The sequence below is a fragment of the Cohnella sp. GCM10012308 genome, assembly GCF_042649185.1.
Taxonomy (GTDB): Bacteria; Bacillota; Bacilli; order Paenibacillales; family Paenibacillaceae; genus Cohnella.
In genome coordinates, this window is record NZ_JBHRYU010000001.1 from 575,655 (window position 1) to 633,325 (window position 57,671).

The 57,671-nt window shown below is 59.9% G+C and carries 53 protein-coding genes (1 of these 53 only partly in view); 7 read left to right on the forward strand and 46 right to left on the reverse strand.

Annotated features, from left to right (window positions below):
• Nucleotides 1-2,514 carry the 5' portion of an isoleucine--tRNA ligase gene (gene ileS / locus ACFOTD_RS02635; protein ID WP_378115432.1) on the reverse strand. The gene continues 588 nt to the left of window position 1, outside the view, so 2,514 of the gene's 3,102 nt are visible here — the first part of the coding sequence; its start codon is at nucleotides 2,512-2,514; its stop codon lies beyond the left edge, outside the window.
• An 83-nt stretch (nucleotides 2,515-2,597) separates the two neighbouring features.
• On the opposite strand from ileS, the gene ACFOTD_RS02640 reads away from it, so the two are divergent.
• Complete coding sequence (locus ACFOTD_RS02640; RefSeq protein ID WP_378115434.1) at nucleotides 2,598-2,729, forward strand: hypothetical protein; 132 nt, start codon at nucleotides 2,598-2,600, stop codon at nucleotides 2,727-2,729.
• A gap of 216 nt (nucleotides 2,730-2,945) precedes the next feature.
• Here the strand turns inward: ACFOTD_RS02640 and ACFOTD_RS02645 are convergent, their stop codons facing one another.
• The 30 genes from ACFOTD_RS02645 to bshC all read right to left on the reverse strand — a co-directional run bounded on the left by ACFOTD_RS02645 (nucleotide 2,946) and on the right by bshC (nucleotide 36,469).
• Complete coding sequence (locus ACFOTD_RS02645; protein ID WP_378115436.1) at nucleotides 2,946-3,458, reverse strand: DivIVA domain-containing protein; 513 nt, start codon at nucleotides 3,456-3,458, stop codon at nucleotides 2,946-2,948.
• 100 nt (nucleotides 3,459-3,558) lie between these two features.
• On the reverse strand, nucleotides 3,559-4,344 hold the full coding sequence (locus ACFOTD_RS02650; protein WP_378115438.1) for a YlmH family RNA-binding protein: 786 nt from the start codon (nucleotides 4,342-4,344) through the stop codon (nucleotides 3,559-3,561).
• 20 nt (nucleotides 4,345-4,364) lie between these two features.
• Nucleotides 4,365-4,649, reverse strand: a complete 285-nt coding sequence (locus tag ACFOTD_RS02655; protein WP_378115696.1) for a YggT family protein — start codon at nucleotides 4,647-4,649, stop codon at nucleotides 4,365-4,367.
• 17 nt (nucleotides 4,650-4,666) lie between these two features.
• The gene (locus ACFOTD_RS02660; protein ID WP_378115698.1) at nucleotides 4,667-5,125 is read right to left on the reverse strand and encodes a cell division protein SepF; all 459 of its coding nucleotides are present in this window, start codon (nucleotides 5,123-5,125) and stop codon (nucleotides 4,667-4,669) included.
• Nucleotides 5,126-5,138: 13 nt separating this feature from the next.
• Nucleotides 5,139-5,834 carry a YggS family pyridoxal phosphate-dependent enzyme gene (locus ACFOTD_RS02665; RefSeq protein WP_378115440.1) on the reverse strand — a complete coding sequence of 232 codons (696 nt, stop codon included), beginning with the start codon at nucleotides 5,832-5,834 and terminating at the stop codon, nucleotides 5,139-5,141.
• A gap of 14 nt (nucleotides 5,835-5,848) precedes the next feature.
• Nucleotides 5,849-6,688: a peptidoglycan editing factor PgeF gene (gene pgeF / locus ACFOTD_RS02670; RefSeq protein ID WP_378115442.1), complete on the reverse strand. Its 840-nt coding sequence runs from the start codon at nucleotides 6,686-6,688 to the stop codon at nucleotides 5,849-5,851.
• Nucleotides 6,689-6,743: 55 nt separating this feature from the next.
• Complete coding sequence (locus tag ACFOTD_RS02675) at nucleotides 6,744-7,019, reverse strand: YlmC/YmxH family sporulation protein (RefSeq protein ID WP_090115208.1); 276 nt, start codon at nucleotides 7,017-7,019, stop codon at nucleotides 6,744-6,746.
• A gap of 185 nt (nucleotides 7,020-7,204) precedes the next feature.
• Complete coding sequence (sigG, locus tag ACFOTD_RS02680) at nucleotides 7,205-7,987, reverse strand: RNA polymerase sporulation sigma factor SigG (protein WP_090115206.1); 783 nt, start codon at nucleotides 7,985-7,987, stop codon at nucleotides 7,205-7,207.
• Nucleotides 7,988-8,072: 85 nt separating this feature from the next.
• Nucleotides 8,073-8,795 carry an RNA polymerase sporulation sigma factor SigE gene (sigE, locus tag ACFOTD_RS02685; protein ID WP_282909388.1) on the reverse strand — a complete coding sequence of 241 codons (723 nt, stop codon included), beginning with the start codon at nucleotides 8,793-8,795 and terminating at the stop codon, nucleotides 8,073-8,075.
• Nucleotides 8,796-8,810: 15 nt separating this feature from the next.
• A complete protein-coding gene (locus ACFOTD_RS02690; RefSeq protein WP_378115445.1) occupies nucleotides 8,811-9,782 on the reverse strand; it encodes a sigma-E processing peptidase SpoIIGA in 972 nt (323 codons plus the stop codon).
• 470 nt (nucleotides 9,783-10,252) lie between these two features.
• The gene (locus ACFOTD_RS02695; protein ID WP_378115447.1) at nucleotides 10,253-11,116 is read right to left on the reverse strand and encodes a transposase; all 864 of its coding nucleotides are present in this window, start codon (nucleotides 11,114-11,116) and stop codon (nucleotides 10,253-10,255) included.
• Between the two features lie 389 nt (nucleotides 11,117-11,505).
• A complete protein-coding gene (locus tag ACFOTD_RS02700; RefSeq protein ID WP_378115449.1) occupies nucleotides 11,506-12,834 on the reverse strand; it encodes an HD-GYP domain-containing protein in 1,329 nt (442 codons plus the stop codon).
• Between the two features lie 165 nt (nucleotides 12,835-12,999).
• Complete coding sequence (gene ftsZ / locus ACFOTD_RS02705; protein ID WP_378115451.1) at nucleotides 13,000-14,133, reverse strand: cell division protein FtsZ; 1,134 nt, start codon at nucleotides 14,131-14,133, stop codon at nucleotides 13,000-13,002.
• A gap of 48 nt (nucleotides 14,134-14,181) precedes the next feature.
• Nucleotides 14,182-15,429, reverse strand: coding sequence for a cell division protein FtsA (gene ftsA, locus ACFOTD_RS02710; RefSeq protein ID WP_378115453.1), 1,248 nt, complete (start codon nucleotides 15,427-15,429; stop codon nucleotides 14,182-14,184).
• A gap of 308 nt (nucleotides 15,430-15,737) precedes the next feature.
• Nucleotides 15,738-16,496 (reverse strand): cell division protein FtsQ/DivIB, encoded by a 759-nt coding sequence (locus tag ACFOTD_RS02715; protein ID WP_378115455.1) that lies wholly within the window; start codon nucleotides 16,494-16,496, stop codon nucleotides 15,738-15,740.
• A 175-nt stretch (nucleotides 16,497-16,671) separates the two neighbouring features.
• A complete protein-coding gene (murA, locus tag ACFOTD_RS02720) occupies nucleotides 16,672-17,931 on the reverse strand; it encodes a UDP-N-acetylglucosamine 1-carboxyvinyltransferase (RefSeq protein ID WP_378115457.1) in 1,260 nt (419 codons plus the stop codon).
• Nucleotides 17,932-17,948: 17 nt separating this feature from the next.
• On the reverse strand, nucleotides 17,949-18,854 hold the full coding sequence (murB, locus tag ACFOTD_RS02725; protein WP_378115459.1) for a UDP-N-acetylmuramate dehydrogenase: 906 nt from the start codon (nucleotides 18,852-18,854) through the stop codon (nucleotides 17,949-17,951).
• Between the two features lie 185 nt (nucleotides 18,855-19,039).
• The gene (gene murG, locus ACFOTD_RS02730; protein ID WP_378115461.1) at nucleotides 19,040-20,149 is read right to left on the reverse strand and encodes an undecaprenyldiphospho-muramoylpentapeptide beta-N-acetylglucosaminyltransferase; all 1,110 of its coding nucleotides are present in this window, start codon (nucleotides 20,147-20,149) and stop codon (nucleotides 19,040-19,042) included.
• A gap of 4 nt (nucleotides 20,150-20,153) precedes the next feature.
• Entirely contained in the window at nucleotides 20,154-21,251 is a 1,098-nt protein-coding gene (gene spoVE / locus ACFOTD_RS02735) for a stage V sporulation protein E (RefSeq protein ID WP_378115463.1), read from the reverse strand.
• Nucleotides 21,252-21,297: 46 nt separating this feature from the next.
• Entirely contained in the window at nucleotides 21,298-22,740 is a 1,443-nt protein-coding gene (murD, locus tag ACFOTD_RS02740; protein ID WP_378115465.1) for a UDP-N-acetylmuramoyl-L-alanine--D-glutamate ligase, read from the reverse strand.
• Nucleotides 22,737-23,708, reverse strand: a complete 972-nt coding sequence (gene mraY, locus ACFOTD_RS02745; protein WP_378115467.1) for a phospho-N-acetylmuramoyl-pentapeptide-transferase — start codon at nucleotides 23,706-23,708, stop codon at nucleotides 22,737-22,739. Before mraY ends, murD begins: the two co-directional genes overlap by 4 nt.
• Nucleotides 23,708-25,186, reverse strand: coding sequence for a UDP-N-acetylmuramoyl-tripeptide--D-alanyl-D-alanine ligase (locus ACFOTD_RS02750; RefSeq protein ID WP_378115469.1), 1,479 nt, complete (start codon nucleotides 25,184-25,186; stop codon nucleotides 23,708-23,710). Before ACFOTD_RS02750 ends, mraY begins: the two co-directional genes overlap by 1 nt.
• A complete protein-coding gene (locus tag ACFOTD_RS02755) occupies nucleotides 25,183-26,670 on the reverse strand; it encodes a UDP-N-acetylmuramoyl-L-alanyl-D-glutamate--2,6-diaminopimelate ligase (RefSeq protein WP_378115471.1) in 1,488 nt (495 codons plus the stop codon). The genes ACFOTD_RS02750 and ACFOTD_RS02755 overlap by 4 nt, the downstream gene beginning before the upstream one ends.
• Nucleotides 26,671-26,950: 280 nt before the next feature.
• The gene (locus tag ACFOTD_RS02760; RefSeq protein WP_378115473.1) at nucleotides 26,951-28,900 is read right to left on the reverse strand and encodes a stage V sporulation protein D; all 1,950 of its coding nucleotides are present in this window, start codon (nucleotides 28,898-28,900) and stop codon (nucleotides 26,951-26,953) included.
• A gap of 126 nt (nucleotides 28,901-29,026) precedes the next feature.
• Nucleotides 29,027-31,333 (reverse strand): penicillin-binding transpeptidase domain-containing protein, encoded by a 2,307-nt coding sequence (locus ACFOTD_RS02765; protein WP_378115475.1) that lies wholly within the window; start codon nucleotides 31,331-31,333, stop codon nucleotides 29,027-29,029.
• 52 nt (nucleotides 31,334-31,385) lie between these two features.
• A complete protein-coding gene (ftsL2, locus tag ACFOTD_RS02770; RefSeq protein ID WP_378115477.1) occupies nucleotides 31,386-31,772 on the reverse strand; it encodes a cell division protein FtsL in 387 nt (128 codons plus the stop codon).
• A gap of 93 nt (nucleotides 31,773-31,865) precedes the next feature.
• Nucleotides 31,866-32,840, reverse strand: coding sequence for a 16S rRNA (cytosine(1402)-N(4))-methyltransferase RsmH (gene rsmH, locus ACFOTD_RS02775; protein WP_378115479.1), 975 nt, complete (start codon nucleotides 32,838-32,840; stop codon nucleotides 31,866-31,868).
• A gap of 109 nt (nucleotides 32,841-32,949) precedes the next feature.
• The gene (gene mraZ, locus ACFOTD_RS02780; protein WP_277567075.1) at nucleotides 32,950-33,387 is read right to left on the reverse strand and encodes a division/cell wall cluster transcriptional repressor MraZ; all 438 of its coding nucleotides are present in this window, start codon (nucleotides 33,385-33,387) and stop codon (nucleotides 32,950-32,952) included.
• 140 nt (nucleotides 33,388-33,527) lie between these two features.
• A complete protein-coding gene (locus ACFOTD_RS02785) occupies nucleotides 33,528-34,793 on the reverse strand; it encodes an adenosylhomocysteinase (protein WP_378115481.1) in 1,266 nt (421 codons plus the stop codon).
• Complete coding sequence (bshC, locus tag ACFOTD_RS02790; protein ID WP_378115483.1) at nucleotides 34,790-36,469, reverse strand: bacillithiol biosynthesis cysteine-adding enzyme BshC; 1,680 nt, start codon at nucleotides 36,467-36,469, stop codon at nucleotides 34,790-34,792. The genes ACFOTD_RS02785 and bshC overlap by 4 nt, the downstream gene beginning before the upstream one ends.
• 87 nt (nucleotides 36,470-36,556) lie before the next feature.
• Here bshC and ACFOTD_RS02795 point away from each other — a divergent pair, with 87 nt between their 5' ends.
• A complete protein-coding gene (locus tag ACFOTD_RS02795; protein ID WP_378115485.1) occupies nucleotides 36,557-37,327 on the forward strand; it encodes a tryptophan-rich sensory protein in 771 nt (256 codons plus the stop codon).
• 82 nt (nucleotides 37,328-37,409) lie between these two features.
• Here ACFOTD_RS02795 and ACFOTD_RS02800 read toward each other — a convergent pair whose 3' ends face one another.
• The 3 genes from ACFOTD_RS02800 to ACFOTD_RS02810 all read right to left on the reverse strand — a co-directional run bounded on the left by ACFOTD_RS02800 (nucleotide 37,410) and on the right by ACFOTD_RS02810 (nucleotide 39,672).
• Nucleotides 37,410-37,805: a DUF3397 domain-containing protein gene (locus ACFOTD_RS02800; protein WP_378115487.1), complete on the reverse strand. Its 396-nt coding sequence runs from the start codon at nucleotides 37,803-37,805 to the stop codon at nucleotides 37,410-37,412.
• 10 nt (nucleotides 37,806-37,815) lie between these two features.
• Nucleotides 37,816-38,781: a ketopantoate reductase family protein gene (locus ACFOTD_RS02805; RefSeq protein WP_378115489.1), complete on the reverse strand. Its 966-nt coding sequence runs from the start codon at nucleotides 38,779-38,781 to the stop codon at nucleotides 37,816-37,818.
• A gap of 240 nt (nucleotides 38,782-39,021) precedes the next feature.
• A complete protein-coding gene (locus tag ACFOTD_RS02810) occupies nucleotides 39,022-39,672 on the reverse strand; it encodes an RsfA family transcriptional regulator (RefSeq protein WP_378115491.1) in 651 nt (216 codons plus the stop codon).
• A gap of 307 nt (nucleotides 39,673-39,979) precedes the next feature.
• Here ACFOTD_RS02810 and ACFOTD_RS02815 point away from each other — a divergent pair, with 307 nt between their 5' ends.
• Both ACFOTD_RS02815 and ACFOTD_RS02820 read left to right on the forward strand, forming a co-directional pair.
• Nucleotides 39,980-40,216 carry a DUF2626 family protein gene (locus tag ACFOTD_RS02815; RefSeq protein ID WP_090115152.1) on the forward strand — a complete coding sequence of 79 codons (237 nt, stop codon included), beginning with the start codon at nucleotides 39,980-39,982 and terminating at the stop codon, nucleotides 40,214-40,216.
• Between the two features lie 196 nt (nucleotides 40,217-40,412).
• The gene (locus ACFOTD_RS02820) at nucleotides 40,413-41,504 is read left to right on the forward strand and encodes a coiled-coil domain-containing protein (protein WP_378115493.1); all 1,092 of its coding nucleotides are present in this window, start codon (nucleotides 40,413-40,415) and stop codon (nucleotides 41,502-41,504) included.
• On the opposite strand, the gene ACFOTD_RS02825 is transcribed toward ACFOTD_RS02820, so the two are convergent.
• Nucleotides 41,475-42,869 (reverse strand): extracellular solute-binding protein, encoded by a 1,395-nt coding sequence (locus tag ACFOTD_RS02825; RefSeq protein ID WP_378115495.1) that lies wholly within the window; start codon nucleotides 42,867-42,869, stop codon nucleotides 41,475-41,477. The two genes, ACFOTD_RS02820 and ACFOTD_RS02825, sit on opposite strands and share 30 nt — an antisense overlap.
• A 114-nt stretch (nucleotides 42,870-42,983) precedes the next feature.
• The gene (locus ACFOTD_RS02830; protein ID WP_378115497.1) at nucleotides 42,984-44,318 is read right to left on the reverse strand and encodes a PhoH family protein; all 1,335 of its coding nucleotides are present in this window, start codon (nucleotides 44,316-44,318) and stop codon (nucleotides 42,984-42,986) included.
• Between the two features lie 159 nt (nucleotides 44,319-44,477).
• Between ACFOTD_RS02830 and ACFOTD_RS02835 the strand changes: the two genes are divergently transcribed.
• The gene (locus tag ACFOTD_RS02835) at nucleotides 44,478-45,083 is read left to right on the forward strand and encodes a YhcN/YlaJ family sporulation lipoprotein (RefSeq protein WP_378115499.1); all 606 of its coding nucleotides are present in this window, start codon (nucleotides 44,478-44,480) and stop codon (nucleotides 45,081-45,083) included.
• 316 nt (nucleotides 45,084-45,399) lie between these two features.
• On the opposite strand, the gene ACFOTD_RS02840 is transcribed toward ACFOTD_RS02835, so the two are convergent.
• From ACFOTD_RS02840 to ACFOTD_RS02860, 5 genes are all read right to left on the reverse strand, one after another.
• Nucleotides 45,400-46,476 (reverse strand): LCP family protein, encoded by a 1,077-nt coding sequence (locus ACFOTD_RS02840; protein ID WP_378115501.1) that lies wholly within the window; start codon nucleotides 46,474-46,476, stop codon nucleotides 45,400-45,402.
• Nucleotides 46,477-46,560: 84 nt separating this feature from the next.
• On the reverse strand, nucleotides 46,561-46,866 hold the full coding sequence (locus ACFOTD_RS02845; RefSeq protein ID WP_378115503.1) for a YlaH-like family protein: 306 nt from the start codon (nucleotides 46,864-46,866) through the stop codon (nucleotides 46,561-46,563).
• Nucleotides 46,867-46,902: 36 nt separating this feature from the next.
• Nucleotides 46,903-48,741 carry a translational GTPase TypA gene (gene typA, locus ACFOTD_RS02850; protein WP_378115505.1) on the reverse strand — a complete coding sequence of 613 codons (1,839 nt, stop codon included), beginning with the start codon at nucleotides 48,739-48,741 and terminating at the stop codon, nucleotides 46,903-46,905.
• 200 nt (nucleotides 48,742-48,941) lie between these two features.
• Nucleotides 48,942-49,436 (reverse strand): hypothetical protein, encoded by a 495-nt coding sequence (locus ACFOTD_RS02855; protein WP_378115507.1) that lies wholly within the window; start codon nucleotides 49,434-49,436, stop codon nucleotides 48,942-48,944.
• 129 nt (nucleotides 49,437-49,565) lie between these two features.
• On the reverse strand, nucleotides 49,566-50,240 hold the full coding sequence (locus ACFOTD_RS02860) for a TerC family protein (RefSeq protein ID WP_378115509.1): 675 nt from the start codon (nucleotides 50,238-50,240) through the stop codon (nucleotides 49,566-49,568).
• 133 nt (nucleotides 50,241-50,373) lie between these two features.
• On the opposite strand from ACFOTD_RS02860, the gene ACFOTD_RS02865 reads away from it, so the two are divergent.
• A complete protein-coding gene (locus tag ACFOTD_RS02865; RefSeq protein ID WP_378115511.1) occupies nucleotides 50,374-51,093 on the forward strand; it encodes a TerC family protein in 720 nt (239 codons plus the stop codon).
• Nucleotides 51,094-51,157: 64 nt separating this feature from the next.
• Here ACFOTD_RS02865 and thiI read toward each other — a convergent pair whose 3' ends face one another.
• From thiI to ACFOTD_RS02890, 5 genes are all read right to left on the reverse strand, one after another.
• Nucleotides 51,158-52,384, reverse strand: coding sequence for a tRNA uracil 4-sulfurtransferase ThiI (thiI, locus tag ACFOTD_RS02870; protein WP_378115513.1), 1,227 nt, complete (start codon nucleotides 52,382-52,384; stop codon nucleotides 51,158-51,160).
• A gap of 3 nt (nucleotides 52,385-52,387) precedes the next feature.
• Complete coding sequence (locus tag ACFOTD_RS02875; protein ID WP_378115515.1) at nucleotides 52,388-53,545, reverse strand: cysteine desulfurase family protein; 1,158 nt, start codon at nucleotides 53,543-53,545, stop codon at nucleotides 52,388-52,390.
• Nucleotides 53,546-53,655: 110 nt separating this feature from the next.
• Nucleotides 53,656-54,591: a lytic transglycosylase domain-containing protein gene (locus tag ACFOTD_RS02880; RefSeq protein ID WP_378115516.1), complete on the reverse strand. Its 936-nt coding sequence runs from the start codon at nucleotides 54,589-54,591 to the stop codon at nucleotides 53,656-53,658.
• Nucleotides 54,588-54,797 (reverse strand): DUF1540 domain-containing protein, encoded by a 210-nt coding sequence (locus ACFOTD_RS02885; RefSeq protein ID WP_378115517.1) that lies wholly within the window; start codon nucleotides 54,795-54,797, stop codon nucleotides 54,588-54,590. Before ACFOTD_RS02885 ends, ACFOTD_RS02880 begins: the two co-directional genes overlap by 4 nt.
• Nucleotides 54,798-54,881: 84 nt before the next feature.
• Nucleotides 54,882-55,370, reverse strand: a complete 489-nt coding sequence (locus tag ACFOTD_RS02890) for a YpuI family protein (RefSeq protein WP_378115518.1) — start codon at nucleotides 55,368-55,370, stop codon at nucleotides 54,882-54,884.
• Nucleotides 55,371-55,583: 213 nt separating this feature from the next.
• On the opposite strand from ACFOTD_RS02890, the gene ACFOTD_RS02895 reads away from it, so the two are divergent.
• Nucleotides 55,584-57,593: a S8 family peptidase gene (locus ACFOTD_RS02895; RefSeq protein ID WP_378115520.1), complete on the forward strand. Its 2,010-nt coding sequence runs from the start codon at nucleotides 55,584-55,586 to the stop codon at nucleotides 57,591-57,593.
• Nucleotides 57,594-57,671: the final 78 nt, after the last annotated feature.

Sequence of the window (57,671 nt, forward strand, 5' to 3'; positions counted from 1 at the left end):
CTCGTACTCGGCGGCATTGAACGGCACGCTCAGCGCGACGAGCAGCTCGGACAGCGGCTGGCGCGTCTTGAGGCCCGTTTCGTTGCGCACGTTGCGGGCGAGCTCGACGATGCCGCGGGCCGTCTCCATGTCGCGCTCGAGCGCGGCGTCGATCGCACCTGCGTCGGCAACCGGGTAATCGGCCAGATGGACGCTGCCCTTGCCGCCGAGGTTGCCGTACAGATCTTCGGCAAGGAATGGCAGGTAAGGCGCGAAGAGCTTCGACAAAGTCAGCAGTACGGTGCCGAGCGTCTGGTAAGCCGCGACCTTGTCCTCGCCCAGGCCGCTTCCCCAGAAGCGGTCGCGGGAACGGCGCACGTACCAGTTGGACAGCTCGTCGACGAACGCTTCGATGCGTTTTGCCGGATTCAGGAAGTCGTTGGCGTCGAGCCCTTCGACGGTGGCGCCTACGAGCGAGTTGAGACGCGACAGAATCCAGCGGTCCAGCTTGTTCGCAGACGGCCTTGCCTCGTGCTCCTCCGGCTTGTAGCCGTCGATCGTCGCGTACAACGCGTAGAACGCATGCGTGTTCACGATCGTGTCGACGACCTTGGACTTCGCTTCCGCGACGATGCCCTTGGAGAAACGCTTGCTGTTCCAAGGCGCGCTGTCGGCGAGCAGCGCCCAGCGGAAGGCGTCGGTGCCGAACTCTTCGATGATGTCCCAGGGATCGATGACGTTGCCCTTGGATTTGCTCATCTTCTGGCCGCTCTCGTCCAGTACGTGGCCGGTCGAGATGACCGACTTGTAAGGCGCCCTGCCGTTGTACAAGGTGGATACCGCCAGCAAACTGAAAAACCAGCCGCGCGTCTGATCGATTCCCTCGCAGATAAAGTCCGCGGGGTATTGCTCCTCGAAGCGCTCCATGTTCTCGAACGGATAATGCTGCTGGGCGAACGGCATCGAGCCGCTGTCGAACCAGACGTCGATGACCTCCGGCGTCCGGTGCATCGTGCCGCCGCATGTACAGCGCAGCTCGATGGCGTCGACGTAAGGCTTGTGCAGCTCGATGTCCTCGGCCACCTCGCCCACGGCCGCGGCGCGCAGCTCCGCGATGCTTCCCGGCGATTTTTCCGCGCCGCAGTCGTCGCAGGTCCATACATTGAGCGGCGTACCCCAGTAGCGGTTGCGGCTGATATTCCAGTCCACCAGATCCTCGAGGAACTTGCCGAACCGGCCGTCGCGCAGGTGCTCGGGATACCAGGCGATGCTTTTGTTGTTCTCGATCAGCTGTTCCTTGACCGCCGTCGTCTTGATGAACCAGCTCTCGGTCGCGTAGTAAAGCAGCGGCGTCTTGCAGCGCCAGCAGAACGGGTAGCTATGCTCATGCTTTTCCTTGTGGTACAGCAGGCCGCGCTCCGATAGCGACTTCACGATGTCGATGTCGACCTCCGGATCCTTGACGAAGCGTCCGGCGAAGCCCTTCACCTCGTCCGTGTAGCGGCCCTGGCCGTTCACGAGCTGCAGCATCGGCACGCCGTGCTCGCGGGCGACCCGGTAGTCGTCCTCGCCGTGCGCAGGCGCGATGTGGACGATACCCGTACCGCTCGAGTCGGAGACGAATGCCGCGTCGATGATCCGGTAAGCGCCGTCCAGCGGTCCGCCCGCATAAGGGAAGAGCGGCTCGTAAGCCATGCCGACGAGGTCCTTGCCTTTTACGGTGCCGAGCGTCTCGTATTCGCCCTTCATGACTTTATCGGCCAGCGCGCCGGCCACGATGTACGTCTCGCCGTTTTGGCTGACGCGCGCGTATTCGATATCCGGATGCACGGCCAGCGCGACGTTGGACGGCAGCGTCCAAGGCGTCGTCGTCCAGGCCAGGACGAACTCGCCGCTGTCCTTCAGCTTGAATTTGGCCGTAGCGGTCAAGTCCTTGACGTCTTCGTAGCCTTGCGCGACCTCGTGCGAGCTGAGCGTCGTCTGGCAGTCCGGGCAATACGGGCTGACGCGATGGCCGCGGTACAGCAGTCCCTTGCCGTGGATCGCGGACAGCAGGTGCCACACGCTCTCGATGTACTTGTTGTCCAGCGTGATATACGGATTGTCGAGGTCGGTCCAGTAGCCGATCGCCTCAGTGAGTTCTCTCCACTGACGCTCGTATTCGAACACGCTTTCTTTGCACTTTTTGATAAACGGCTCGACGCCGTACTTCTCGATCTCCTGCTTGCCCGAGATGCCCAGCTGCTTCTCCACGCCGAGCTCGACGGGCAGGCCGTGCGTGTCCCATCCGGCTTTGCGGGTGACGCGATAGCCGGACATCGTCTTGTAGCGGCTTACGAAATCCTTGATGACGCGGCCGAGCACATGTCCGATGTGGGGCTTGCCGTTGGCGGTAGGCGGGCCCTCGTAGAAGACGAAGTTCGGCTTGCCGTTGCGGTTTTCGATGGACCTGCGGAACGTATCCTCGGCCTTCCATTGCTCCAGTACGCGCAGCTCGCGGCTGCGGGCTTTTTCTTTGACGTCCACGCGACGCATGACCATCATCCTTTTCTTGTGAGTTGTAATCGATTCTGAAAATAAAAAAAGCCCGCCCCCGTAAAAGGGACGAGACATCTCTCGTGGTACCACCCTTGTTCAGCCGCGGTCCTGTCCATATGGCGGACGCGGCGCTCAAGCCGGACATCCGGCATGCGCAAGGCATAGCGGTCGATCCGGTATCCCGTAACGGGGGAAGGTTCGGCCAATCTTAATAATTCGGCACGATCGCCGGACGTTCGGATCGGCGTCTCGGGGAGGATGGGCGATGCGGCGTCCAACGTTGGCTCGCAGCAGCCGCCAACTCTCTGGGATGGTTCATCCGCACGCCGTTCCCGTCATCGACGTTAACGCGTATAACCCATTTATACGGCGAAGAGGCCGATTTGTCAAATCGGCGTTCAGCCATCTCATTTTCGAACCGATATCGTCTATTCGACAATCTCGCGAACCCGGGACTCGCTGTCCCGCGAGCGGGACTCCGGCGGTTCAAGCTTCTCCCAGCCGTCCTGCGTGAGCAGGTCGAGCTGCGTCTCCACGAGCGTGCGGAAGCGCGCCCGGTAGATCGCCGCTTGCTTCTTCAGCTCCTCCACCTCAAGCGCATACTTGCGCGACTTTGAGAGCGATTCGTTGATGATGCGGTCTGCGTTCTTCTCCGCTTCCTTCACGATAAGCTGGGCTTCCTTCTTGGCATTGCTCTTGACCTCGTCGGCCGCTTCCTGCGCGACGATAATCGTCTTGCTCAGCGTCTCCTCGATATTCGCGAAGTGGCCGAGCCGCTCCTGAAGGCCGACGATCTGGTTCTGAAGCTCTTTGTTATCGCGGATCATCGCTTCGTAGTCCTTGATGATCTGGTCGAGGAACTCGTTCACTTCGTCTTCGTCGTAGCCGCGCAATCTGCGCCCGAATTCCTTGTTATGAATATCCAAAGGCGTCAATGGCATTGGCCGTTCCTCCCGTGAATCGTGTTCTTGATCCGCGACAGCTCGCTAGATCGCTATCTAAAGGCAGATTCGACGCGAGACGCGGAATTCCTGCTTGATTCTACACATATTTGCCGATACGCAAGCGAATCCGGCCGCTTTTCGAGACGCCTTCGGCCTCCAGCACGCGGAATCTTCCGAATCCTTTGAACGATATAATGTCGCCCTCGCGCAGCTGCGCGGACGGATCCTCCACCGTTTTGAAGTTCACCCGGCAGCGCCCCGCGCGGATCGGATCCATGATTTTCGCGCGGCTGACCCGCAGCACGTCGCTCGCGATGCCGTCGAGCCGCATCGAGGCTACGGAGATCGCGCTTTCCTCCAGCTTCACCGGCACGGCAAGAAGCCGGTCCAGCGGCAGTACCGACGCCGACGTCTCGAGCCGGTGCACCTGCTTCAGATGCGAGCGCAGGAAATCGCCGATCTCGCTGGCGATCAGCACATGGCAGCCGTCTTCGCGGACATGGATGTCGCCGATTTTCTCCCGCTTGATCCCAAGGCCGAGCAGCGCGCCGAGGTAATCGCCATGATCGAGCTCGGCTTGCCGGCGATCGTCGCTTGCGATATCGAGCACGACGATGCCGGCATCCTCGCCCTCGAGCGGCCGGTAATCCGGGGCGATGAGCGCCCTGACCCGTTCCGCGCCTTCATAACCGCCCTCGAGCCGGATCGCGGCGTCCGGGTGCCGGTTGGCCAGCGCATACAAAATATGCGCCTGGCGCGGATCGAGAAAATCGGTACGCCGGAGCTCATGCTGCTCGGCGGCCCGCTCGACCCACTCCCAGGCGCGGTCCACGAAGGACTTTTCGTCAGGAAGGAAATGTGCGTAAATATCGCTCTTGCTCATGCTGGTCCGGTCCTTTCCCTTTAGGACACGCCTAACAGTCCGGCAAGGAAGCGAATGACCTCTTCAAGGCCCCTCACCAAAAACTTCAGCGCGTACCAGGCGACGATCGGCGAGATGTCCAACACGCCGCCGATCGGCGGAATAATCTTGCGAAATGGCTTTAGATAAGGCTCAACGATCTTGCCGAGCAGCTCGCCGATGTAGCTCTGCCTCACGTTAGGCAGCCAGGACATCAGCACATAGATTAAAATGAGCCAGCTGTAAATGAGCTGCAAACTATACAGGTAATTAATGACCTGATCCAAAGCCGTCAATGCTGCTGTCACCTCATTTGATTATAATCGGCATCCTCCGCTAGAAGCTCCGAGATCGTCCCTGTGATCTCGACCGAATCCGGCGTGCACAAAAAGATGTTCGGTCCGAGCTTGGAAATGTGCCCGCCGAGCGCGTAAACCGTGCCGCTCAGGAAATCCACCATCCGGATCGCCTGATCCCTGCGCACCCGCTGCAGGTTCACGACGACGGATCGTCTGGATTTCAAATGATCGGCGATTTCCTGCGCTTCGTTGTCGTACGTACGCGGCTCCGTCAAAATGACCCGAACGTTTTTCTGGGAATGAATGCTCACGATATTATTCTTCCCCGTAGGTTTACGCGGCTCGAAGGCAGAGGTTTCAACTTCCGGCTCATCCTCGTATCCCATCGGCTCTTCCCGCTCCCGGTCCCGCTCCTGTTCGTCCTGAAGGCCGAGATAGTTCAAGAACTTGTTAACCACGCCCATCATGATCCCTCCGTTATCCGTCGTTCTCTTCGTGACCGACCAGGACGCTGCCCAGACGCACCCATGTGGCGCCTTCTTCGATCGCAACTTCAAAGTCGCCGGACATGCCCATCGACAATTCCGTCAGCGGCTCGTCCAGTAAGGACAGGCCGTTGATCTCGTCCATTAGCTTGCGAAGGCCGGCGAACACGGGCCTCGTCTCCTCGGCATCGTCTACGTTCGGCGCCATCGTCATGAGACCGATCAAGCGGATGCGGGACAACTTGCCGAGCGAAGCGACAAAGGCAGGAACCGCCTCGGGAGCAAGTCCGTGCTTGGAATCTTCGCCCGATACGTTCACCTGAAGGAAACAATGCACGCGAATGTCCAGCGCTTCGGCGCGCTTATGTATCTCCTCGGCGAGCGACAAGCGGTCCAGAGAATGAATGTAATCGAACTTGCCGACAACGTCCTTGACCTTTCTGCTTTGGAGCGAGCCGATATAGTGGAAAACGGCTTGTCCTTCGAGCAGCCGCCACTTCTCCTCCGCCGCGGGCCAGCGGTTTTCGCCGATATGACGCATTCCTGCTTCGACTGCGCGCTTGGCCGTATTCGCGGACACGTACTTCGTCACGGCGACGATATTCACGCGGCCGGGATCCCGGCCGCTTCTCGCGCACGTCTCGGCGATGCGACGTTCCACGTCTTTAAGCCGCTGCTCCAACGCCATCGCGGCATTCACCTCTATTTCTTCTTACCCAGCCAGCTCATCATTCGCCCGGTTTGTCCCCGTTCCTTGCGATGGGAGAAAAACAAATCCGTGCTGCAGCTGGTGCACCACCCAGACATTTCGATGCGGCTCGGCAATATTCCTGCTTTAATCATAAGATGCTTGTTGATTTCTTTCAAGTTTAGCCGAGATTTGCCTTCGGAAGACGGAACATGGAAACGTTCGTCGTCGGGCACGATGCCGCGCACGCGATTCATGACGATATCGTCCACTTCGTAGCAGCAGTCCCCGATCGAAGGACCTATCGCAGCATGCAAATCCGACGGCTCGGTGCCGAACGAGTCTCGCATAGCGCGAATCGTCTCGGCGGCGACGTCGGCAACCGTTCCCTTCCAGCCAGCATGAGCGAGACCGAGCGCGTCATGCACGGGATCGTAAAAATATAAAGGCACGCAATCTGCGAAATACATGACCAGCAAAATATCGGGCTCGTCCGTAATAAGCGCATCCGCGTCCTGAATTGCGCTCTCGCGCGACAGACTTCCGAGGCCCCGCTCCGCATCCGTGACCCGGACGACGCGGCTGCCGTGCACTTGCTCTGCGCAAGTCCACGCCTCGAACGGCCAGCCCAGCGCCTCCGCAATCGCGCGGCGATTAGCGATGACTGCGCGCTCTTCGTCGCCCACGTGGAGCGCCGTGTTCAAGCCGTCTCTCGGCGGCAAGCTGCTTCCGCCACGGCGCGCGGAAAAACCGGCGGTCAAGCCCTCAAGTTGCGCCCAGGGCGCAAGAGGCAACAATCCGGGTGCGTGACGCTCGGCTCCGGCAGATTCACTCGTATATGCAAATGGTTCCATACAGCTCACCTCCGCACCAAGTTTAACACAGGGACGGCGCCGAGGCGATTCTCCCTCAGCGTCCCCCGTTTTCCGCTTCGATGCTCTTGTACGGCCGTGCCTCCTCCAACCGGACAAGCACGACGTCGGTTCCAATCTTGACGATGCTCCGCCAAGGGATGACCACATCCTCGCCCCCGCCGAAGATGCCTAGCACCCGTCCGCCAACCGGCACTACGATTGCGTCGATGCGGCCTTGTCTTAGATCGAGCTCCAGATCGGCCACGTGGCCCAATTTTTTGCCGTCTACAATATTGATGACGTCCTTCGCCTGAAAATCGGATATTTTCATGCCGGCGCTCCCCGCTTTCCGCGGCCCGGGAAGCAATAGCTTTTGGACCCGGTCAACCGCCCATAATTCAATATATGAGCCATGCCCGGAAATGTTGCCCGTCGCGACTATGCTGCGATAACGGGCCTCAAACATCAAAAAGACCGGAGTCACCTCCGGTCCCGCAAGCTTTTTAAGTCTCTTGCTTAAGTCTTTACGTGCTTTTGCATTTGCTGGATCGCCGACTTTTCTAGCCGGGACACCTGCGCCTGCGAAATGCCGATTTCGTCGGCGACTTCCATTTGCGTCTTGCCTTCGAAGAATCGCATGGACAAGATCATTTTCTCCCGGTCGTTCAGCTTGCGCATCGCTTCCCTGAGCGCGATCTCCTCAATCCATTGAATGTCCTTGTTGCGTTCGTCGCTGATCTGATCCATCACGTAGATCGGGTCTCCCCCGTCGTGGTAGATCGGTTCGAAAAGGGACACGGGGTCCTGAATGGCGTCCAATGCGAAGACGATATCTTCTTTGGGAACGCCGAGCACTTGCGATATTTCCAAAATCGTCGGTTCGCGGGAATGACGGTTCGTCAGTTGATCCCGCACTTGCAACGCTTTGTAGGCAATATCGCGCAGGCTTCTGGACACGCGAATCGGATTGTTGTCCCTCAAGTATCTGCGTATCTCGCCGATGATCATGGGTACGGCGTAGGTAGAAAAACGGACGTTTTGGCCTAAGTCGAAGTTGTCGATCGCTTTCATCAGACCGATACAGCCGACCTGAAACAGATCGTCCACGTATTCGCCGCGGTTGTTGAACCGCTGAATCACGCTGAGCACGAGGCGCAGGTTGCCGTTGACGAGTTTTTCCCGGGCTTCGAGTTCACCGCGGGTTTGCAGAGCTAGGAACAGTTCCCTCATTTCGGCATTGGTGAGGACGGGCAGCTTTGAGGTGTCCACTCCACAAATCTCCACTTTGTTGCGGGTCAAGTTGTTTCCCTCCCGGGAGCAGCATTACTGTAAAGTATCTCCTGGGATGGGCTTTTTATTCCCACGTTCGTTCGGCCGGCTAAGGTCATACCATCTTGTTAAATTCCTTGCGGAGCCGTTTAATAATTCTTTTCTCCAGTCTGGAAATGTAAGATTGCGAGATGCCGAGCAAATCGGCGACGTCCTTTTGCGTCTTCTCTTCGCCGTCGGCCAAGCCGAACCGGAGCTCCATGATCGTGCGTTCGCGGTCGGCCAGCTTGTCGAGCGCTTTATGCAGCAGCTTCCTATCGACCTGCTCTTCAATATTGCGATAGATCGTATCGTTCTCGGTGCCGAGCACGTCGGACAGCAGCAGTTCATTGCCGTCCCAATCGATATTAAGCGGCTCGTCGAAGGACACCTCGGTCCGAGTCTTGCTGTTGCGGCGCAGATACATCAAAATTTCGTTCTCGATGCATCGCGAGGCGTAGGTGGCGAGCTTGATTTTTTTTTCCGGATCGAACGTGTTTACCGCCTTGATGAGTCCGATCGCCCCGATCGATACGAGATCCTCGATATGGATGCCGGTGTTCTCGAACTTGCGGGCGATATAGACGACCAATCGGAGATTGCGTTCGATCAGCATCGCCCGAATCGCCGAGTCGCCCGAAGGGAGACGTTCGAGCAGGTACTCCTCTTCCTCCCGGGTCAGCGGAGGGGGCAGCGCCTCGCTGCCGCCGATATAATACACTTCTTCGCTTTTCCAGCCCAGCCAGAACAACAGGCGATAGTACGTCAGCTGGTACATCAATTTTAATTTTACGGGCACTTGCACAACCTCCTGTTAAGCGGTCTGGGTTGATGATGCCGGCACTTCAACGCTCTCAATCGTCAGATCGGAATGGACGATCGCACGATACGCGCCCTCCGAGGACAGCGCCCCTCCGTCAAGCCCGACGAGGACGCGGCGATGAACGCAGGCCGCTTCTTGTCCGGCAGGATCCTTGATCGACACGCTGTCCGGCTTAACGGCCAGCATCAGCTTCGAGCTCCCCCCGGCAGCCCGGTAGGGAACGAGGCGGTACCGGTCCCTGAAAGCGGTCAAGCCGCCCTCGGCCTCCTCCAGTTCGCCAATGAGCCGATCCGCGGATTCGGACCTTAACCGGTCCGCCCACCCTTTCGGAAGCTCGTCGCGCCACAGGGACGCCTCCAGAATCATGACCGGAATGCGGGTGAGCGGATCGTAGAGACGATTGCCCGTATCTACGAGCCCTCTGCACGACCATTCCCGATCTCCGATCCGGATCGTCACGTCGACGACAAGCGCCTCCAGCCGCTTCCTGCTTTCCCTGCTTTCCGCCTCGCTTCTGTACAGCCAGATCGCCACGCCCAGCGTCACGGCCAGCATGAAGGCCTGTACGTCAAACGACAGCACCATGCCGCCGTCATCCGTGAAGGCAATTCCTCTCCATGGCGACCCGGACCACTTGACCAGCGAAGAAATGCCGATCACGGCGCCAAGCGTCGCAAAGTTCACCAGGTAGAACGAACCGATTGTCCTCGCGAACTTAAGAGGTCCTCCATAGCCGAACGTCAGATAAACCATTAAAGCCGAGATCATGAGTTTGGCGCCGAACGAATACAGATAAGGTACGGACGTCACAAACATGGCGGCCGCGTACGCAGCCCCGACGCTGGCAGACAGCGCGACCCGTCTTCGGCGCGGCCGAAGATGCCTCACCTTTGCCGTCGTCATCAGAATGGACGCGTCGATCGTCAGATTGGACAAAAACACCAAGTCCACATAAACCGTCATCGCGCCTCACCCTTCCTTGCACACCCATCGCTTACGTTTGTCCCTAGGACGGAATGGATTGCTCTCAGTATAAGCGGGCACTTGCGAGGTGTCTGTCTAAACGCGCCGCAGGTACGGCTGTTTTTTTGTCGAGCAAAATCAGGTTAGGAACATTGGGACTAGCCCTCAAGATACTGTAATATTATCCCAGCCTCGGCGGCATATAAAGGTTCTCCGGCGCGTTTACAGCCTTATCCCCTTCGCTCACTTTGGCGTAATATGTCATTAGATTTCTTGAGATTGTTTTTCTATTTTCTAAAAAAGAGAGAGTCAAAAAGAATAAAAGAGAAGGAGTTTAAAAATGCGAGGAGCGTATCGATCTCAAAACTATGGCGACTTTGGTAATGGGCGGAAAACTTGTTGTTCCATCTTATCCCTTTCGCTCAATAATGGCGGACTTGAACCTAATCGAGTAAAGTGAACGAGCCTGTTTAACGTGACCAAATGAGCTCGCGATATGTGATCCTTTTTCTTATTGCACATAGACGTAACATGTACGGAACAATTTTCTTAGCTTTCTTGGCAATGTTAAAAACGAAAGATTGATGATTCAAATAGGCCTGCAAATGCTTAGGTCCAATCCCCTGAAGCGTATGATCCAGCCAACGAAGGGCGCGCATTAAAACGGCTGATAAAGGCGCAAGCTTATTCATGCCAAAGTAAGAAAAGGCTCTGACTGCCTTCACGTCATCCGAAACATGAAAGTCGGAAAATTTCATATGCGCAATACGGCTAATTAGACGCGAATTCCCCGATTCTCGCTTGTCCAGGTGTTCCATTTTAACCTCCCGGATCTCCTCGTCACCTTCCATCGTTCCTCCGATTGCGATCGGCTGATCCGCGGGTTCCATGATCAGGCTGCTGGAAGCCCTCCTCCATCCATAAATTCCGCCGGTAACCGCAACGATGCCGGACAAATGTTGCTCATTCGCTTCTTGGGTCAATGCATCCCGCAACTTATGTCCGATGAGCCAAGCCGTCTTGTATGTAACTCCCAATATATCGGAAAGCTCGACAGAAGTGGCTTCTTCGACGAGCCAGATCATAGCCCTAAACCACATTCGAAGCGGCGTTCTCGTACCATGAAAAACAGTGCCAGCAGTAGCAGAAGTTTGATGCCGGCATGACGCGCAAACATACAATGGATACTTGCGCGATCTTATCACCGAGCAATGCGCATACGAACAACGCGGACAGCGAAAACCATCCGGCCAACGCGCGTTAAATAAAGCCTCTACGCATTGTGCTTCCGTCCAATTTTCCCAGGAGCCTTCTGGAAAAATGAAGCGATTCATAATCCCACTCCTCAAAACAAGAACATATGTTCTTATTTTAAGATAGAGATTTGAGTGTGTCAATCTTTTCCTAAAGATAAATTGAGTAAGAGGGATAAGTCCAGTAAGGCGTTTAACCGACGTCATTGAGCAAAAGGGATAAGGTTGGAAAGGGAACTGCGAGAAGTACTAGCCCAAAATGAGCGAAGGGGATGAGGTTCGTAAAGGTATAGAAATGAAGATATTGACCCGCCCGATTGAGCGAAAGGGATAAGGTCGGAAAAGAAGAAAAATAGAGCATATATTGTCCCTAACCCCACTTTTCACTGAAAAATAAAAAGCCTCCGCAATAGCGAAGGCAGTCTATAAGGATAGCACAATTAGAATGAAGATAAACGTTGCGCTGGACATTACACGACTTTAGGGAGCAATTCGTCGAGCGACAAAAATTGAATGTCCTGTTGCGACATCTCGCGGACGCGCTGCAACGTATCTGCAGGCAGCTTCATGAAGGCTTCTACGACGGCGGGACAAAATTGAGAGCCTGCAAATCTGCCAAGTTCGTCAAGAGCCGTTTCATGGGATTTGGAAGCACGATACGGGCGGTCCGATGTAATGGCGTCGTATGTGTCGCACACGGCGAAAATTCTTGCGCAAATTGGGATCTGTTCGCCGCGCAGGCCGTCCGGATAACCGAGACCGTCCCAACGCTCGTGGTGATAGCGAACGACGTCCAGTGCCGGGCCCAAAAATTCGATATGCGCGAGCATACGCACGCCCATATTGACATGCGTACGCATGATAGCCCACTCCATCTCGTCGAGCGGTCCTTCCTTGCGCAAAATGGCGTCCGGAATGCCAATCTTGCCGACATCGTGAAGCAAAGCGCCGCGATAAAGCATCTCCAGCTCTTCGCCTTCGATGCCCATCTGCTTGCCCAGCAGCCAGGCATACGCGGTGACGCGCAGGGAATGTCCTTGCGTCTCGTTGTCCCTACTGTCCAATGCGCTGCTCATCGCCTGCAAGGACTCATCATACGTGCGATGAACGCGGTCAAGCATTTCGCTTAACTCCTTGTTCTGACTTTCGATGACCCGTGACGAACGTAAAAATATTTGCCGAAGGCTGAAAAAGAGCAGCGCCATCCCGGCTGTCAATAAGAGGACAATCGTTAAGCTAATATTGAATATTTTAGCGCCCTGAGCCGACCAATCTTTGGTCACTTCCGCCACGCCAATCAATGTCCCCTCAGTCCTATAGATCGGGATCCAAAGCTTTAGCTCTGATGCCTTTTTATCGGTCAACATCGCCCCTTCCTCCATCACCCGGTCAAACCGCTCTCGTTCATGCCTTGTTAACGAAACACCGCTTTTATCCGGAATGTAGCTGAACAATATTTGGCCTCCCGGGCTCACGAAGCGAACGTCCCGTATGCCGTAAGGATCGAAGGCCGCATGGATATCGGCCGCTAACTCCTCTGCGTCGGTTCCAAAATCAGTTTCAGCCACGCTGTCGTCTGCTCGACCAGGTGACGTTTTGTTCGAACCTGGACTCTTGAACAGCATACCCGCGTCAGGCAAGCCGGATATGTACTCCTCCACCGCATTACGCGTCAAACCGCTCGTTTCCCGAATCAGTTCATGAGAGATAAACCAATAAGATACGGCAGATAGAAGCACTCCGAAGATGACCACAAATGCCGCCAGCATAGTTGTAAAGGAACGATAGGGATTGGTCATCATGTGCCTCCTGTGCGGATACTGCTAAGCTGTGCTGAGAGAGTTCGACAGACAAAAGGCGATTACCTGCCTCGCGAAGCCAAAAAAAGAAGACCGCATAATTAGCCGGTCCTCGACATGTTTAAATCCTATAGGTTCAAGCGCGCCGCAGATGCGGAACCGGTATTAGCGATCGCCGCGGGGGCGATTCCGCAAAAAGGCCGGGATGTCCAATTGTTCGCTGGAAGTAGAACCGCCGCCGAACGGACGCAGGTTGTGCCCGCTCGCGCGCGAGTCCTGGTGCTCTGGCTGCGACGGCGGATTCGATTGAGGCGAAGAAGACGAGATCGGGCGGCGAACCGGACCCTTGTGCTCGAAGCCCGTTGCGATAACCGTAACTTTGATATCGTCTTTCATGCTGTCGTCGATGCTTGCGCCGAAGATCATGTTCACTTCGGGATCCGATGCCGAGATGACGATCTCCGCCGCTTCGTTTACTTCGAATAGCGACAGATTCGAGCCGCCCGTAATGTTCATGATAATGCCCCGCGCGCCTTCGATCGAGGTCTCGAGCAGCGGGCTCATGATCGCCTTGCGCGCCGCGTCCATCGCGCGGTTTTCGCCGGAAGCGACGCCGATACCCATCAGGGCGGAGCCGCGCTCCGTCATGATCGTCTTGACGTCCGCAAAGTCGAGGTTGATCAGTCCGGGCACGGCAATCAGATCGGAAATGCCTTGAACTGCCTGACGAAGGACATTGTCCGCTTCGCGGAAAGCCTCCATCATCGGCGTCTTCTTGTCAACGATCTCGAGCAGGCGGTCGTTCGGGATGACGATGAGCGTATCGACCTTTTCCTTGAGCGCTTCGATGCCCAGTTCAGCTTGTCCGGAGCGCTTGCGGCCCTCGAACGTGAACGGCCTCGTCACGACGCCTACCGTAAGCGCGCCGCACTCCTTGGCCAGCTCGGCGATTACCGGCGCCGCGCCCGTGCCAGTGCCTCCGCCCATACCGGCAGTGACGAATACCATATCCGCGCCTTTGAGCGTGTTCATGATGCCGTCCCGGGATTCCTCCGCCGCCTTTTTGCCGACATCGGGATTCGCGCCCGCACCCAAACCACGGGTAAGCTTGTCCCCGATTTGAAGCTTTTGTTCGGACTTGGTCAGGTGCAACGCTTGCGCGTCGGTATTAACGGTAATGAATTCGACGCCTTTGACGCCGTTCTCGATCATGCGGTTAACTGCGTTGCTGCCTCCGCCACCGACCCCGATGACTTTAATTTTCGCGAGCGGTTCCATTTCAAAATCAAATTCCAACATATTTCAATACTCCTCCTCGCTTCGCTGGTGAATCTCGTCAGTGGCGGCTTATATGAATTCTTTGAACATATTCTTAAACCATTCCATGACGCCAGTCTTGTTGGCCGGCGCCGTGGCTGCCGAAGCCTTGCTCTTCGTCGGACGTTTGGCGGGCGGCGCCCCCCGCGTCCGAACGTACTTCATTACATATTGGATCATGCCTACTCCGCTGCTGTACGAAGGATCCCGCACCCCGATAAAATCGGGAACCGCAATCCTCACGCTCGCTTCCAGCTCGATCTGGGCAAGAGACAGCACGCTCGGCATGGATACGGATCCGCCTGTCAGGACATAGCCGTTGAGCTTGTCCAAAAAACCAAGGCGCTTGACCTCTTGCCGGATCATATGGAAAATCTCCTGCATGCGCGGCTCGATGATGCTGGCAAGATCGACTTGGGAAAATTCCTTTTCCACGTTGCTGCCGACCCGCATCACCTTAAAGCGAACGTCGTCAGCCGCCTCGTCCTGGCGCGCGCAACCGTACTTCAACTTGATCTTCTCGGCGTGCTCCGTCTGCGTTTTGAGGCCGTAGCAGATATCGCTCGTCACATAGTCCCCGCCGATCGGCAGCGTAGAAACGGCTGCCAGACTCCCGCCTTCAAACACGGCGATCGTCGTTGATCCGGCGCCGATGTCGGCCAGCACGGTACCCATTTGCTTTTCGTCCTTGGTCAGGGCCATCATCCCTGATGCGAGCGACATGAGCACGATGCCCGAGATGCGCAGTCCGGCCTTCTCGACGCAGCGCATAAGGTTATGTACGGCGGCCTTGGTCCCGGTAATGATCGTACATTCGACTTCGAGCCGTACGCCGATCATGCCGCGCGGATCCTGGATACCCGCCAGCCCGTCAACCAGGAACTGCTTGGGCAGCAAGCCGATGATCTCCCGCTCGGGCGGCAGCGCAACGACCTTGGCCGCCTGCAGCACCCGCTCGATGTCGTCTTCGCCGATCTCCCGGTCTTCGTTCGAGACGGCGACGACCCCGTGATTGGTCTGCAGCGAGATATGATTGCCTGCGATGCCGACGTATACTTCGCCGATGGTGATGCCGACCATGCGCTCCGCATGGTCCACGGCGTTGCGGATGGACTGGACCGTCTGATCGATGTCGACGATGGCGCCTTTTCGGATGCCATCCGAGTCCGCCGATCCTACGCCGATAATATTGATCGCTCCGTTGCTTATTTCTCCGATAATCACCCGAACCTTAGAGGTTCCGATGTCCAGACTGACGATGAGGTCGTTGTTGCTCAACCGGTGGCACCTCCCGTAAATACATAAATATCCGGCCGTCCGGCCATTCGTTAGTTTGGTCGCGACTTATTGAAATCCGTTGCGGAATGAGGAGTTGTTCAAGGGGTTCCGAACGAAGCCAAATCGGTACACATTCAGTACTTATTCAACAAAGACGGGATTTTCCCTCTTTTTTCAACAAAAATTTTAGTTCCCTCATTCTAGCAATTTTGCCTGAGGTTCTGCCTGGCTCCCGTTATTCGCGAGGGAAAAGCATACGAAAATTCTAGCATTAAACCGTGCGGTTGAGTAGAGTCCTTTTCCTTAAGTTACTGGGCTTCTTCGTCTCCCGAAGGGTCCGTTTGTGCCGAATAAGGCGAGTACGTGTCCGAATCGAGCAGAACGACCGTCCCCGGCTCCCGATTCTCTACGAGTTCGCTTAAAATCTGGATCTTTTCCTTAAGCTTGCCCACTGTCGTCAGCACGTCGAATCCTGAACGGGTGAAAATGCGAATCCGGTCGGGATAAGCGCTCGAGGGATCCGGCGAGATCTCCGAGAAATCGGCGAGACCCTCCGCACTCAATCCGCCCAGCGCCAGGCACAACGCTGCGCGCTGCGGGTCGTTTTTCGTCCAGCCGGTTAGTACCGGCTTGGCCGGAAGCGTGCCGCCTGTCGTCGACTGAACGCCGATGCCGTTGGCCAGAATGACGGACAAGCCGCCTTTGCCGTCAAGCTCGAGCGCGACAGGGGCGTACTCCTGAACCTTAACGTCGACCTTGCCCGGAAAATGCTTGGAAACCCGGACGTCCTTGATTTGCGGAATCTGCTTGACCCGCTCCGCAAGCTTGTCCGAAGCCGGCATAAAAAAGGAGTCTCCGATCCTTATGCCAAGCTGTGCCTTGACCTGATCTTGCTTTAAATAGGTCAGGCCTTGAATCTCTATCACGCTGATGCGGGACAGAGAGGATCTGAAAAACAATACGATCAGCACCGCGACGAACAAGGCTATGACGATCCACAGCAGTTTGCCGCCGCGCCGTCTCGTCCCCGTCCGTTCCCGCGGCAAAGCGGGAATTCGCTCTATCATCTTGCGTGCTCTCCTCTCGACAGCCGGCGGAACCCCCTAGCTTGTCCTCTATCCGAAAAGCAAGGCGCTCCGCCCGGACGGCCGATCGGAGGCGAGAAATTCCCGTTCCCCCGCCGGCCCGGAAGCGGATAAGCAAGAAGCGCCTATCCCTCCCGGTCGTTCGTCGCTCATTGGTCTAGCTGTCGGTGACGCGAGAGATATCGCCGCCCAAGCTTGCGAACATTCGCTCGATCTCGTCATAACCGCGGTCGATATGATGCACCTGCTCGACGATTGTCCTGCCCTGCGCAGCGAGCCCCGCTATGACCAGTGCGGCGCCGGCGCGCAGGTCCGTCGCTTCGACCGTCGTTCCGTAAAGCCTGGGCACGCCCCGGACGATCGCGGAATTCAAGTCGATGCGTATATCCGCGCCCATACGGCATAATTCGTCTACATGCTTAAAGCGTCCTTCGAACACCGTCTCCTTGATCACGCTGACGCCGCCCGCAAGCGATAAGAGCACCATCAACTGCGCTTGCATATCGGTCGGAAACGCGGGATATGGAGATGTGACGATTCGGTCGACCGCGCGCGGCCGGCCCTTGGCGCCGACTCTTATTATACCATCCCCGGTCTCGATGTGAACACCGGCACGGCGCATGACATGAATCAGGGAGATCAAGTGTGCGGATTCAGCGCCTTCGAGCGTGACCTCGCCGCGGGTCGCGGCGGCAGCCACCATCGCAGTACCGGTCACGATCCGGTCGGGGATGATCTGAAAATCGCAGCCGCCGAGGCGCTCCGTCCCGTCGACCGTAATCGTATCCGTACCTGCGCCGCGAACCTTGGCGCCGATGGCGTTAAGAAAACGTTGCAGATCCTGAATCTCGGGCTCGCGGGCGGCGCCGATAATCGTCGTGCGACCTTTAGCCATAACAGCCGCCATCATAATATTTTCGGTGGCCCCGACGCTAGGAAAGTCCAGACTGATCTCGGCCCCGGTCAAGCGATCCGCCTTGCATACGATACGGCTGCCCGTCTCCTCGATCTCTGCGCCCAGCGCGGCCAGGCCGCGAAGATGAAGATCGATCTTGCGTTCGCCGATCGCGCAGCCTCCCGGCTGATAAACCTGCACTTCGCCGAATCGGGCGAGCAAAGGACCCATCAAAAATACAGAGGAGCGCATTAAACGCATCAACCGCTCGGGCACGTGCGAGGAGCTCGCCACGGTACCGTCGATCGTCACGGCGTCTCCGCGGCGCAGGACGACGCAGCCGAGGTCCCGCATAATGTCCAGCATGACTTCAATATCCAGCAGCTTCGGAATATTGCGAAGAGTTACCGGCCCCTGGGCGAGCAGCGTCGCGGCCAGGATCGGCAGGGCGGCGTTCTTGGCTCCATGGATGCGGATGGTGCCCGAAAGCGGTTTGCCGCCTTCAATCACCAGTTTGTCCAAGGAATTCACCTCCGGAATTACCGCTCGCCCATCAGTAGCACCTCGGGCACGAGTAAAATGCCGAACCGTTCGTTCACGGTACGTCTCACGCGTTCCATCAAGGCGAGCACGTCTTCGGCCGTCGCATGGTCTTCGTTAACGATAAAGTTGGCGTGCAGCTCCGACACGACGGCTCCGCCTTCCCTAGTACCTTTGAGGCCAGCAGCCTCGATCAGCCTTGCGGCATGGTCTCCTTCCGGATTGCGGAAAACGCTGCCTGCGCAAGCAAGCTGCAACGGCTGCGTGCGCAGCCTCCGATCCTTGTAGGAGGCCAGCATGGCGGCGATCTCCTTGCGGTCTCCGGGCGTCAGGGCGAACACCGCTTCGGTCACGATGCCCCTTTTCTCTTGCAAAATCGAATGACGGTAGCCGAAGCGCAACTCTTCGTTGCCGTACGTCCCCTTCGAACCGTCTTCCCAGACGATGTCGGCCGACTTTAAAATGCGCGATACGTCCGAATGATGCGCCCCGGCGTTCATATAAACCGCTCCGCCTACGTTGCCGGGAATGCCGCCGGCGAACTCCAGACCGGTCAGCCCTTCCTTGCCGGCCATGATCGACAGCTTGATGAACGAATACGACCCTCCGGCGATAACGAGATTGCCCTCGAACCGTACCGCGTCGAATCCGCCGCCCAGCTTGATCACGGCGCCGCGGACGCCTTTGTCGGAAGCGAGCGTGTTGGAGCCGCGTCCGAGGACGGTCCAGGGGACGCCGTGACGGCGGAGGACGGCGATGGCCGCAGCCAGCTGCTCCGCGTCGGCCGGCACAAGGAACAAGTCGGCAGGGCCGCCGATTTTCCAGGTCGTATGGGCTGCGAGCGGCTCGCTTACTTTGACGACCCCCGAATACGACCGCTCCAGGTCCGCGATCAACTGCTCCATCCAAAATCTCCTCCAATTCATTCTAAGGAGCTGCGGGTTCGATGGCGCCTGGCTCATCATTGCGGACAGCCGCGACCACACCCTATCGTATGTCGCGCCGCGCGGCATGGTGACAATTGCCTAGCCAGCCGCAACTTCCGCCGCGACAGCCTTGGTCCCGCAGACCTTCTATTCTCGTCGGCCCGCTAACGGCGGACGATTCGTTGCAATTGCTCGTAAATAACGCCGGCCGCTTCGGGCATGCCGATGGACTTGGCTGCTTCCGCCATCTCGACGCGGCGGGCCTCATCGCCCATGATGTCTGCGACAGCCTCATAGAGCTTCGCACCGCTCAGCTCGCGTTCGAGAATCATCATCCCGCCGCCGACGCGCACGACGCTCTCGGCGTTGGCTTGCTGATGGTTGTTCGTCACGTTCGGCGACGGCACATAGATCGCCGGCACGCCGAGCGCGGCGAACTCGGCGATAAACGAAGCGCCCGCGCGCCCGACGACGAGCGACGTCGCGGCAAGCACTTCCGCCATATTGCTTATGTACGGCTTGACATGGAGCCGGGTCGCAACCGACGGGTCCGAGATGCGGCCGACTTCCGCCTGCAGTTCCTCATAATAACGCTCGCCGGAGGCAAATACAAAGTGCACGTCCGGCAATCCGCCAAGCTGGGCCGCCGCTTCCGCAGCCGCCCGGTTCAGCGTTTGCGCGCCCCGGCTGCCGCCGACGATCAGCACGAAGCGAGTCCCTGGCGCAAGCCCCAGCGAGGCGTAACCGCGCGTCGGATCTCCTCCGAGAATGGCCGTCGCGCAAGGGTTGCCCGCGTATTCAACGCTTTTGACTCTGGCGAAATGCGGCTTGGAGTCGGCGAAGCTGACGGCGACCGCGTCCGCATAACGGCTCAGGAACTTGTTCGTCAGGCCGGGAACGACGTTTTGCTCGTGCAGCAGCGTCGGAATGCCGAGCTTGGCCGCCGCATAGACGACAGGCCCGCATACGTAGCCGCCGGTGCCGACGACCGCGTCGGGCCTGAACTCCCTCAGCAGCGATTTGGCGCGCCTCACGCCGCGGACGAACCGCAGGGCGGTGCGAAGATTTTCCAGGGACAACGATCTACGTATGCCCGTAATGTCGATGCTCTCAAAGCGCACGCCCCGTTCGGGCACGATGCGGCTCTCGAGTCCTCGCTTCGTGCCGATGTACAGCAGTTCGCTGGCCGGCTCGCGCCGCTCTACCTCGCGGCCGATCGCGAGCGCCGGATAAATATGTCCGCCGGTACCGCCGCCGGTCAACACGATACGCATAGCGTCACCTCGCAAATCTGGATAAGTTAAGTAAAATGCCGAGCGCCGTCAGAAGCAGCGTAAGCGACGAGCCGCCGTAGCTGACGAGCGGCAGCGTAATGCCCGTGACGGGCATCAGTCCGATGACGACGCCGATGTTAATGAGCACCTGCACGGCGATAATGCCCACGATGCCCGCCGCCAGGAAGCTGCCGAACGGATCGTCGATGGCGATCGCGGTCCGCATGCCGCGCCAGATCAGCAGCAAAAAGAGTACGAGCAGCAAGCTGCCGCCGATGAAGCCGAGCTCCTCGGCCAAAATGGAAAAAATAAAATCCGTTTGCGGTTCGGGCAAATAATTGTATTTCTGCCGGCTCATGCCGAGGCCGAGCCCGACGAGTCCGCCCGGCCCGATCGCGTAGAGCGACTGGATCGACTGATAGCCTGCGCCCAGCGGGTCCTGCCAGGGATCGAGGAAAGCCGTGATCCGCTGCAGCCGGTAGGGCGCAGCGGCGATCAGGCCGACGAGGCCTACGACGCCTAGCAAAGCGAGGCCGCCCAGATGCCCGATTCTAGCCCCGGCAGCATAGATGACGAGGAGCGCAGCCCCGATCATAACGGCGCCCGTGCCAAGGTCCGGCTGCAGCATGATCAGCCCGAACGCGCCGAGCAAAATGCCGAGCGGCGGCAGAAGCCCTTTCGTAAACGACACGAGCTTTTGCTGCCGTTCGGCAAGGAAACGGGCGAGGAACAAAATCATCGCCAGCTTCATAAACTCGGAAGGCTGAATGCCGAAGCTGCCGATGCCCAGCCAACTGCGCGCGCCGCCGCGCACGACGCCGACGCCCGGCACGAGCACGAGCAGCAGCAGGCCGAAGCACAGCAGCAAGCCGGGCAGCGCCCACCGCCGCCAGCGGCTGTAGTCTACGTTCATCGTCACGAACATCATGAAAATGCCGAGCGCGGCGAAAAGAAGCTGCCGCTTCACGTAGTAAAACTTGTCGCCGTAATCGTGGAAGGCGGCTACCGCGCTCGCGCTGTATACCATCACGATGCCGACCGCCAAAATGCCGAGCGTCGCCGCGATCATCCAAATATCGGGGGCCTTGCGGACCTTGGCCATAAACCGGACACCTCGCCAAACGAAGAAGTGGGGACGAGCCCCCTTCTTACAGCGTATGCGCCGATTGCTTAAAAATGCGCCCCCTTACCTCATAGGAAGGAAACATGTCCCAGCTAGCGCACGCAGGCGAGAGCAGCACAATATCTCCCGGCCCGCTCATGGCGGCGGCTTCGAGTACGGCTCTCTTCAGCGTCTCGGCGGCATCCTCTACAGGTTCGACGACCGCGACGTTCGTTAAACCGGCTTCCTCCGCGACTTTGCGAATCTTTTCCCGCGTTTCGCCGAGCGCGACGACGCCCTTGACGCGATCGCGGAATAGCGGAACAAGCTCGCGATAGTCGGAGCCCCGGTCAAGCCCGCCCGCAATCAATACAAGCGGCGCCGGCAGCGAAGAGACAGACATAATCGTCGCCGTCGGATTGGTCGCTTTGGAATCGTTGTAGTAGCGCACCTCGCGGAAGGTTCCGACGTATTCCAAGCGATGCTCGACCCCCTTGAACCCCTCCAACGGCTCACGCAGCGCCGAAGGTTCCGCGCCTGCCGCCAGCGCGATCGCAACCGCCGCCAGCGCATTGGCGCAATTATGCCTGCCCGGAATGCCGAGCCTGTCGACGAGAACGATACGCGTCTCCGCGCCGCTCTCGTCGCGCGCGACGATCCACCGCTCCGCAGGTTGCGTCTCTTGCGACGCTCCCTCGGCGTCCGCCGCCGGAAAGGGAGGCGCGACCGATACGCCGACCGCAAGCCGCCTGGTGAGCGAAAACGGCCACTGGCGCCCGGCCGACGCGCGTCCGATCTCCGCGCAGACGGCGTCGTCCGCGTTATAAATTGCCGTATCCCCTTCACTCAGGTTGGCGAACAGCTTGGCCTTGGACGACACATAGTCTTCCATCGTGCCGTGATAATCAAGATGCGTCTCCGCCAGATTGAGCAGACAAGCGATCCGAGGATGAAAATCGGTCGTTCCCTTCAGCTGGAAGCTCGACAGCTCGGCCACGAGCCAGCCCTCGGGACCGATCTCCTGCGCGGCGTCGGAGAGCGGACGTCCGATATTGCCCGCCACGACCGGCGAGAGGCCGGCAGCGGACAGCAGCTCGCCGGTCCACGTCGTGGTGGTCGTTTTTCCGTTGGAGCCCGTAATGCCGATGATGGGGGCCGGAGACAGCTGCCCCGCCACCTCGACCTCCGTCACCACCTCCACGCCGAGCGCTTCGGCCTGCCGGATCGGCGCCGCCGAATACGGAATGCCCGGATTTTTAACGAGCAGCGCCGTGTCGGGCGTCACCAGATCGTCCGGATGTCCGCCGCAAACAACAGAAATGCCCAAAGCCTCGAGCTCCGAGGCTTCGGGACAGGCTTCCCTCTCCTTGCGGTCGTTCGCGGTCACGACGCTGCCCGCCTGATGGAACAGCTTGGCGGCCGCGGCGCCGCTGCGGGCAAGGCCCAGCACGACGACCTTGCGGCCGCGGTAATTCGCCAGTGGCATCATAGGTTCCCAATCCCCTTATAAAGAATCAGACCGATCGCGGCGAAAAAGAGCCCGGCCAGCCAAAAGGTCGTTACGACGCGCCACTCGGACCAGCCCGTGAGCTCGAAGTGATGGTGGATGGGACTCATCTTGAATACCCTTTTGCCGCGCGTTTTAAACGAACCGACTTGAATGATGACGGACAGCATCTCGAGCACGAATACGCCGCCGATCACGATAAGAAGCAGCTCGGTCTTGGTCAGGATCGCCACCGCGCCGATTCCGCCGCCGAGCCCGAGTGAGCCGGAATCTCCCATGAACACTTTGGCCGGATGCGCGTTGTACACGAGGAAGCCGAGCACCGCGCCGACGACGGCCGCCGAGAAGATCGCGGACTGCTGCTGTGTCGCCTCAAGCGCCACGATGGCGAAGGCGCCGAACGCAAGCGCGCTTGTCCCCGACAGCAGGCCGTCGAGTCCGTCGGTAAAGTTTACTGCGTTCGTAGCCGCGAAAAAGATAATGACGACCAGTATGTAGTACGCCCAGCCAAGGTCCAGCGACCAATTGGTCCCCGGCACGCCGACGGCGGTGCTGAGGTCCATCCGGTGGATGATGAAGCAGAACGCGATCGAGACGACAAGCTGTCCGAAAAGCTTCTGCTTGGCCGTAAGGCCCAGCGAGCGCTTCATCGCGATCTTGATGAAGTCGTCCAGGAAGCCGACGAGGCCGAAGCCGAGGCTTGCGACGAGCAGCGCCCAAAACGGCCAGCCGCGGTCCGAAAATTTCAGAAACGCCACGGTCATCGCGAGCAGAATGATGATGCCGCCCATCGTCGGCGTACCTGTTTTTTTCAGATGAGATTGCGGCCCGTCATCCCGTACCTGCTGCCCGAACTTCAACCGGCGCAGCATCGGAATGCAGAGCGGACCGAGCAATACGGCGAGCAGGAAGGAGACGCCGAGCGTCCATAGCGTAGATGCGTAATCCATCAGTGTCCCTCCTCCTTCCCTGCCGCGAGTCGCCGCACGATTTCTTCGAGACGCATGCCGCGCGAAGCCTTCACCAGTACGAGATCGTCGGGTGCTACGAGCGCCAGCAGCGCTTCGGCCAGCTCGTTTTTGTCGGCGAAATGGCGAACCGCCCCCGCCGGCAGCGACTGCGCGGCTGCCTCGGCCGTGTGCGCGGACAGCGGTCCGTAAGCCAGCAGTCCGTCGGCTTGGCTCTGCGACAGCTCGCGTCCGATGGAAGCGTGGAACTCGGCCTCGTCGGGGCCGAGCTCGAGCATGTCGCCGAGCACGAGCCATTTGCGGCGGTAGCCCTGCAGCTGCGCGACGAGCGAGAGGGCCGCGCGCACGGAAGCCGGGCTCGCGTTGTACGCGTCGTTCAGGACGAGCGCGCCGCTCTGCGCCCGGACGCGCTCGATGCGCATGCCGGTCAGCTTGGCTGCGGCCAAGCCGCGCGCGATGTCCGCGTCGGCGACGCCAAGCAGCCGGGCTACCGCGATCGCCGCCAGCGCGTTGACTGCATTGTGCCGGCCGGGAATCGGCACGGCAAAGCGCGAATCCTGCGCCTCGGTCGCTTGCGCTTCTAAGCTAAGGACACTGTCGCTGTCGCCTTGCGAGTCCGCCAAGACGCCGGCCGATACGGCAAACGTCGCGCGCTCCGCGTCCGTCGCGATGTCCGTCGCCCGCAGATCGCATGCCGCGGACTCGCCGAACGTGATCGTCCTGACGGCGCCAGCCTGCCGAGCCGGCGAAGCAAGCTCCTCGCGAAGCAGCGGCTCGTCGCCATTGTAAACCAGTGCGCCGCCGTCCTTGAGTCCCTCGGCAATTTCCAGCTTCGCCTGCGCGATGCCGCGCCGCGAACCCAGATGCTCCAGATGGGACTCGCCGATGTTCGTGATGACGGCGATGTCGGGCCTTGCGATGCGGGAGAGCAGCGAGATCTCGCCGAAGCCGCTCATCCCCATTTCCAGCACGAGAACCTCCGTATTGCGTTCCGCCCGGAGAATCGTCAGCGGCAATCCGATATGATTGTTAAAATTGCCTTCGGTCTTCGCCGTCCGGTAGACGGTGGCGAGCGCCGAATAGATCAAGTCCTTGGTCGTCGTCTTGCCGTTGCTGCCGGTGACGCCTACGACCTTCGGCTTCCAGCTCGCCAGGTAAGACTCGGCCAGCCGCTGCAGGGCGACGAGCGTGTCGTCGACGAGCAGCAGCGGCAGTCCGGCGCCGTCCGGCAGCGCCCGGTCGCGCTGCCAAAGCGCGGCGGCCGCTCCCGCGCTTGCTGCCGTCTCTATGTAGTCGTGCCCGTCGAACCGGTCTCCCGCGATCGGCACGAACAATTGCCCGGCACCGATCGACCGCGAGTCGATCGATACGCCGGCAATCTCGCGCTCCGCGCCTGCCGGCATTCCTTGCAGCTCCGCGCCGCACCATGCGGCCACTTCGCTAAGCGTCGCTCTTATCACAGCATCGTGCTCCTTATCGCGTCGCGCGCCGTCAGCCGATCGTCGAAGTCGTGCGTCACGCCGCCGATAATTTGGTAGGTCTCATGCCCTTTGCCCGCTATCAATACTACATCCCCGGGGCCGGCCATTTCAACCGCTTTGTGAATGGCCGCGCCGCGGTCCGGCTCGAGCTCGTATCGGCCCGGATCGACCGCGTCTTCCTTAAGTCCCGCTTCGATATCCCGCAAAATGGCAAGCGGATCCTCCGAACGCGGATTGTCGCTCGTCACGAGCAGGACGTCCGCGAGACCGGCCGCGATCTTGCCCATGATCGGGCGCTTCGTCCGGTCTCGGTCGCCGCCGCAGCCGAACACGCAGATGACTCGGCCTTCCGCAATCTCGCGCACGGCGCGCAGCACGTTGTCTAGGCCGTCCGGCGTATGCGCGTAATCGACGACGACCGCGTAGGGCTGCCCTTCGTCTAAGGCTTCTACGCGACCCGGCACGCCGGGCACCGCCTCGAGGCTCGCCACGGCGGCGTCCAGCCCGATGCCTTCGCAAAGCGCCGCCGATAGCGAAGCGAGCGCGTTGTATACGTTAAACTTGCCGACCATGCGCAGTTGCACGCTTCTGGATCCGCGGAACGTCTCTACGTCGAACGACGTGCCCCGGGACGAGATTCGCACGTTTTTGGCGCGCACGTCCGCCTCCCGCTCGATGCCGTACGCGACGATCTCGGCCGCGGTCAGCTTCGCGAACTTGGCCGAGACGGGATCGTCGGCGTTCAGCACGGCGAACGAGCGATCTTCGGGGCCGGCGCCGTAATCGTTGCCCAGTCTCGAAAAGAACAGCCCCTTGGCGTCGGCGTAAGCCTCCATCGTCACGTGGTAGTCCAGGTGATCCTGCGTCAGATTCGTAAAAATGGCCGTCCTGAAACGGGTGCCCCAGGTTCTCCCCTGCTCCAGCGCGTGCGAGCTGACCTCCATGACCGCCCGGTCCGTGCCGGCCTCCGCCATGTCGCCCAGTAGACGCTGCAGCGGCAAAATGTCCGGCGTCGTCCCCGACATCGGATAGCTCGCGCCGGCATATCGCGCTTCGATCGTGCCGATAACCCCCGGCGATACGCCGGCATCGCTCAGGATACGCTCGATCAAATAGGTCGTCGTCGTCTTTCCGTTGGTCCCGGTCACGCCGATCGGGCGCAGCTTGCGCGACGGATGCCCGTACCAGCCGTCGGCCAGCACGGCGAGGGCCCGTCTCACGTCGGGCACGATCAGCTGCGGCACGGACAGCGGCAGCTCGCGCGACACGACAAGCGCAGCGGCCCCCTTCTCCAGCGCCTGCGGCGCAAAATCGTGGCCGTCCACGCGATGTCCCGGCAAGCAGAAAAACAGCTGTCCCGCCTGCACGGCTCTCGAATCCGCCTCGATCCCCTGAATATTGACGCCGCCATCGCCGACAATCCGATGCAGCAGCAGTTCCTTGGCTAATTGATTCAGTTGCATCGTACGTTCAGCTCCTTGGACTACAGCAGAATTGCTGCTTTAAGCTTCGATAAAAAGAAAGGTTGCTTGATTTTCCTATGCGTACATTATCCGCCAGGAGCGCTTTTCAAACAAGGGCAAGGAAATACTTGGCAGTCCGCTCTGCATCAATCGCAGACAACCGGCTATCGCCGGGGGCGGTCCAACAAAAAGACGCTTTTCGCCGCCGCTCCCCCAGCTCTGTTACCCGATTTTCCCGGCGATAACACCTGGATCGCCGGGCCTGCGTCATTTCCTCGGTTCAATCCGCGCCATCCGCCGCCGGCGCCTGCTCGCCCTCGCTGCCCAAATAAATGCGGATGACCGAGCCCTTCTGCACCCGCTGCCCGGCTTCGGGCGCCTGGCGCAGCACTGTATCCCCTTTGCCGGAGGCCGACAGCTGAAAGTTCATGTTCATGTCCTCGTACAGATCCGTCACCGACTTGCCCACGAGGTTAGGCACATTCACCATCGGCAGCTCGCCGAGCTTGTATTCCTTGCCGATCTGGTCCTTGCGCGGTTCTACGCCGAGATAAGGCAGCGCGTCGGCCATGATATTGCGTACGATCGGCGCCGCGACGACGCCCCCGAACTGGATGCCCTTCGGGTTGTCGACGGCGACGTAGACGATCAGCTGCGGGTCGTCCGCCGGCGCGAAGCCGATGAACGAGACGATATGCTCGCTCGCCGAATACACGCCGTTAATGACCTTTTGCGCCGTCCCCGTCTTGCCCCCGACACGGTAGCCGTCCAGAAACGCGTTGCCCCCTGTCCCCTGCGCCACGACGCTCTCGAGCGCTTCGCGCACCTGCTTGGACGTCTCCGGCGAAATGACCTGACGCACGAGCTCGGGCTCGATCTCCTGCAAGGTCTCGCCCGTATCAGGATTGACCCAGGCCTTCGCCACATGCGGCTTGAACAGCTTGCCACCGTTGATCGCGGCGGCGACCGCCGTGATCTGCTGGATCGGCGTCACCGACACGCCTTGGCCGAACGCCGTCGTGGCCAGCTCGACCGGACCGACGTTCGCAAGCTTGAACAGGATACCGTTTTCTTCCCCGCCGATATCGATGCCGGTCCGTTTGCCGAAGCCGAAGTTTTTAATATACTCGAACAGCTTCTCCTTGCCGAGCCGCTGCCCCAGCGCCACGAAGCCAGGATTGCAGGAATTTTCGACGACCTCCAGGAACGACTGGCTGCCGTGCCCGCCTTTTTTCCAGCAGCGCAGCCTCGCCCCGCCGACCTCGACGTAGCCGGGATCGTAAAAGGTCTCGTTTTTTAAATTGACCTTGCCTTCCTGAATGGCCGCGGACAACGTAATGATCTTGAACGTGGACCCCGGCTCGTACGTCATCCAGATCGGCAGATTCCGGTTGTATACTTCCGGCTCCGCTTCCTGATAGCGGTCGGGCTGGAACGTAGGCCGGCTGCCCATTGCCAAAATTTCTCCGGTCTTCGGATCCATCGCGATGGCGATGACGTCCTCCGCCTGATACTTCAGCATCGCCTGATCCAGCTCGCGCTCCACGATGGACTGGATCTTCTGATCGATCGTCAGCTGCAGCGTCAGTCCGTCTCGCGGCGGCTGGTAGGCTTCGGACGAATTGGGCATCTGCCGACCGGCTGCGTCGGTCAGAAACGAAATATTGCCGCGCGTGCCCGACAGCAATTGATTGTACTGCTTTTCCACGCCGGTCAGGCCGCTGTCGTAGCCGGTAATGCCGAGCACCTGCGCAGCCATCGTGCCGAACGGATAAAAGCGTTTGTTATCTTCCGCGACATAAATGCCGGGCAGCGCCAGATCGCGAATCTGCTGGGCCAGCTCCAGCGTAATTTTGCGTCCGCCGGGACGAAGGTTCACGTTGCTGGCTTTCTTTTTCAGCATTTCGAGCACCTTGTCCTGCGCCATGCCGATCAGCGGGGCCAGCTTGCTCGCCGTGCCTTCCTTGTCCTTCACTTGCGCCGGCACCGCGTAAACGGTCGGCGAGCTGATGTTGTAGGCGAGCTTGATGCCGGTACGGTCCGTGATCGTTCCTCTTTTGGCCTCGAACGGAATCTGGCGGCGCCACGACTCCTCCGCCTGCTCGGCCAGCTTGCCTCCCTTGACCAGCTGCACGTATGCGAGGCGCGCGATCAGCGCCATAAACCCGATCCCCACTGCGAGCAGCGCCAGCAGCAAGCGCCGCCTCACCGTCACTTGCGAGATTCTCACGCAGGTCAGCCCCCTCCCCGGAATATCGGTGCGTTACTCCCACCCTATTCCATGGAGAAGGGGCTTAGAACAAGCTATGCCTGTCTTATGCCTGCCTAACCGGATGTAGCCTTAGACGAAGATGCGTCAGTCGCCCGCGTCGTCCACCGCGCTGCCGTCCACGTCCGCTGCGCCTGCGCCGTCGCTTGCGGCGCCGCTTTGGTCCTGCTTGCCGGCCGTTGTCTCGGTCGCTTGCGGCGCAATCGTCGTACCCGCCGGCGGCGACAGCGTCAATGCGATCGAAAGCTTGTCGCCTTCCCTGGTCGCCTGCTGGCCCGATACGTAGCCTTGGCCGCTTGCCGTGCAGGAAGCGCCGAGCAGCGAGCACATGTCGAGCGCGTCGCGGAGCGACAGCCCCTTCAGGCTGGGCACGCTACCGAGCGTTTTCTCGGTCATGAGATACACATGCTGGGAGGTCGGCAGGACGGTGCCCGCCTTGGGCAGCTGGGACACGACTTTGTCGCCTTTGCCGAGCACGATCGCTTCGAACGAGCTGTTCCCCAGCTTGCTTTTGGCCTGCGTCGTCGTTAAGTTCGTCACGTCGACGACTTTGGCGGTGATCGGAGCCGGCGTCGCCTCTGCGTCGTCCTTCTTCTCCTTGTCCGCATCTTTTTGGATGTCGGGCAGCACCCCGAGGTGGAGCAGGGATTTTTGCATGATCTCCTTGAAAATCGGAGCGGCGACCGAACCGCCGCCAAGCGTCTTGTCATCCGGCTCGTCCACGAGCACGTAGAGCACGATCTTCGGGTCCTCCACCGGCGCGTAGCCGATGAACGAGACGACGAACTTGTCTTCGGCGTAGCCGCCGGATGCCTGCGCCTTCTGCGCCGTGCCTGTCTTGCCCGCGATCCGGTAGCCTTCTATGTAGGCGTTGCGCCCGGTGCCGATTACTTTATCGCTGACGACCTGCTCGAGGTACTCGCCGACCTTTTTGGACGTCTGCTCCGAGATGACCTGGCGGATGACCTTGGGCTCGGTCACGACCTTCTCTCCCGTATTCGGATCCGAGATCGACTTGATAATATGAGGCGCCATCAGCTTGCCGCCGTTGGCGACCGCCGCGACCGCCGCGACCTGCTGGATCGGCGTGACGGATACGGCCTGTCCGAACGTCGCCGCCGCGTAGTCGCGTTCCCAAGTCAGCTGCGTCGTGCCCGCGATCTCGCCGGCCAGCTCGATGCCCGTCTTTTGGCCGAAGCCGAAGTTGTCGATATACTGCTTGAACTTCGTCTTGCCGAGCTTCTCGTATCCGAGCTTGACGAACGCTACGTTACTCGAACGCTTCAAGCCTTCCAGATACGTGATCTCGCCCCATCCGCCGCGCTTGATGTCGTTAACGGGCTTGGACTTCGGGATCTGCACGGTGCCCGACATATATTTGTCGTTCGGATTAAACAGTCCTTCCTGAACGGCTGCCGCCAGCGTCACGATTTTAAACGTGGACCCCGGTTCATAGATGGACTGCACCGCGTTATTTTTGAAGGAGGACAGGTTTTTAGCGTAATCCCAGTAGTTGTTCGGATTGAAATCGGGCAGGCTGACCATGCCGAGAATGTCCCCCGTCTTCGGATCCGCCGCGATCGCGGTCATGCTGAGCGGATGGTACTGCGCGTAGGCGGTCTTCATCGCCTGTTCCATATAATACTGAATGTCCCGGTCGATCGTCAGCGTCACGTTTTTGCCGTCGACCGCCTGCTTCGCTTCGATCTCGCCGTCGGCGAGCTGCGTGCGCTTGCCGTCCTTGACGTAGGTAATGGAACCTTCCTCGCCTCTTAGATCTTCGTCGAGCGTCTTCTCGAGTCCCATGATCGCGACGCCTTCCTTGTTCTGATAGCCAAGGATCTGGGAAGCAAGCGAACCGTTCGGATAATAGCGTTTTTTGTCTTCGATCAGGTAAATGCCGACGTCCTTCTTGCCTGTCAGCTGGCGCATCTGGTCGCGGAAGGCCGTCAAGCGGTCGGCGACTTCCTTGTCGACCTTCCAGCCTTCGGGCTGCACTTCGCGCTGGGAATAATAAACGCCTTTGCTCGTTTTCGCATCGATAATCTTGCGCACCTCGGTCTCGGGCTTGCCGAGCACGCTCGTCACCTTGGCCGCGATCTGGTCGATCAGCTTCCACTGCGGATTGGCATCGTCAAGCTGGTGGATGATCTTGGGACTAAGCGCGAGCGTATACGCCGCGGCATCCCCGGCCAGCACCGTGCCGGTACGGTCGGAGATCGTGCCGCGTTCCTGGACGAGTTTCTTGGTCGTAACCCACGTACTGCGGGCTTGCTCGGACCAGAATTCCGCGTGCGCCACCTGTACCCAGTAGATTCGCCCCCATAAAGCGACAAACAGGAGGGTAATTACCCCTCCCGCCAGCAGCGTTCGCAATTTGATTCGTTTCGTCATTTCCCTCACCTTCCGTTCAAGCTCGGACTCAAGGCCGCGGCTCTCGCGTCCGTTAGTTGCCGTCCGTGGACAACGTCAAAGGCTTTTTACCGTTGTCGTAGCCGTATCCCTTCTCGGCGGCCAGCTTCGCGATTCTCGCCGGATCCCGCAGCTTGTCCACTTCGCGCTGCAGCTCCTTCGTTTGATCCGCGCCCGTTTCGTACTCGCTCGTAATTTTTTGGATGTCGCGGTTCATCTCGTACAGACTCGCATTGCGATACAAGATCAATCCCGCTACGGCGACGCATACGAACACGGTGAGCAGATACAGCAGCTTCTCCCCGACCGGAATGCTCTTGCGGCGAACGTAAGACGCCGTCTGAGGCGCCGCCGTGCGCTGCTGTTTTTTCTGCTCCGGCTGACGCTCCTCGCGAACCGCCAGATTGCCATAATAACGCATGTTCTTCGCTCCCCCCGCGCTTGGATGTCTCCAGCTTGTCTACTTGTCTATTTGAATTGCGGCAATCGGCCGTTAATTGACGAAACGCGAAGCTTATCCGCGCTCGTCCGCTGCGTCCGGATCCAGCTTTTCCGCGATTCTGAGCTTGGCCGAGCGTGCCCGGTTGTTCAACTCGAGCTCCGCGTCGGAAGGCACGATCGCCTTTTTCGGCGTGAGCTTCAGCCTGCCTTCGCCCCAGACCGTCACGGGGAATCCCGGCGGGCTGATGTTGGCGGGCACTTCCTTGACGAACGTCTCTTTGCAAATACGGTCCTCCAGCGAATGAAACGTAATGACGGCGATGCGTCCGCCCGGAGCGGCACAATCGATCGCCTGCTCCAGCGCGTCGCGGAACGCCTCCAGCTCATCGTTAACGGCGATGCGTATCGCCTGGAAGGTCCGCTTCGCCGGATGGCCTCCCGTACGCCTCGCGGCGGCGGGAATCGCCGTCTTCACGAGCTCTGCGAGCTGCGCGGTCGTCTCGATCGGCGACTTGGCCCTCGCTTCCGTCAGATGGCGGGCGATTTTGCGCGCAAACTTCTCCTCGCCATAATCGCGCAGGATGCGCGACAGCTCCCGCTCGTCCCACTCGTTCACGATCTCTCTTGCGGTGAGCGGCTGCCCGCGATCCATGCGCATGTCGAGCTCTGCGTCATGATTGTAGCTGAAGCCTCTGTCGGCTTCGTCGAGCTGAGGGCTCGATACGCCCAAATCGAACAAAATGCCGTCTACTTGCGGCATGCCGTCTTTTTCCGGTACGCCCGCTTGCCGCAGCGCGTCCGCGAGATGCCGGAAGTTGCTTTTCACCAGCGTCACGATGTCGCCGTATGGCGCCAGTCGCTCCCGCGCGTGGGCGAGAGCGGTGTCGTCCTGATCCAGACCGATGAGCCTGCCCCCCGGGGCGAGACGCGAAGCGATCAATTCGCTGTGTCCTGCGCCTCCCAAGGTACAATCGACGTAGATGCCGTCTTCGCGGATATTCAGACCTTCTACCGCTTCTTCTTTAAGCACGGTGATGTGGTGGAACAAAGTATGGCCTCCCGGCAACCCTCGCGGTCATGCTATCGGTTGCTTCTGTCTATGTAGTGGTGATGTGTAAACGAAACGTGCTTCGAGACTTCGCGACGACGTCCTCTGCTCAGAAATGAAAATCGAAATCGACCAGCTTCTCCGCGATCTCGTTAAACGATTCCTCGGAGGCATGACTGTAGGCTTCCCAAGTCGCCTTGTCCCAAATCTCCACTCTCGTGGATACGCCGATAATCGTGCATTCCTTATCCAGCTTGGCATAGTCTCGCAAGTGATTCGGAAGGTTGACCCTTCCCTGCTTGTCCCATTCGCCCTCGGAAGCGCCTGAGAACAGCAGCCGGGAAAAAGCTCTCGCATTGGCCGCCATGGACGGCAGCGCGCGAAGCCGCTGCTCCAGCTGCGCCCACTCCTCGCGGGGATAAACGAACAAGCAGCTGTCGAGTCCGCGGGTGACGATAAAGTCGGTGCCCAGCGCGTCGCGGAATTTAGCGGGAATAATGATTCGGCCTTTGTCGTCGATCGAATGCTGGTATTCCCCTAAAAACATGACCGCTGCACACCCCCTCCATATTCCACCACTTCACTCCACTTTAAACCACTTATGATGACTATTCGCGCAAAAAAAAAGAAATCCTGCTTTAAAAGCAGGATTTCTTCAAAATATTTTAGGTTATTAAAAAATCGTCATTATTCGTGGCCTGCCCAGCTGTCCAGGTACGATTTTTGCTCATCGCTCAAGGTGTCGATGGAGATGCCCAGGGACTCCAGCTTCGCTCTCGCCACTTGCTCGTCGAGCGCGTAAGGCACCTTGACGACCTGCTTGCCGATCGATTCGTAGTTCTCGTTGACGTAACGCAGGGAGAGCGCCTGCAGCGCGAACGTCATATCCATGATCTCCGCAGGGTGGCCGTCTCCGGCGGCCAAATTCACGAGACGCCCTTCGGCGAGCACATAAATCTTGCGGCCGTCCTTCAGGCGGTATTCCTCGATGTTGCGGCGCACGGTGCGCTTCGATACCGACATCGCTTCGAGCTCGACGAGGTTCACCTCGACGTCGAAGTGGCCCGCGTTGGACAGGATCGCTCCGTCCTTCATCTGCGCGATATGCGCGCCGGTGATGACGTCCTTGTTGCCCGTGACGGTGACGAAAAACTCGCCCACCTTAGCCGCTTCTTCCATCGACAGCACCGTGAACCCGTCCATGTACGCTTCGACCGCCTTGATCGCGTCCACCTCGGTGACGACGACGTTCGCGCCAAGCCCTTTGGCGCGGAGCGCCACGCCCTTGCCGCACCAGCCGTAGCCGTTGACGACGACGGTCTTGCCGGCGACGACGAGATTGGTCGTCCGGTTGATGCCGTCCCATACCGATTGGCCGGTGCCGTAACGGTTGTCGAACAAGTATTTGCAGAAGGCGTCGTTGACGGCTACCATCGGGAATTGCAGGGAGCCGTCTTTTTCCATTGCCTTGAGACGGAGGATGCCCGTGGTCGTCTCTTCGGCGCCGCCCCGGATGCCCAGCAGCAGATCTTGGCGCGTCGTGTGCAGCATCGTGACCAGGTCGCCGCCGTCATCGATAATGAGATCCGGCTTCGTCTCGAGCGTCCGCTCGAGGAGGCTGTGATACTCTTCGGGCGACGGGTTGTACTTGGCGAATACGGCGATGCCGTCCTCGGCCAGCGCGGCGCAGACGTCGTCCTGCGTAGAGAGCGGATTGCTGCCGGTGATCGCCACTTCGGCGCCGCCGGCCTGAACGACCTTCGCCAGATAAGCCGTCTTCGCTTCGAGGTGGAGCGAGATGGCGACCTTCAGCCCTTTAAAGGGAAGATCCTTGGCGAACTGCTCGCGAATCCGGTTCAGCACCGGCATATGGGCCTGGACCCAATCGATCTTGAGCTTGCCCTCCGGGGCGAGCGACGGATCGCGGATAATGCTGGACAACGTCGTTTTCATGAACAACAAACCTCCTGATGTCGGCCGCCGGGCTCGGCCTGCTGTTGGGCCATCAATCGATGGCCGCCCGTGACGTCGAACGGAATGCAGCGCATGGCGCTAAGCCACCCCATGCCGTACCGGTTAATAAAATGTACGATGCCGTAGACGCGTTCTTGCGGCTGCTCCATCGGGCGCAGCGAGTGCAGCATCCGGTCCCATTGGCGCAGCGACGACTCGTGACGCCCCGCGAGCGCGCCGGTCGTGCGCTGCTCGAGATAGGCGATCTGCTCGAGGATGAGCTCCATGTTGCTCTCCCCGAGCTTGACGAGTCCCCGGTCGACCTGGGACACCGTATCGAGCACCGGCGCGTACAGCTCTCCGAAACGAGCCTTGACCTCGGCGAACCGGCCGCCGATATCCCACGTATCCTGCGCGGCAAGCCAATCCCGCTTCAGCCGCTCGCCATCCGCGGCGATCTGCTCCGCGGTGACGCCGTATTTGGCCAGCAGCTTCTCCACCTGCGGCTCGAGATAAGTAAACGACTGCCTCGGCACGATGACGGGCATCTCCAGCCCGAAGGCCGAGAAAGCCGGTCCGAGCGAAGCCCAATAGGCGATCTCGGAAGGTCCAAGCACCGTAGCGAGCACCGGAAGCAGATAATCCTGCATGAGCGGACGCGAGAGCGCGTTGTTGCTGAGTTGCTCCGGACGCTCGGCCGCCATCCGCAGCAGCTCGTCTCTGTCGTATGCGAGTCCGCCCTTGCGGTCCTCAAAGCGGTCGCCTTGCCTGAAGAGCAGCATACGGCCCTGCTCCGCGTGCACGAACAGGTTGGCGCCGTCCGGCGCGGACTCCGCCTGGATCGGGTAGCCCAGCCGCTTGACGGCCTCCTCGCCGGAGGCAAGCGCGGCGCTCAAACGTTCGCTGCCCGTGACGAGTTCTCCGAACAGGCCGCCTTCGAGCCGGCGGATCGCAGGATCGTCCGCGTCCATCAGGACGAGGCCGTCGTCCGCGAACCACTCGGAGAGCAGGCGGGCGAACGCCAGCGTCAGCGTCGGCGCGTCGTTTGCGTGCATCCTGATTTGCCGCAGCAGATTCGGTTTAAATTCGGTATCAGGGAGCGTCAGCGCAAGTTCCGTGAGCGCGACCTCCCAATCGACCGCGGAGAGCGGCGTTCTGCTGACGGCATGGCGGGGCCCTTCCGGCCGGCCCAGCTTGACCTTGCGCGGCTCGCCCTCGCCCGGGGAAACGTATAAATGATTGGCTTCTTCGAAATCATGGTCCTCGCCGGCGATCCAGAATACCGGCACGACCGTGCGGCCCAGACTGCGCGACGCGTGCTTCGCCGCCTGGATGACGGTCAAGGCTTTGTACGCGATCAGGAGCGGACCGCCGAACAGCCCGGCCTGCTGGCCGCCGACGACGGCGAGGGCGCCTTCGCCGGCGAGCGCCTCGATGTGCTGCAGGGCGAGCGGCCCCGGGCTCAGCCGGCGCTGGTAATCTAGCAGCGCCTCGCCGAGCCGCCTTCTGTCCACGCGGCCGCCCGCGCCTTGATCGAGCCGCGCGGCGCGCCGGCTCCAAGCTTCTATATCTCTGCAGTGGGCGCTTCCGAACAGCGCAGCGACCTGATCGTCGCCGCGTCTGTATGCTTCGGAGAGAGACTGCGCCGTCCCGTCATTAAAGGGAGTCGTATTCATCCCGGACATCCTCCCGTCCGAATGGTGTCATTCTCGATTGTACATGAAGCGGCCGGATATCGTCAAAGAAATGAAGGAGGAATTCATATGCCCATGCATTGGCGCATTCTGAACGCGGCCGGTTGGCTCGGGGTCGTCGCCGTCAACGCGGCCGCCGCAACCGGCGGTCTTTTCGGCAGATCGTCGGGAGAAGTATCGGACAAAGTCCCGACGCTCGTCACGCCTGCCGGCTATGCCTTTTCGATCTGGAGCGTCATTTATTTACTCGCCCTGTGTTACGTCGTCGCCGCCTTTTTGCCTAGCCGGCGGGACGACAAGACGATGAAAGCGACAGCGCCCTGGTTTTTCGCAAGCTGCCTGTTCAACGTCGGCTGGCTGCTCGTCTGGCACTCGGAGCGCTATACGGCGTCCGCGTTCGTCATCGCCGGTCTGCTGCTGACGTTGATCGGCTTGTACCTCTCGTCCCGCCCCGCCGCCCGCGCCGCGGGAGACCGAGCCGGCTTCTTCCTGATCGCGCTGCCCTTCTCCGTCTATCTCGGATGGGTGACGGTCGCGACGATCGTCAACATCTCAGTCGCGCTCCGGGCGGCCGGCTGGGACGGCTGGGGCTTGCCCGACCGCACGTGGGCCGTGGCCCTCTTCGTCGTCGCGGCAGCCCTCGCGGCCGTCGCCGCATTCAAGGACAAGGACCCCTGGTTCCCGCTGACGGTCGCCTGGGCGCTGATCGCGATCGGCGTGAAGCAGCAGGAAGCTTCGCAGCTCGTCGCCGTAGCCGCCTGGACGGCCGCCGGCATCGCGATCGCGGCCGCCCTGATCAAGCTGCGCGGCATCGCGGGCCTTAAGCCGCGGCGGAGTTGACGGCGGCTCGCCCGCCTCGGCGCCAAACGAAGACCCGCCCCTCGCAACCAGCGAGAAGGCGGGTCTTTGTCCGGCATGCGGCTTATTCCCATTCTCCGCCGGCGAGGAACCGCACGATCTCGATCAGCATGAACAGCACGTACAAAGCTGCCAGCCCGAAAAACGACAGCCGCCAAATCGCGCGGAAAAGCTTGAGGCCGTCCACTTTGCCGCGGACCCGGTATTGCGCATTTCCGATCAAGCCCGCCCCGAGCAGCATGAAGAGGAGAATGATATAAAACCCCATTTGAATGCCGAATGCACGATTGAGCAAATAGCTCACGATGCCGATCAGGAATATCGTCGTCATGTCCATCGCAAGCCCCATCGCGCGCTTCTTGTCGCCCGTCTGCATCGTGGAGATGCCGTAGACGGCGGCGAACGGAATGACGGAGCCGATGGCCAATACGGCGTAAGCGGATACTAACGCATTCCACAAGCGCGTTCACTCACCCTTCTCTGTCGTCGCCCCGCATCGCCGACACCAGTGCGACAAGCGACTCGTTATATGGCGCTTCCTTCCCATGCTGCGCCGCCAGGCGCGCGACGGCGCCGTTGATCGACGCGATCTCGGTAGGGCGGCCCGCCAGCACGTCCTGCAGCATGGAGGAGCGGTTGGCCGCCGTGCGCGCGCACAGGTCGAGCACCTCTTCCCAGAGGTCATCCTCGCTGCGGAGCCCGCTGGCTTCCAGCACGGACAACGTCTCGTCGAACAACGTCCGCATCAGCGTCAATCGCTCGGGCGTGCGGACCAATGCGCCGTTCTGAACCCGCAGCAGCGCCGTCAGCGGATTGACGACGGCGTTGCCGAGCAGCTTCCGCAGCATTCTCTGTGCCATATCATTCGACAGCGTCGCGGAAAATCCTGCCTGTTTCAGCATCGCCGCGAGCGGCGCAGCAGCGCTTTCTTCTCCTGTCGCAAACACAGTGCCTCCCCGCTCGAAAAGCGGGGCCGGCCCGAGCCGAATCTCGCCTCTGCCCGTATGGCGCACGGTCGTCGCATCGACCCGAAGCGCCCCCTCCGTCGTAACGGCCGCAAAGACGCTTCTGCCCGGCAAGCGCGAAGCCAGCAGGTCCGTATGGCCGATGCCGTTGCAAAACGCCGTCACCGAGGCGCCAGGCGGCAATACCGCGTCCATGCGGTCCACAAACGCGGGCGTCAGCGCCGTCTGCTTGACGGCGAGCAGCGTATCGCCCGCAGGCCCGTCCCACACGTCGTCCAGCGCCGCCGCGTCCACTGCGGCTCGCACGTCCGCCTCTCCCGGCGCGGACAGCACCGTCACGCCCCGGGCCGCCAGCTCGTCCGCCTGTGCGCGGGTTCTCGTTCTCAAGCAAACGCGAGCGCCCGAAGCCGCCAGCCTGCCCGCAAGCAGCAATCCGATCGCGCCGCCGCCGATGATCTGAATGTTCGCCAACGCGCTTTCCCCCTCTTATTTCGCCATTCGCCTCTTAATTCGCCGTTCGTCTCTTATTAAGGCATTCGCCGCTCGCCTCGCCCGTTCTGCCTGTCCAAGAAATACCATACCTTGTCTCGCATGCCCGCACAACGGCGTCATCGTTTTTCCGACTTAAAAAGCCGTCCCTTCGCCGCAAGCGACGAGGGGACGGCTCTTTATAGGTACTTCATAGGAACTTCGAAGGTAAGCGCTTATAAACTACTCGATACGCTCCAGGTTGCCGTTGGCATCCATTTTGAATCTCGTTTTCTCTTCGTCCGGCTCCTCGGACAAGATCGCTAGCCTGCGCGCCCGATCCATAATTCGGATAAGCGCTTTATAATCGTCGTTGACGACCTGGTAGTCGGTTTGCGCCGCGTCGGCCTGTCTGGACAGACGGTCGTTGATCTCCCGGAGCGCGCTGAGCTGCTCGTTCTTTTCTCTTAATTCCTTCTCCAGCAGCTTCACCTGCTTGCCTAGCTCCTGAACGGAGCCCTTCCACTGCTTCAAGTAGCGGATGACCGCTTCAAGGCTGAGCGCGTCGGAGCCGATCAGCTCTCCCTTGCCGGCGATCTCTTCATCGGCCGCAGCCGAAGGCCGATCGTCCGAAGGCAGCGCGATCGCGCCCTGCTTTTTGAGATAATTGCGCTTTTGCCGCTGTTGCTTGGAAATACTGATGGCGTCGTCGTAGCGCTTTCGAACGCAGCTGTTCCAACGGAATCCGCATGCCGCGGCCGTTCTTGCGATCCGCTGCCCGACCTCCTCGAACGCGGCGAGCTGCGTGCTCCCTTCCCGTATGTGGCGAAGCGTAATCTCCGCCAAAATCAGATCGTCATCCGCGCTCCATGCATCTTGTCTAATAGCCGCCATGCGGTCTATTCCCTCCTCGATCGCTCGCATTACTTGCTTTCTTTTTTTATCTGTATGCCCGTGATAGAAATCATAGAATCTATCGGATACCTCTAGGTATATCCATTTTTGCACGTCGTATACCTTCCGCTCGCGGGGCTCTTAAAACTTGCGGACGACAAGGCGAATAGCGGTCCGCCGGGAAGGCATACTAGGCTTGGACGAAAAGTTTGCCATTTCGTCACGAATCACCGTTTACACTGCACCCGAACCGTGGGTATAATATGCTGTAGAAAAATGGTTAGAGAAACGCTGAAGGGGGATTACCATGGCACGCATGTTCCGGATGCTTGGTTTCTGGACGCTCGCGATCGCGCTCATGTCGTTTGCAGGCGATATGTATGAAATGGCGCTTCTGTTCTTTATTCAGACGGCCGCCTTCTTCTTGCTCGGTTACCTGAAGTTCACGGAGCGCACATACGTCTTCATGTTCTGGGGCTATATGATCATCGCGTTCCTCGGCTTTACCTATTGGTCCGTATTCGAGATGGGCTTGCCAGCTTAACCATTAATCTTAGGCACGCCTAAAGGCCGGAGCTAACCGCTCCGGCCTTTTTACGTTCATGAACATATTGCGGGCAATCGGGCTTCTCCGCCGCGCTTCTCCTCTCTCGCGATAGGGTTCTTTTCGTCTATAATGAGGTAGAAACGCATAAGCTTGACTACCGCCGCACCGTCTGGCAGAGAGAAAGGAGGGCCCGATGCGGAGATTCGTACTGTTGGCCGTCGCCGTTTTGCTGCTCATGTCGCTTTTTCCCGGTAAAATCGTACCGACGCCGCCTCCCGTATACGCGGAGCCGCTAACGGAGACGACCCGGCAGCTGCTGGAAAAAGGGCTCAGCGTCGTGGAAATCGACAGAGAGATCGAACGGATCTCGGCGCTGCGTGAAGAAACCGAACGGAACATTGCGCAAAACGAAACAAAACTCGCGGAGCGCCAGCTCGCCATCGCGGCGCAGCGCGAAAAAGCGGGACGCGTGTTGCGAGCCTACTATATGGGCCAGAAGGAAGCGATGCTCGGCATCCTCGTCAACTTCAAATCGTGGGCCGGCTTGCTTAGAAGCTGGGACTTGATGGATACGATATTCGAAGCCGACCGGCGTACGCTGGCCGACTTCAATCGGGAATACGAGGAGATCCGGAAGGGTCAGGACAAACTGAAAAACGACAAGGACGAGCTGTCCCGCGTAGCCGCCGACCTCGCGAGCCAGCGCGACCGGGTCGCGGCGCTGCAGGCCGAAATTCAAAATGCGATCGACGGAAGCGAGGATCCCGCGCTTGCGCGCAAGCAGCTCGAAGAAATACAGTCCTATTGGCAAAGCGCGGGTCTTTACGAAGTGAGACGCCACTTCAGCGCGCTGGCCAAAGCGATGAACAAGCTGCCGGATTGGATCCAGGATCACCCGGGGGCGCTAAAAACAAAAGGCTTGTCGACGACGCTTACCTTGACCGACGCGCAGTTGAACGATTTCCTTCATACGCAAAGCGAGCTTCTCAAGGACTTCAGCATTTCGTTCAAGCCGGGCCTCTTGTCTCTGCAAGGAAAAAGCGGGTCGATGGAAGTCGCCGTCACGGGCACTTATACGGTCGAGAACGAACCAAAAAATGCCATTATGTTCCATATGGATACGCTTGTTTTTAACGGACTGACGCTGCCTGACACGACCCGCGACGATTTGGTGCGCGACTTTGATCTCGGCTTCTATCCGCAGCAGGTAATGGCCTATCTCAAAGCCGACAGCGTAGCCCTCGAAGACGGCAAGCTAATCGTGAAGCTGAAGATCGGCAAGTAGCCCGCTCCATCTAGCGGGCCAGTCCGCCAAGGCGAGCCTGCCCTGCCGCCAGTCCGTCCAGTAAATACCGATTTTATTCATCAGCAGCGGCCATTCGGGGCCGGCTTGGGGCGCCCAGTTCGGGTATTGCTGCGCGCCCCTCCCAGTCAAGGCCGGCAGCGCGTGGCGATCGGCGTAAGCTGACCGGTATACGGGCAAATACCCCGCCTCGTCATAATTATCGAGCTGAAGCTGCGTTTCGGTCATCGCCGCGATCCAGGTTTTCGCCGCGCTCTCGCCCTGCGTTCCTGCGCCGATGACAAAGGAAGCGCCGCCCTCGAACGCATACGCCTTGTCCCAGCCGCTGCGGTCGATGGACAATCCGGCTGCCGCATCCGCGCCAAGGCTCGCGATGCCCTTCTCGGCCACCGACAGCCGCGTGACCGCGGCCGCATATTGTCCCGAAGCCATCGCTTGCCAGAACGAGGCGTCGCGATCCGGCACCCGCAAGCCGACCGTGCCGCGAAGGGTGTCCAGCATCGCCGCGGCAGGACCCGATCCCCACGGGCCGTTCGAATCGCCCAGCAACAAATCCGGCCTGATCCCTGTGGACGCGCCAAGCCAGGTGAGGAGCGCAGCCGAATCGCGCTCGTCAATCGCGAGCCAGGGCCGGCTCCCCTCGCTTGCCATCTCCGCACCCAACGTCGCCCAATCTTGGGCACCCAGCGGTAGCGACAAGACGCTTCCGTCTTGTCGCGCGGCCGCGGACAAGCGTGCGCGATTCCACACGACGACATAAGGATCCATATGATGCGGCACGCCCCACATGTAACCGTTCCACTTGAGCGGGGCGGCGACCGCCTCGAACTGCTCGGACAGCGCGTCGCCCTCGAACGCGGCGTCCGCCGGCAGCAGCATGCCCGAGACGGCCAGTCTCTTGACCCATATACTAGGGATGAGCGCGACGTCGGCGCCTTCCTCCGCCTTGTGCCAATTATCGAGCAGGTCCGCCGCATCGTCCGGATCGACGCGCTCCAGTTGGACGCGGATGTCCGGATGACCGCGCTCGAACGCCGCCGACTGCCGCGCAAGCAGCCGGTACGTATCCTCCTCCTGAATAATCTTGACGGTCAGGTCCGCATGCTGCTCGGCGAAAACGGGCTCTTCCTCGATCGTCTCCTGGCCCTCCGGCGCCGCGTCCGGCGCGAGGTCCGGCTCCGGCGCGGAAGCCCACGGCGAAGTCAACAGCACTGCCAGCATGAGCAGCATGAGCACGACGACATACTTCCGGCGCGTCACGATCCAACACCTTCCTTCGCCCGCTGCCGCAGGCGCAATCGTTTGGTTCCATGATAGCAGGATTAAGCCGCCTTGTCGCCTTTTCATGCAAACGCTTCCTCCGTAATGCGGCCCGGATAGCGATTCTTGCGAGCGAGACCGACGTAAAACGGGCCGGACGCATCGATTGCGTCCGGCCCTGCTTCTTGCCGATAATCTCGCTTAAAGCTTCTCCGCGGCCAGCTGGGCGAGCTTGGAGCGCTCCCCTTTTTCCAGCGTCACATGTCCGCTGATGCCCTCCGCCTTGAAGGTTTCGACCAGATACGTGAGTCCGTTGCTCTGCGCATCCAAGTAAGGATGGTCGATTTGCTCGGGATCGCCCAGCAGCACGATTTTACTATGCTCGCCGACGCGCGAGACGATCGTTTTCACCTCGTGCTTGCTCAGGTTCTGAGCCTCGTCGATAATGATCAGCTGTCCCGGAATCGACCGCCCGCGAATGTACGTGAGCGCCTCGACCTGGATGCTGCCGAGTCCCATCAGGATTTTATCCAGGTCTCCCGATTTTTTCGTATCGAACAAAAATTCCAGGTTGTCGTAGATCGGCTGCATCCACGGCCGCAGCTTTTCTTCTTTCTCCCCCGGCAAATAACCGATATCCTTGCCCATCGGCACTACAGGACGGGCGATGAGCAGTTTTTTGTACTTGTGTTCGTCTTCGACCTTCAATAGCCCCGCAGCCAGCGTAATCAGCGTCTTGCCGGTGCCGGCCCGCCCCGTCAGCGTCACGAGCGGAATCTCGTCGTTCAGCAGCAGCTCGAGCGCCATGCGCTGCTGCGCATTGCGGGCGGTAATACCCCATACCGGCTCGTTGGACAAGTGCAGCGGCTCGAGTCTCGCGCCGTCCTGGCTCACCTTCAGGAGGGCCGACTTGGACGTGCCGAGCTCATCGCGAAGAATGACGAATTCGTTCGGGTGCAGCTTTTGCTTGAGTCCCAATTGATTGATGCTCAGAAACCGGTACGTATAAAATTCATCGATCTGCGCCGGATGGACGTGCAGCGTGACCTGGCCCGTATAGTGGTCGGTGCCCTCGGCGATCCGATCGGACAGGTAGTCCTCGGCCGTGACGCCAAGTACGTCCGCCTTGACGCGAACCAGCACGTCCTTACTCACGAGGATGACAGGACGCGCCGATTCCGGCTGTTCCTGTTCCTCCAGATGATAGTTCAGCGCGACCGCCAGGATGCGGTTGTCGTTGGTCATCTCCCCGAATAGCTCCTGCACCCGTACGAAGCGGCGATGATTCATTTCCACCTTCAGCACGCCGCCGTTTTCCAGAGTAACCCCGTTGTGCAAATGCCCGATCTCCCGCATGCGGTCGAGCTCCCTGGACACGAACCGGGCATTGCGCCCGATCTCGTCCGCCAATCTTTTCTTGGAGTCGATCTCCTCGAGCACGACCGAAGGAATGACGACCTCGTTCGAGCCGAAGGCAAACAAAGCGAGCGGATCATGGAGCAGCACGTTCGTATCGAGCACGTAAATTTTTTTCACGGCGGTTCCTCCCGGTTGAGACGGATTGTGACGTATTTACATACCGGCGCATGGGACAGGGAATCATAGTACCAGGTGGAGCTTGCTTGAAGCCTTTTTTAGAGACTTCGGACATCCCCCCTTAAAAGAATCGATACCCACGAGGATGGTGATCCCCACATGTACGTTCGCACGCCGGCCAAAGCCGGATTAATCTTGCTGCTGGCTTCGGCTCTGCTCTCCGCCGCCGGATGCGGCAACCGGACGGCGGCTCCCGCTCAGCCCGATCAGGACCGCCTGCATGCGCGCAGCGCGCCTGGAAGCGATGTATCGGTCGGCGACCGCTCCGTCGCGGTCCGGCCGAACGCCAAGGCCGTCGCCGCCCATCTGGAACAGCTGGCCGAAGGGGTTCGGGGCGTCCGCCACGCCAATTGCGTCATTTTCGGCAAATACGCCGTCGTAGGCATCGACGTCGATCCGAAAATGGAGCGCTCGAGAGTCGGGACGACCAAGTACGCCGTCGCCGAGGCATTCCGCAAAGATCCGTACGGCATCGACGCGCTCGTAACCGCGGACATGGACATGGCCGAGCGGATCCGGGAGATTCGAGCCGATGCGAAGCGCGGCCGGCCGATCGCTGGCTTCGCGGAAGAAATGGCGGATATCGTCGGCCGGCTCGTACCCCAAGTGCCGCGCAGCATCGTGCCTCCGGCCTCGCCGGACGGTCCCGGACCGGCCGCCAAATCGCACGCGAATACGTCCGTAAATACGCAAAGAACCCAGTGAAGTCACTGGGTTCTTGTCCGTATACACATATAAACTCCGCACGCGGCGCACTGGCAGCGAAGACAGGGGATGCGACGGCGATCCGAAGCCGAAGGAACGGCCGGGGACAAGCCTGGCGCTCTGCAGAGACGACAGTCGGACGAATTCGCCAAATCCGGTAGACCTACATCCTCTGCCTGCCATCCGCAACACTCCCTTGGCACCGTGGTTTAGAGACTTGGCACTTTGCAATGGGGTTCGTTGAGCTCAGTATAGCATATGCCTCCCGGGGAGGCCAAGCGATGCTTGCCCGGATTGCCCGGCTTAACCGATCCCTTTATTTTCCATCGCCGTCCGTGGCGGCCGCTGCGCGCCCTTCGGGAGACATCTCTTCGGCAAGCGCGGCCTTCGCCTCCGCCACCGAATCTTTGTCCAGATAGACGTAAGGACTTTTCCAGACGCCCGTAAGCGGGATGAAGCGGATATCCTCGCGGTTGATATCATAATATGTTTTTAATATATTCGTGATCTGCGCTTTCGGAATATCCGTCACCACGTTTTTGCCGGCCACGTCGATGACGCCGCTCAGCTTCGTAATCCCGCCGAAGGACTTCATCTTGTCGACGATGGCGCCGAGCACTTGGCTCTGACGTTCGTTGCGCTCGAAGTCGCTCGAGGCCGCGGTGCCGCGGTTGGACTTGCGGTAACGCACGAAGCCGAGCGCATCTTCGCCGTGCAGCGTTTGTTCGCCCGCCTTCAGGTCGATGTTGGTCCCGTCGGCGTTGTCGACATAACGCATATCCTTGTCCACGTTGACCTTTACGCCGCCCAGCTTGTCGATGACGTCGACAAATCCCTGGAAATTCAGCACGGATGCATAGTTGATGTTGATGCCGAAAAATTTTCCTAGCATCTGCTTCATTTCGTCGCGGGCATAAGCGTTGGCCGCATCGCCTTTTGCATCGCTCTTGCTATGGAACCGAGCGTAAAACGCATTGATTTTTTGCGTCGAATACCCGTCCAGCTGCAGGTCCGAATCTCGCGGAATCGTCACGACCGTGGCCGTGTTCGACTTGGGGTTAAACGCCGCCACCATGATGACGTCGGTGTTCATTCCGCCGATTTTAGGACGGTAATCCATACCAAGCAGGAGCAGCGATATCGGTTTGACCTGCGCCTTTTCGCCTTCCGGGACCGTCTGCGTAGACGCGCCGGAGGACGCGTCGTCGAGCGCCCCGTCGACCTCTCTCCATAACGAATATGCATAAGCGCCCAGGCCTAGAATGACAAGCAGAATGATTGCAAATAGAACGCGAGGCCATTTCTTTTTTTTCTTTTTAGGAGGATTCGCCCTGGCAGTTGCGTTCGCGGCGCCCGAACTCCGGCGCGGCGGCAGCGGGGTATTGGAACTCATTGCTTCACCTCTTCAATGAATTTAAAAAGGCGAATCCCGAAGAGCGCGGGGCTCTCCCGGGGTTCGCCGGAGCTGCATTCGATTCTAGGATTCCGTCCGCTTGACGGCCGCTTCGCCGCCGCCTCGCTTGGCCCGCCATTTGTCGTACATCTGGCGGCCGCGAAGCATCAGCATCATGATGACGGCGACCGACATGCACTGAATGATCGGCAGCTTGTCGAGCTGGAGCAGGAGAAGCACGAGGCACCCGATCGCCATAATGATATGCACGATGATCTCCTTCAGGATCGGCAGCTTGCCCATCCGGAAGACGGCGTTGAAGATATAGATCGTAAATGCCAAGATCAGCAGGTACGAAACGACGGGATTGTCATGAAACCACGTTTGCACTGGTGCCCCTCCTCCTCGTTACTCGCGGCTATCCGATCAGACGCCGGATTCGGCCATCTTGCGCTGCTTCTCGGAACGCTCGCGTTCGCTCTTGTTCAGCAGCTTCTTGCGCAGGCGGATCGACTTCGGCGTGATCTCGCACAGCTCGTCGTCGTTCAGGTACTCGAGCGCTTCTTCCATCGACATCAGGCGAGGGGACTTGAGCTTGACCGTCTCTTCCTTGTTGGCCGTACGGATATTGTTAAGCGCCTTTTCTTTGCAAATGTTGACGATGATGTCGTTGTCCCGGGTGTGCTCGCCGACGATCATGCCTTCGTAAATATCCGTTCCCGGCTCGAGGAACATAATGCCGCGATCCTCGACGCCCATCATGCCGTATACGGTGGACGAGCCCGTCTCGCTGGCCACGAGCACGCCTTGGTGACGTCCGCCGACCTGGCCGCCTACGACCGGACCGTAGCTGTCGAACGCGTGGTTCATGACGCCGTAGCCGCGCGTCAGCGTCAGGAAGTTCGTGCGGTAGCCGATCAGGCCGCGCGCGGGAATCAGGAACTCGAGACGGACTTGCCCGTTGCCGTTGTTGATCATGTTGACCATGTCGGCCTTGCGGGTGCCGAGGCTCTCCATGACGTTGCCCATGCTCTCTTCTGGAACGTCGATCATCAGACGCTCGATCGGCTCGCTCTTGACGCCGTCAATCTCGCGGAGGATAACCTCGGGCTTGGATACTTGCAGCTCGTAGCCTTCGCGGCGCATGTTCTCGATCAGAATGCCGAGATGCAGCTCGCCGCGGCCGCTGACGACGAAGGCGTCGGGGCTGTCGGTCTCGTCTACTCGCAGTGCTACGTCGGTCTCGAGTTCCTTGAACAGGCGCTCGCGCAGCTTGCGCGAGGTGACGTGCTTGCCTTCGCGGCCCGCGAACGGGCTGTTGTTGACCAGGAAGCGCATCTGCAGCGTCGGCTCGTCGATCTTAAGCACCGGCAGCGCCTCGGGGTTCGCCGGGTCGGCGACCGTCTCGCCGATGTTAACGTCCTTGATGCCGGCGATGGCGATGATATCGCCAGCTGACGCTTCTTCCATCTCGACGCGCTTCAGGCCTTGGAAGCCGAACAGCTTTTCAATACGGGCCTGACGGATCTTGCCTTCGCGGTCCAAAACGGCGACCGGCTGGCCTTGGCGGATCTTGCCGCGGTTGACGCGGCCGATCGGAATGCGGCCCAGGTACTCGTTGTAGTCGAGCAGCGTAACGAGGAACTGCAGCGGCGCGTCCTGATCTTCCGTCGGATGCGGAATCTTCTCGATGACCGTCTCGTACAGCGGCTCCATCGTCGTGCCGAGCGTGCCGGCGTCGAGGCTCGCGATGCCGTTCAGGCCGGACGCGTACACGACCGGGAATTCAAGCTGCTCGTCGTTCGCCTCGAGCTCGATAAACAGCTCGAGCACTTCGTCGATGACTTCGGCCGGACGCGCTGCCGGGCGGTCGATCTTGTTGACGACGACGATCGGGGTCAGGCCCGCTTCGAGCGCCTTGCGAAGCACGAACTTGGTCTGCGGCATGCAGCCTTCGAATGCGTCGACGACCAGCAGTACGCCGTCTACCATCTTCATGATCCGTTCGACTTCGCCGCCGAAATCGGCGTGTCCGGGTGTGTCGACGATGTTGATCAGGTGATCCTTGTAACGGACGGCGGTGTTCTTCGCCAGGATCGTAATGCCGCGTTCCCGCTCGAGATCGTTGGAGTCCATCGCCCTCTCCTGGACTTGCTCATTTTCGCGGAATGTGCCGGATTGGCGCAGAAGCTGGTCGACAAGCGTCGTTTTCCCGTGGTCGACGTGCGCGATAATGGCGATATTGCGGATTTTTTCTTGTTGCATGGTTCCACTCCTTAGTCATTTTTATATCTGTATCCATTACGACCGGCAGGCCCGCCTCGGCTGACGCGAACCCGTCGTCCCTAATTTGCCGTGTCCAACACAAAACGTCGACGCGAGGCCGACGTTGTCTACATCCCTTCAATTATACGCTAAACGGGCCCGATTGCCAACCCTCAGTTCAAGATGTCGATCGGTCCGTACTATCTGCGGCGTCTTCGCGGCTTGCGCCGGCTGAGGACAAGCCAGACCCCGAATCCGATCAATGCGGCGGCGAGCAAATAAATGCCCCACGTCCACAGCAGCATGATGGCGAACAGCAGCAGCGAGAGCGCTCCGATGCCCATTGCGGCGTTCCAGACCGCGCGGTCTTTGCCGACGCCGAATACGGCGTATTCGTAAAGGCCGATCGCGATCGAGAGCAAGAAGAGCGGCCATACATAACGCATCGACCCCCAGCCGACCCAGTTGCCGACCATAAGCAGCAGCGACGATCCGGTCAGGATGCCCGCGGGCACCAGCGCCACGGCCGGCACGATGCCGCCGAAATAAAGCACGTGGAGCAAAATGCCGACGATTAAAATCAGGATCGGCCAGAAAACGGCTCCGATAAATGAAAAGACGCCCAGCTTGCCGAGCAAAATGATCAATCCCGCAGCCAAAATCCAGATTCCGACCGCGGCGGATTGCTTGTTCAAAGCGTCTCCCCCACTTCGCTTGTCTATTGCGAACGAACGATATTCGTTTCTTTTATCTAACAGTTTAATGGAAGTCGGGGTAAAAAACTAGTTCGACGCCTTTAAAAAAGAGTAAAAGCCACAATCCTGTCACGAATGCGCGCGGCTTCGCCGCTTCATCCACAGCGCCGCGGACAGCAGTGCCGCCACGGTCGCGAAGGGCAGCGCGAGCGATCCGCGTTCGCCCAAAACCGAGATCAGCGGCGCGAGTCCCTTGTCCTTCAGCGCCATCTCGCAAGCTGCATAACCGAGCAGCGCCCCGCCGGCGTACAGCAGAATGGGGTACCTGTCGAGCAGATGCATAATGAACGAGCTACCCCAAATAATGATAGGTATGCTCATCGCGATGCCGATCAGGAGCAGCGCGGTATCTTCGCCCGCGACGGCCGCCACGGCGAGCACGTTGTCCAAGCTCATGACGAAGTCGGCGACCACGATCGTCCATACGGCGCCGGCGAGCGTGGAGGCGCCCGCGCCCGCGCTTACCTCTTCTTTATGGTCCGTCAGCAGTTTGAAGGCGATGACAAACAGCAGAACGGCGCCTGCCGTCTGCAAATAAGGAATGTCGAGCAGAAGCGCTGCCAGCACGGTGAGCGCGCACCGCAGCAGTACGGCTGCCGCCGCCCCCCACCATACCGCACGCCGCCGCTGCGCGGGCGGAAGCCTGCGGCCGGCCATAGCGATGACGACGGCGTTGTCGCCGCTAAGCAGCAGATTGATGAGCACGATTTGCGCGAAAACGACCAATTGACCCCATAATTCCATGACGCGCACCTCCTTCCCCTGTTATATGTACAGGCTGGTCCGAATATGAAGGAGGCCGGCGCCGCAATTTTTTGAATCTTTCTCGTCCGAGCGCCGTATAACCGTTTATCATTTCAATGTTGGAGGGTCGGAAATGGATTTTTTGAACGCAGAATTTTTTACCGCTTTGATTACGATCGTCCTGATCGACCTCATGCTCGCCGGGGACAACGCGATCGTCATCGGCCTGGCCGCGAGGAACCTTCCCAAGGCCAGCCAGAAAAAAGCGATTTTATGGGGAACGGCCGGCGCCGTCGTCATTCGCGTGATCGCGACGCTGTTGATCGTATACTTGCTAAAAATTCCGTTTCTGCTCGCCGTGGGCGGCGTGGTGCTCATCTGGATCGCCTACAAGCTGCTTATTCAGGAAGAATCCCACGAGCATGTCGAAGCCGGCAGCAATCTGTGGAGCGCGGTACGCACGATCGTCATCGCGGATGCCGCCATGGGTCTTGACAACGTGATCGCCGTCGCGGGAGCCGCTTCGGGAGGCAGCTCCTCCGATCACAGTACGCTGCTAGTCATCCTGGGATTGCTTATCAGTATACCGATCGTCGTATGGGGCAGCACGCTGTTCGTGAATCTGATCAAGCGGTTCCCATGGATCATCTATATCGGATCCGCGATACTGGCCTATACCGCGGCCAAGATGATCACGCACGAAAAGAAATTCGAAGAGCTGTTCGACAACGACCCGACCAACTGGGCGTTTATCGTCGTGGTAGTCATCGCGGTACTGGCTCTCGGCATCTGGAGCAACGCCGCCAAAAACCGTAAAAATGCCCGCAAGCTTAATTCTCCGAATACGCCGTAACATAAAAAAAACCTATCCGGTCGACCGACCTGGATAGGTTTTTTTATCCCCGCTAACTCCCTGCTTAAAACCAACGGTCTTCGGCCGCAGGCAAAGCCTGCTTTTCTTCCCGCCCCTGCGCCGTCATGACAACCGTCTCCGTGCCCGCGACCGCCTCGGCCACCAGACGCTCCAGCTGCTCGCCGAGCGCATGCTCGATGCCTTCGACGACGCGCAGATTCGGATTCGTGGCCGGCGATTTGGGCACGAACAGCGTACAGCAATCCTCGAAAGGCAAAATGGAAGTCTCGTACGTGCCGATCCGCTCGGAGATGCGGATGATCTCCAGCTTGTCCATCATGACGAGCGGGCGAAGCAGCGGCAGCTGCGCGGTGCGCCCGATGACGTTCATGCTGCCGAGCGTCTGGCTGGCCACCTGGCCGAGGCTGTCCCCCGTGACGAGCGCGAGCGCTCCGGACCGCTCAGCGAGCCGCTCCGCGATCCGGAGCATCGAGCGGCGCATCAGCGTAATGATAAGGTGATCCTGCTTCTGTTGCGCCAGCATCGTCTGCAGCTCGGTAAACGGCACGAGGTGCAGCTTGACGCGGCCTCCGTAGTAGGCCAGCCGCTGAGCCAGGGCGATCACTTTGTCCGTCGCCTGCTCGCTCGTGAACGGATAGCTGTGAAAATGCACCGCTTCGATCTCGAGTCCTTTGCGCATCGCGGTCCAGCCCGCTACGGGGCTGTCGATGCCGCCGGACAGAAGCAGCATCGCTTTGCCGTTCATGCCAAGCGGGAACCCGCCCGCGCCGGGCACCACCGAGCAATAGACGAAGACGCCCTGCTGCTGGATGTCCAGCCGCAGCTCGACGTCGGGCTCGCGCACGTCGACCCGAAGCGAAGGCGTGTTGCGCAGCACATGGGCCCCCACCAGATGATTCATTTCCATCGAATCGTGAGGAAAGCCCTTCCAGGCGCGCTTGACGCTCATTTTAAAGGTAGACGGAACCGGTCGGTGCGCCTCCAGGACAGCCAAAGCCGCGCTGCGGATGTCCTCGAGATCGTGCTTGACCCTCAGCACCGGGCTGATCGTCCAGATGCCGAAGACGTCGGTCAGCCTCGAGAGGACGCGATCCGCGTCCGCCCCGTTTAACTTAATATAAACGCGGCCGAAGGCGCTCTCGTACGAGAGCTCGGGGTAGTCTGCCATCGCTTGTTTGATCTTGCCGAGCATAAGCGACTCGAACTTGCCGCGGTTGCGCCCTTTGAGCGTAAGCTCGCCCAGCCGGACGAGCAAATAGTCAAATTTCATCTTCTAATTCCTCTCTAGCGGCTTCAGCTTGGTTACGGTCGTCCGCATCCGCTCGGCCAATGTATCGATATCCCCCTCGGCATGCTCGTCGCCGAAGCTGATCCGGATGCTGCCGGCTCCTCTCGCTTCGCCCAGCCCCATCGCCATCAGGACGCGGCTCGGCTTCAAGCTCTTGGAGGAGCATGCCGATTGCGTGGAGACGAGCACGCCGTGCTCCTCCAGCATATGAAGCAGCACCTCGGGCCGCATGCCGGGATAAGACAGATTGACGATCTGCGGAGAAGCGATCCTTTCGTCCTCCGGGCTGTTCAGCACAAGCTCCGGTATGTCCTTCACGCCGGCCAGCAGCCTGCGCCTCAGCCCGTACATCCGCGTCCTACGCTCGGGCATCGACTCGAGCGCGAGACGAAGCGCCTGCGCCATCCCAACGATGCCGGGAAGGTTATGCGTGCCGCTGCGCGCATCGTTCTCCTGGCCGCCTCCCGCGAGCAGCGGACGGAGCTTCACCCCTTCGCGCACGAGCAAATATCCGGCGCCTCGCGGTCCTCTGAACTTGTGAGCCGAAGCGCTATATAAGTCCACATGCGACCTCGTCCAGTCGAAAGGCACCTTGCCTACCGCCTGAACGCCGTCCACATGGAACCGGATGCGCGGATGACCGCGGAGCAGCTCGCCGATCTCGTCGATCGGCTGCAGCGCGCCGGTCTCGTTGTTCACGTGCATGACGCTCACCAGCACCGTATCCTCGGCAATCGCCGCAGCGACATCCGCCGCGCTGATTCGGCCCTGCGCGTCAGGCAGCAGGTAGGTGACGCGCGTTCCCTCGCTCTCGAGCTGCTTGGCCGTGGCGTGCACGGAGGCGTGCTCGATCGCGGTCGTAATCAAGTGCTTGCCCTTGCGCCCCGTCTGCCCCAGTATGCCCTTCATCGCCAGATTGTTGCTCTCCGTGCCGCCGGAGGTGAAAACGACCTCGCCCGGCGCTGCGCCGAGCAGCGCGGCAACGGCCGTTCTGGCGCGCTCGACCAGCTTGCCTGCGTCGGTGCCCGCCCGGTGTAGCGCCGAAGGATTGGCATAGTGCTCGGCCATCAGTTCGGCGACCGTACGAATGACGGATTCGTAGGGCGGCGTCGAAGCGCTATGATCGAAGTAGTAGGTTTTCAATTGGTCGATTTCCTTTCTTTTCCGCAAACAAAGAAAAAGACCAAAGGCGGCACGAAGCCGCCCTGATCCCTTCTCGCGTCAGCGCTCAGTTCAATTCGGTACACCGTCGCTTAAGGCAGCGTCCAACCGCTGCGCGCGGAGAGTACCTTGCCGATATAGGCCTGCGTCTCCGCCGGCAGCTCGGACAGGCGCGCGGCTACGTCCGCGTCGGTGCGCAGGCCGATGCGATCGACGCGTCCCGGACCGGCGTTGTAGGCGGCGAGGGCGGTCATCTCGCTGCCATCGTACTTGCGCAGCAGATAGGACAAGTACCGGCTGCCGCCGTCGATATTCTGCGCGGGATCGAACGAGTCCTCAACGCCGAGTCCTGAGGCCGTGTTGTCCATCAGCTGCATGAGGCCCTTGGCGCCGGCGGACGAACCCGCGTTCGGATTAAACGAAGACTCCGTCTGAATGACGCCCTTGATCAAGGCGGGATCAATCCCGTAGCGTGCGGCGGCGGCCTGTATCAGCCCGTCGTACGCCGAGGTGGATGTATTGGAGTCGGCCGTGAGCTTACCCGAGCCGTCGTCCGAAACGAGGCTATCAAGCAGGCTCGAACCGTAAGATCCCGCGTTCGCGGACAGCAGGCCGAGGCCCGTCGTCAATCCGGATGTATCGGTTGACGCGCTGTCCAATGCGCTTGCGTCGGCATACCCGTAGCTGTCCATGCCGCCCATATACTGGGAAAGCAATTGCGTAAACAGATTGTTGTCGCCGGTGCCCGACGTCACCGCGTCGGTACTGCCCGCGAACGGATCGACGCCTGAGGTGAACTGCGCCAGCAAAAGCTGCTTCAACATACGCGGGTCGACAGAATTGCCTGCGATGCCGTTAATATATGTCATCGACGAATCCGCCCTTTTATTCGACATTTTACCTTTTCCATTGTACAACACTTCGCCGCCGACGACCAGCATATCGCGGCGATTATCCCCGTCAAGCGCAATCGCCGCCCGTCCCGGGAAAACCCGGTTCGGACGGCGATCGGCAAAACGAATGATCAAGAATTCGGCTTGAAGGTCAGGCAGCAGGTGCTCCTCGAGCTGGCGGCCTTGTCATGGTGCTCTGCGAACGATTCGTCCGCGAACTCCTCATTCCAGTCGGCCTTGGCGTGCGCGTCGATCTCGATGGCGATCTCTTCGGCACCGCACCGGTTGCCCTTGTCCCAGAACGCGCAATTGCTGACGCTGCAGGCTACGCCTCTAGGCATAACGGATCACCTCCGCCGCTTAGTCTGGCCACTTAAGGACAGCGCATGCGGGCGGCAATCAGGGATGTAGAGGAGAGCTTGGCCTTATTTGGACTGGAGGCGGCATTGAATCAAGTATTCGCTCTCATAATAAGCGAGGTCTTCCCGAAGCTCCTCGTATACGCGCGAGACGCCCAGCACGAGATCGCGGGCCGCCCGGACTGGCTTGGCGCGGAAGCGAATCGCATCCTGGCCGGTGTACGCATAACGGCCGTCTTCGGAATAGCCTTCGTTTTTCGGATAGAAGAAAGCGTTAACGCAATAATGGTAAACCTCGTAAAGCGAGCGCTCGGCAGCCTTCTCGTCAAAGTTCGGCCTGCGCAGCAGCGCACCCAGCTTCTCGTAAGACACCTCGGAAAAAACGAGCAGGTGGCGGAGATCGGACAGCAGTCCGGCATAAAACGATTCGGTGTTATCTTCGGCAACCAACTGCGGCAGCGCGTGTCCGTTCAGGAAGGACTCCAGTGGATCGATCGCCGCTTTTAGTTTGTCGCGGCTGGACTCGGCTAACGCCTTCACGTTGGCGGATGGCATAAATTGCTTTCCCCTTTCCGTCTATGCACATGCATGGGACGCCTCACAGATTTCCCGAGAGACGCAATGCCCTTATCGTATCATAAATCGGCCTCAAACGGTACTCCGCACCGCGCAATTCCTCCGTATAATTTTTCCCCCTTTCCAAAGCCTAAGGGTGATGCGCCAGGATCATCGCGTTCACCCCTAAATCCCAAAGGAGTCGGTCCATCCATGCGTCGCCGATACGCGTTTTTCGGATTATTATTTACCGTAGCCGTGGCCATCTTCGCCGTGCCGATCATCGTACCCCAGCCGGGCGGACGGGACCATGCTTCTTCCCCTTCGCCGTCACAGCAAGAAAGCCGATATTCGGCTGCCGCCAAAGAAGAGCATGCCGAAAAGCTGGAGACGATCAAACAGGATATGGCGAAAACCGGCATGCTGTGCCGCATCGAATGCAGCAGCGATATGCGCAAGCTCGCGGCCGCGGCTTCCAAGTCCGGTGCCGCTCCGCTATCCGAAGCTCGAAAAAAGGCTTTAATGAAGGACATGCTGGCGGCCAACCCGCACTTTGAGACGATGGCCTGGACCTCCGGCACGTCCGACGCCGCGGTCGGCGAGAAGCTGGAGCGCTTCGACCCGACGGTTCGGTCGGCTTGGCAAGAAGGCCTGTCCGCGGCCCGTCAAGGACGCAGCTATGAGTCCGCCTCCCTGCCCGTCCGCGGCGACGGCGGCTACGTGCTCGCGGTTCCGGGCGGAACGGGCGGCGACGGTCTCGTCGCCCTGATCCATAACGACGCGGTCGACGAGGTCGAAAAACATCAGCGGCGCAATATGCGGCTCGTCCCCTATCCCGACAACAGCCGCTTCAGAACGCAGGCGACCGAACCCGGAAAGCTGAAGGACAAACACGTGTCGTCCGGCGACGCCAACGGCAATGCCAGCCACTATGCCGTAGACGAAGTCGTCGTCAAGCTGCGGCGCCAGCTTACGCCGCGCGAGCTGCTGCAGCTGCGCAAAACGCTGAACCTGTCGGTCGCCCGCGAGCACCGCAGGCAAACTTACGTTTTCCGCTCTAAGACGCTCGGCACCGCTCAGTTGATCGCTTATTTCAAGAAAAACTGGAACCCTATTTTTGCGGAGCCGCATTACCTGTATATGACCAACGACGGCAAGCCTGCCGGACGTATGGCGCCGCTTGCCGGGCGCGTCAAGCCGCTCGCCGCGGGCAACCCGCTCCAGACCGACATCGTCCCCAACGACACGCTGTACGGGCAATACCAGTGGAATCTGCCCGAGATCGCGACGGAGCGCGGCTGGAACGTCACCCGCGGCAAGCAGGACATTATCGTCGCCGTCGTCGATACCGGCGTGCAGCTCGATCATCCGGACCTGAAGGGCCGTCTGGTAAAAGGAACCAATATCGTGGATCCATCGGCTCAGCCCGAGGACGACGTGGGCCACGGTACCCATGTGGCCGGCGTTATCGCCGCGGAGGTGAACAACAATGAAGGCGTCGCGGGCATGACCTGGTATACGAAGGTTATGCCGGTCAAGGCTCTTGACAACTCCGGCGCGGGCACGACATATTCCGTCGCCGAAGGCATCATCTGGGCGGCGGATCACGGCGCGCATATCATTAATCTTAGCCTTGGCAACTATGCGCAGGCCCAGTTCCTGCACGACGCGATCAAGTACGCCCACGACAAAGGCGTGCTCGTCGTCGCCGCGAGCGGCAACGACAATACGGACCGGCCGGGCTATCCGGCCGCCTATCCCGAGGTCGTCGCCGTAGGCGCGACAGGCTCGGACGAATTGCGCGCGCCTTATTCGAATTACGGCGACTATATCGATGTCGTCGCGCCGGGCACCTCCATCGCCAGCACGTATCCGGGCAGCCGGTACGCGGCTTTGTCCGGCACGTCGATGGCTACCCCGCACGTGGCGGCGCTCGCTTCGCTCATGCTGGCGGCGAACGGCAGCCTGACGAACGACCAGCTCGCCGATCTGCTCGACAAGACCGCCAGAGATCTCGGCGCCGCCGGCAAGGACACGGAGTTCGGCTACGGCCAGATCGACGTGCACGCGGCCGTCGAGGCTGCCGCCGGTAAAAACGCCGCCCCGGCCGCAAGCAAGCAAGCTGCCCAAACCGACGTCCAAAACACGGGACAGCCCGACGTCGTCGAGCAGCGGCTGCTGGACAGACTGCAAACCCTATTATCCGACCTGCTCGGCCGCTGACGTCGAAATCTCGTTTTTTGCCGGACCGATTCATAGCAAAAGCTTCTCCCCTTGCTGAATCGAATGGCCGACAAACCG

Coding starts and splice junctions, on each gene's coding strand:
- ACFOTD_RS02795 (WP_378115485.1), top strand. CDS start 36,557: ATGCCCATGCATTGGCGCATTCTGAACGCGGCCGGTTGGCTCGGGGTC.
- murD (WP_378115465.1), bottom strand. CDS start 22,740: ATGATGCCACTGGCGAATTACCGCGGCCGCAAGGTCGTCGTGCTGGGC.
- ACFOTD_RS02865 (WP_378115511.1), top strand. CDS start 50,374: ATGGATTTTTTGAACGCAGAATTTTTTACCGCTTTGATTACGATCGTC.
- murB (WP_378115459.1), bottom strand. CDS start 18,854: ATGGAGCAGTTGATCGCGGACCTGGAGCGGTCGTATTCGGGGGTCGTC.
- ftsZ (WP_378115451.1), bottom strand. CDS start 14,133: ATGTTGGAATTTGATTTTGAAATGGAACCGCTCGCGAAAATTAAAGTC.
- ACFOTD_RS02675 (WP_090115208.1), bottom strand. CDS start 7,019: ATGAAAATATCCGATTTTCAGGCGAAGGACGTCATCAATATTGTAGAC.
- ACFOTD_RS02895 (WP_378115520.1), top strand. CDS start 55,584: ATGCGTCGCCGATACGCGTTTTTCGGATTATTATTTACCGTAGCCGTG.
- ACFOTD_RS02715 (WP_378115455.1), bottom strand. CDS start 16,496: ATGATAGAGCGAATTCCCGCTTTGCCGCGGGAACGGACGGGGACGAGA.
- ACFOTD_RS02700 (WP_378115449.1), bottom strand. CDS start 12,834: ATGACCAATCCCTATCGTTCCTTTACAACTATGCTGGCGGCATTTGTG.
- ACFOTD_RS02755 (WP_378115471.1), bottom strand. CDS start 26,670: ATGCAACTGAATCAATTAGCCAAGGAACTGCTGCTGCATCGGATTGTC.
- spoVE (WP_378115463.1), bottom strand. CDS start 21,251: ATGGCCAAGGTCCGCAAGGCCCCCGATATTTGGATGATCGCGGCGACG.
- murG (WP_378115461.1), bottom strand. CDS start 20,149: ATGCGTATCGTGTTGACCGGCGGCGGTACCGGCGGACATATTTATCCG.
- ACFOTD_RS02645 (WP_378115436.1), bottom strand. CDS start 3,458: ATGCCATTGACGCCTTTGGATATTCATAACAAGGAATTCGGGCGCAGA.
- ACFOTD_RS02650 (WP_378115438.1), bottom strand. CDS start 4,344: ATGAGCAAGAGCGATATTTACGCACATTTCCTTCCTGACGAAAAGTCC.
- ACFOTD_RS02820 (WP_378115493.1), top strand. CDS start 40,413: ATGCGGAGATTCGTACTGTTGGCCGTCGCCGTTTTGCTGCTCATGTCG.
- ACFOTD_RS02810 (WP_378115491.1), bottom strand. CDS start 39,672: ATGGCGGCTATTAGACAAGATGCATGGAGCGCGGATGACGATCTGATT.
- ACFOTD_RS02665 (WP_378115440.1), bottom strand. CDS start 5,834: ATGGCGTTGGAGCAGCGGCTTAAAGACGTGGAACGTCGCATCGCCGAG.
- ACFOTD_RS02695 (WP_378115447.1), bottom strand. CDS start 11,116: ATGAATCGCTTCATTTTTCCAGAAGGCTCCTGGGAAAATTGGACGGAA.
- bshC (WP_378115483.1), bottom strand. CDS start 36,469: ATGAATACGACTCCCTTTAATGACGGGACGGCGCAGTCTCTCTCCGAA.
- ACFOTD_RS02660 (WP_378115698.1), bottom strand. CDS start 5,125: ATGGGCGTGGTTAACAAGTTCTTGAACTATCTCGGCCTTCAGGACGAA.
- ACFOTD_RS02785 (WP_378115481.1), bottom strand. CDS start 34,793: ATGAAAACGACGTTGTCCAGCATTATCCGCGATCCGTCGCTCGCCCCG.
- ftsL2 (WP_378115477.1), bottom strand. CDS start 31,772: ATGCGTTATTATGGCAATCTGGCGGTTCGCGAGGAGCGTCAGCCGGAG.
- ACFOTD_RS02690 (WP_378115445.1), bottom strand. CDS start 9,782: ATGACGGTTTATGTGGACTTGGTGTTTTTGTCCAATCTGACGATCGAC.
- ACFOTD_RS02890 (WP_378115518.1), bottom strand. CDS start 55,370: ATGCCATCCGCCAACGTGAAGGCGTTAGCCGAGTCCAGCCGCGACAAA.
- ACFOTD_RS02835 (WP_378115499.1), top strand. CDS start 44,478: ATGTACGTTCGCACGCCGGCCAAAGCCGGATTAATCTTGCTGCTGGCT.
- mraZ (WP_277567075.1), bottom strand. CDS start 33,387: ATGTTTTTAGGGGAATACCAGCATTCGATCGACGACAAAGGCCGAATC.
- mraY (WP_378115467.1), bottom strand. CDS start 23,708: ATGGATTACGCATCTACGCTATGGACGCTCGGCGTCTCCTTCCTGCTC.
- typA (WP_378115505.1), bottom strand. CDS start 48,741: ATGCAACAAGAAAAAATCCGCAATATCGCCATTATCGCGCACGTCGAC.
- thiI (WP_378115513.1), bottom strand. CDS start 52,384: ATGAAATTTGACTATTTGCTCGTCCGGCTGGGCGAGCTTACGCTCAAA.
- ACFOTD_RS02825 (WP_378115495.1), bottom strand. CDS start 42,869: ATGAAAAGGCGACAAGGCGGCTTAATCCTGCTATCATGGAACCAAACG.
- ACFOTD_RS02765 (WP_378115475.1), bottom strand. CDS start 31,333: ATGACGAAACGAATCAAATTGCGAACGCTGCTGGCGGGAGGGGTAATT.
- ACFOTD_RS02860 (WP_378115509.1), bottom strand. CDS start 50,240: ATGGAATTATGGGGTCAATTGGTCGTTTTCGCGCAAATCGTGCTCATC.
- ACFOTD_RS02840 (WP_378115501.1), bottom strand. CDS start 46,476: ATGAGTTCCAATACCCCGCTGCCGCCGCGCCGGAGTTCGGGCGCCGCG.
- ACFOTD_RS02815 (WP_090115152.1), top strand. CDS start 39,980: ATGGCACGCATGTTCCGGATGCTTGGTTTCTGGACGCTCGCGATCGCG.
- ACFOTD_RS02885 (WP_378115517.1), bottom strand. CDS start 54,797: ATGCCTAGAGGCGTAGCCTGCAGCGTCAGCAATTGCGCGTTCTGGGAC.
- pgeF (WP_378115442.1), bottom strand. CDS start 6,688: ATGGAACCATTTGCATATACGAGTGAATCTGCCGGAGCCGAGCGTCAC.